50 protein-coding genes, 3 pseudogenes and 1 other annotated feature are annotated in these 57,671 nt (G+C 48.1%); of the genes and pseudogenes, 42 read left to right on the forward strand and 11 right to left on the reverse strand.

Going from position 1 to position 57,671, the window contains the following annotated elements; genetic code table 11:
• Positions 1–69: 69 nt before the first annotated feature.
• The 38 genes and pseudogenes from OGV38_RS18795 to ugd all read left to right on the forward strand — a co-directional run bounded on the left by OGV38_RS18795 (position 70) and on the right by ugd (position 44,715).
• Positions 70–1,050 (forward strand): IS5-like element ISKpn26 family transposase, encoded by a 981-nt coding sequence (locus OGV38_RS18795; RefSeq protein WP_000019450.1) that lies wholly within the window; start codon positions 70–72, stop codon positions 1,048–1,050.
• A 680-nt stretch (positions 1,051–1,730) separates the two neighbouring features.
• Positions 1,731–2,870, forward strand: coding sequence for a polysaccharide export protein (locus OGV38_RS18800; RefSeq protein ID WP_029139591.1), 1,140 nt, complete (start codon positions 1,731–1,733; stop codon positions 2,868–2,870).
• Between the two features lie 5 nt (positions 2,871–2,875).
• On the forward strand, positions 2,876–3,325 hold the full coding sequence (gene wzb, locus OGV38_RS18805; RefSeq protein ID WP_181521137.1) for a low molecular weight protein-tyrosine-phosphatase Wzb: 450 nt from the start codon (positions 2,876–2,878) through the stop codon (positions 3,323–3,325).
• The gene (gene wzc, locus OGV38_RS18810; protein WP_181521138.1) at positions 3,322–5,484 is read left to right on the forward strand and encodes a tyrosine-protein kinase Wzc; all 2,163 of its coding nucleotides are present in this window, start codon (positions 3,322–3,324) and stop codon (positions 5,482–5,484) included. The genes wzb and wzc overlap by 4 nt, the downstream gene beginning before the upstream one ends.
• 120 nt (positions 5,485–5,604) lie before the next feature.
• On the forward strand, positions 5,605–6,447 hold the full coding sequence (gene wcaA, locus OGV38_RS18815) for a colanic acid biosynthesis glycosyltransferase WcaA (RefSeq protein ID WP_016153592.1): 843 nt from the start codon (positions 5,605–5,607) through the stop codon (positions 6,445–6,447).
• 2 nt (positions 6,448–6,449) lie between these two features.
• Complete coding sequence (wcaB, locus tag OGV38_RS18820; RefSeq protein ID WP_016156923.1) at positions 6,450–6,938, forward strand: colanic acid biosynthesis acetyltransferase WcaB; 489 nt, start codon at positions 6,450–6,452, stop codon at positions 6,936–6,938.
• Positions 6,935–8,152 (forward strand): colanic acid biosynthesis glycosyltransferase WcaC, encoded by a 1,218-nt coding sequence (gene wcaC / locus OGV38_RS18825; protein WP_153647029.1) that lies wholly within the window; start codon positions 6,935–6,937, stop codon positions 8,150–8,152. Before wcaB ends, wcaC begins: the two co-directional genes overlap by 4 nt.
• The gene (wcaD, locus tag OGV38_RS18830; protein WP_286474418.1) at positions 8,127–9,344 is read left to right on the forward strand and encodes a colanic acid polymerase WcaD; all 1,218 of its coding nucleotides are present in this window, start codon (positions 8,127–8,129) and stop codon (positions 9,342–9,344) included. Before wcaC ends, wcaD begins: the two co-directional genes overlap by 26 nt.
• A 5-nt stretch (positions 9,345–9,349) precedes the next feature.
• The gene (gene wcaE, locus OGV38_RS18835) at positions 9,350–10,096 is read left to right on the forward strand and encodes a colanic acid biosynthesis glycosyltransferase WcaE (protein ID WP_049270706.1); all 747 of its coding nucleotides are present in this window, start codon (positions 9,350–9,352) and stop codon (positions 10,094–10,096) included.
• Between the two features lie 9 nt (positions 10,097–10,105).
• Positions 10,106–10,660, forward strand: a complete 555-nt coding sequence (wcaF, locus tag OGV38_RS18840) for a colanic acid biosynthesis acetyltransferase WcaF (RefSeq protein WP_016153587.1) — start codon at positions 10,106–10,108, stop codon at positions 10,658–10,660.
• Positions 10,661–10,684: 24 nt separating this feature from the next.
• Positions 10,685–11,806: a GDP-mannose 4,6-dehydratase gene (gene gmd, locus OGV38_RS18845; protein ID WP_016156920.1), complete on the forward strand. Its 1,122-nt coding sequence runs from the start codon at positions 10,685–10,687 to the stop codon at positions 11,804–11,806.
• Between the two features lie 2 nt (positions 11,807–11,808).
• Positions 11,809–12,774: a GDP-L-fucose synthase gene (gene fcl, locus OGV38_RS18850; RefSeq protein WP_153647030.1), complete on the forward strand. Its 966-nt coding sequence runs from the start codon at positions 11,809–11,811 to the stop codon at positions 12,772–12,774.
• Between the two features lie 2 nt (positions 12,775–12,776).
• Positions 12,777–13,256 carry a GDP-mannose mannosyl hydrolase gene (locus OGV38_RS18855; protein ID WP_153647031.1) on the forward strand — a complete coding sequence of 160 codons (480 nt, stop codon included), beginning with the start codon at positions 12,777–12,779 and terminating at the stop codon, positions 13,254–13,256.
• Positions 13,253–14,479: a colanic acid biosynthesis fucosyltransferase WcaI gene (gene wcaI / locus OGV38_RS18860; protein WP_103283999.1), complete on the forward strand. Its 1,227-nt coding sequence runs from the start codon at positions 13,253–13,255 to the stop codon at positions 14,477–14,479. Before OGV38_RS18855 ends, wcaI begins: the two co-directional genes overlap by 4 nt.
• A complete protein-coding gene (gene cpsB / locus OGV38_RS18865; RefSeq protein WP_286474655.1) occupies positions 14,479–15,915 on the forward strand; it encodes a mannose-1-phosphate guanyltransferase in 1,437 nt (478 codons plus the stop codon). Before wcaI ends, cpsB begins: the two co-directional genes overlap by 1 nt.
• Before the next feature lie 127 nt (positions 15,916–16,042).
• Positions 16,043–17,413 carry a colanic acid biosynthesis phosphomannomutase CpsG gene (gene cpsG / locus OGV38_RS18870; RefSeq protein WP_103283998.1) on the forward strand — a complete coding sequence of 457 codons (1,371 nt, stop codon included), beginning with the start codon at positions 16,043–16,045 and terminating at the stop codon, positions 17,411–17,413.
• Positions 17,414–17,467: 54 nt separating this feature from the next.
• Positions 17,468–18,862 (forward strand): undecaprenyl-phosphate glucose phosphotransferase, encoded by a 1,395-nt coding sequence (gene wcaJ, locus OGV38_RS18875; RefSeq protein ID WP_181521139.1) that lies wholly within the window; start codon positions 17,468–17,470, stop codon positions 18,860–18,862.
• A gap of 1 nt (position 18,863) precedes the next feature.
• Positions 18,864–20,342, forward strand: coding sequence for a colanic acid undecaprenyl disphosphate flippase WzxC (gene wzxC / locus OGV38_RS18880; RefSeq protein WP_286474429.1), 1,479 nt, complete (start codon positions 18,864–18,866; stop codon positions 20,340–20,342).
• A gap of 23 nt (positions 20,343–20,365) precedes the next feature.
• The gene (wcaK, locus tag OGV38_RS18885; protein ID WP_047500572.1) at positions 20,366–21,646 is read left to right on the forward strand and encodes a colanic acid biosynthesis pyruvyl transferase WcaK; all 1,281 of its coding nucleotides are present in this window, start codon (positions 20,366–20,368) and stop codon (positions 21,644–21,646) included.
• Positions 21,643–22,863 carry a colanic acid biosynthesis glycosyltransferase WcaL gene (wcaL, locus tag OGV38_RS18890; protein WP_286474432.1) on the forward strand — a complete coding sequence of 407 codons (1,221 nt, stop codon included), beginning with the start codon at positions 21,643–21,645 and terminating at the stop codon, positions 22,861–22,863. The genes wcaK and wcaL overlap by 4 nt, the downstream gene beginning before the upstream one ends.
• An 11-nt stretch (positions 22,864–22,874) precedes the next feature.
• Positions 22,875–24,269 carry a colanic acid biosynthesis protein WcaM gene (wcaM, locus tag OGV38_RS18895; RefSeq protein WP_181521142.1) on the forward strand — a complete coding sequence of 465 codons (1,395 nt, stop codon included), beginning with the start codon at positions 22,875–22,877 and terminating at the stop codon, positions 24,267–24,269.
• A gap of 164 nt (positions 24,270–24,433) precedes the next feature.
• Positions 24,434–25,327, forward strand: coding sequence for a GalU regulator GalF (gene galF / locus OGV38_RS18900; protein ID WP_000609089.1), 894 nt, complete (start codon positions 24,434–24,436; stop codon positions 25,325–25,327).
• 444 nt (positions 25,328–25,771) lie between these two features.
• Entirely contained in the window at positions 25,772–26,788 is a 1,017-nt protein-coding gene (galE, locus tag OGV38_RS18905) for a UDP-glucose 4-epimerase GalE (protein ID WP_000154260.1), read from the forward strand.
• A 33-nt stretch (positions 26,789–26,821) separates the two neighbouring features.
• Positions 26,822–29,038: a glycosyltransferase gene (locus OGV38_RS18910; protein WP_001048111.1), complete on the forward strand. Its 2,217-nt coding sequence runs from the start codon at positions 26,822–26,824 to the stop codon at positions 29,036–29,038.
• The gene (gene wzm, locus OGV38_RS18915; RefSeq protein WP_000665069.1) at positions 29,035–29,814 is read left to right on the forward strand and encodes an O89/O101/O162 family O-antigen export ABC transporter permease subunit; all 780 of its coding nucleotides are present in this window, start codon (positions 29,035–29,037) and stop codon (positions 29,812–29,814) included. The genes OGV38_RS18910 and wzm overlap by 4 nt, the downstream gene beginning before the upstream one ends.
• A gap of 6 nt (positions 29,815–29,820) precedes the next feature.
• The gene (gene wzt, locus OGV38_RS18920; protein WP_000018742.1) at positions 29,821–30,573 is read left to right on the forward strand and encodes an O89/O101/O162 family O-antigen export ABC transporter ATP-binding subunit; all 753 of its coding nucleotides are present in this window, start codon (positions 29,821–29,823) and stop codon (positions 30,571–30,573) included.
• Between the two features lie 17 nt (positions 30,574–30,590).
• Entirely contained in the window at positions 30,591–31,670 is a 1,080-nt protein-coding gene (locus OGV38_RS18925; RefSeq protein ID WP_000687349.1) for a glycosyltransferase, read from the forward strand.
• Positions 31,671–31,679: 9 nt separating this feature from the next.
• Positions 31,680–32,835 (forward strand): annotated as a pseudogene (locus tag OGV38_RS18930) (glycosyltransferase family 4 protein).
• 47 nt (positions 32,836–32,882) lie between these two features.
• A complete protein-coding gene (locus OGV38_RS18935; RefSeq protein ID WP_181500249.1) occupies positions 32,883–34,073 on the forward strand; it encodes a class I SAM-dependent methyltransferase in 1,191 nt (396 codons plus the stop codon).
• Between the two features lie 3 nt (positions 34,074–34,076).
• Complete coding sequence (locus OGV38_RS18940) at positions 34,077–36,158, forward strand: glycosyltransferase (protein WP_181500250.1); 2,082 nt, start codon at positions 34,077–34,079, stop codon at positions 36,156–36,158.
• Between the two features lie 90 nt (positions 36,159–36,248).
• Positions 36,249–37,655, forward strand: a complete 1,407-nt coding sequence (gene gnd / locus OGV38_RS18945) for an NADP-dependent phosphogluconate dehydrogenase (RefSeq protein WP_181500251.1) — start codon at positions 36,249–36,251, stop codon at positions 37,653–37,655.
• A 155-nt stretch (positions 37,656–37,810) separates the two neighbouring features.
• Complete coding sequence (locus tag OGV38_RS18950) at positions 37,811–38,926, forward strand: FAD-dependent oxidoreductase (protein ID WP_109017427.1); 1,116 nt, start codon at positions 37,811–37,813, stop codon at positions 38,924–38,926.
• Positions 38,927–38,945: 19 nt separating this feature from the next.
• The gene (locus OGV38_RS18955; RefSeq protein WP_109017428.1) at positions 38,946–39,956 is read left to right on the forward strand and encodes a glycosyl transferase family 2; all 1,011 of its coding nucleotides are present in this window, start codon (positions 38,946–38,948) and stop codon (positions 39,954–39,956) included.
• 14 nt (positions 39,957–39,970) lie between these two features.
• Positions 39,971–40,756, forward strand: a complete 786-nt coding sequence (locus tag OGV38_RS18960) for an NAD-dependent epimerase/dehydratase family protein (RefSeq protein ID WP_109017429.1) — start codon at positions 39,971–39,973, stop codon at positions 40,754–40,756.
• Complete coding sequence (locus tag OGV38_RS18965) at positions 40,753–41,565, forward strand: sugar phosphate isomerase/epimerase family protein (protein WP_109017430.1); 813 nt, start codon at positions 40,753–40,755, stop codon at positions 41,563–41,565. Before OGV38_RS18960 ends, OGV38_RS18965 begins: the two co-directional genes overlap by 4 nt.
• Positions 41,566–41,580: 15 nt before the next feature.
• Positions 41,581–41,937 carry an EamA family transporter gene (locus tag OGV38_RS18970; RefSeq protein ID WP_109017431.1) on the forward strand — a complete coding sequence of 119 codons (357 nt, stop codon included), beginning with the start codon at positions 41,581–41,583 and terminating at the stop codon, positions 41,935–41,937.
• A gap of 14 nt (positions 41,938–41,951) precedes the next feature.
• Positions 41,952–42,746: a glycosyltransferase family 2 protein gene (locus OGV38_RS18975; RefSeq protein ID WP_109017436.1), complete on the forward strand. Its 795-nt coding sequence runs from the start codon at positions 41,952–41,954 to the stop codon at positions 42,744–42,746.
• Between the two features lie 802 nt (positions 42,747–43,548).
• The gene (gene ugd / locus OGV38_RS18980; RefSeq protein WP_181500253.1) at positions 43,549–44,715 is read left to right on the forward strand and encodes a UDP-glucose 6-dehydrogenase; all 1,167 of its coding nucleotides are present in this window, start codon (positions 43,549–43,551) and stop codon (positions 44,713–44,715) included.
• Between the two features lie 127 nt (positions 44,716–44,842).
• Here the strand turns inward: ugd and OGV38_RS25165 are convergent.
• The 10 genes and pseudogenes from OGV38_RS25165 to hisL form a co-directional block, all read right to left on the reverse strand.
• Positions 44,843–45,058 (reverse strand): annotated as a pseudogene (locus tag OGV38_RS25165) (GDP-mannose 4,6-dehydratase); the annotation flags it as partial.
• 107 nt (positions 45,059–45,165) lie between these two features.
• Complete coding sequence (gene hisIE, locus OGV38_RS18990; RefSeq protein WP_000956425.1) at positions 45,166–45,777, reverse strand: bifunctional phosphoribosyl-AMP cyclohydrolase/phosphoribosyl-ATP diphosphatase HisIE; 612 nt, start codon at positions 45,775–45,777, stop codon at positions 45,166–45,168.
• A complete protein-coding gene (gene hisF / locus OGV38_RS18995) occupies positions 45,771–46,547 on the reverse strand; it encodes an imidazole glycerol phosphate synthase subunit HisF (RefSeq protein ID WP_137379530.1) in 777 nt (258 codons plus the stop codon). Before hisF ends, hisIE begins: the two co-directional genes overlap by 7 nt.
• Positions 46,529–47,266, reverse strand: a complete 738-nt coding sequence (gene hisA, locus OGV38_RS19000; protein ID WP_137379529.1) for a 1-(5-phosphoribosyl)-5-[(5-phosphoribosylamino)methylideneamino]imidazole-4-carboxamide isomerase — start codon at positions 47,264–47,266, stop codon at positions 46,529–46,531. The genes hisF and hisA overlap by 19 nt, the downstream gene beginning before the upstream one ends.
• A complete protein-coding gene (gene hisH / locus OGV38_RS19005; RefSeq protein ID WP_003030129.1) occupies positions 47,266–47,856 on the reverse strand; it encodes an imidazole glycerol phosphate synthase subunit HisH in 591 nt (196 codons plus the stop codon). Before hisH ends, hisA begins: the two co-directional genes overlap by 1 nt.
• The gene (gene hisB, locus OGV38_RS19010; protein ID WP_016156894.1) at positions 47,856–48,923 is read right to left on the reverse strand and encodes a bifunctional histidinol-phosphatase/imidazoleglycerol-phosphate dehydratase HisB; all 1,068 of its coding nucleotides are present in this window, start codon (positions 48,921–48,923) and stop codon (positions 47,856–47,858) included. Before hisB ends, hisH begins: the two co-directional genes overlap by 1 nt.
• A complete protein-coding gene (gene hisC / locus OGV38_RS19015; protein ID WP_016156893.1) occupies positions 48,920–49,999 on the reverse strand; it encodes a histidinol-phosphate transaminase in 1,080 nt (359 codons plus the stop codon). The genes hisB and hisC overlap by 4 nt, the downstream gene beginning before the upstream one ends.
• Complete coding sequence (hisD, locus tag OGV38_RS19020; protein WP_109017434.1) at positions 49,996–51,300, reverse strand: histidinol dehydrogenase; 1,305 nt, start codon at positions 51,298–51,300, stop codon at positions 49,996–49,998. The genes hisC and hisD overlap by 4 nt, the downstream gene beginning before the upstream one ends.
• 5 nt (positions 51,301–51,305) lie before the next feature.
• The gene (gene hisG, locus OGV38_RS19025) at positions 51,306–52,205 is read right to left on the reverse strand and encodes an ATP phosphoribosyltransferase (RefSeq protein WP_003834191.1); all 900 of its coding nucleotides are present in this window, start codon (positions 52,203–52,205) and stop codon (positions 51,306–51,308) included.
• 44 nt (positions 52,206–52,249) lie between these two features.
• Positions 52,250–52,372, reverse strand: a sequence feature (His leader region).
• Positions 52,348–52,395 carry a his operon leader peptide gene (gene hisL, locus OGV38_RS19030; RefSeq protein ID WP_100250077.1) on the reverse strand — a complete coding sequence of 16 codons (48 nt, stop codon included), beginning with the start codon at positions 52,393–52,395 and terminating at the stop codon, positions 52,348–52,350. (Overlaps the previous feature by 25 nt.)
• A gap of 174 nt (positions 52,396–52,569) precedes the next feature.
• Here hisL and OGV38_RS19035 point away from each other — a divergent pair, with 174 nt between their 5' ends.
• The 4 genes and pseudogenes from OGV38_RS19035 to plaP all read left to right on the forward strand — a co-directional run bounded on the left by OGV38_RS19035 (position 52,570) and on the right by plaP (position 55,995).
• Positions 52,570–53,394, forward strand: coding sequence for an SDR family oxidoreductase (locus OGV38_RS19035; protein ID WP_286474445.1), 825 nt, complete (start codon positions 52,570–52,572; stop codon positions 53,392–53,394).
• A gap of 40 nt (positions 53,395–53,434) precedes the next feature.
• Positions 53,435–54,419: pseudogene (locus OGV38_RS19040) on the forward strand (LysR substrate-binding domain-containing protein).
• Positions 54,420–54,581: 162 nt separating this feature from the next.
• Entirely contained in the window at positions 54,582–54,644 is a 63-nt protein-coding gene (gene yoeI, locus OGV38_RS24995) for a membrane protein YoeI (RefSeq protein ID WP_099045591.1), read from the forward strand.
• Positions 54,634–55,995: a putrescine/proton symporter PlaP gene (gene plaP, locus OGV38_RS19045; RefSeq protein WP_286474448.1), complete on the forward strand. Its 1,362-nt coding sequence runs from the start codon at positions 54,634–54,636 to the stop codon at positions 55,993–55,995. Before yoeI ends, plaP begins: the two co-directional genes overlap by 11 nt.
• A gap of 60 nt (positions 55,996–56,055) precedes the next feature.
• On the opposite strand, the gene sbcB is transcribed toward plaP, so the two are convergent.
• A complete protein-coding gene (gene sbcB, locus OGV38_RS19050; protein WP_286474450.1) occupies positions 56,056–57,480 on the reverse strand; it encodes an exodeoxyribonuclease I in 1,425 nt (474 codons plus the stop codon).
• Positions 57,481–57,671 lie beyond the last annotated feature (191 nt).

Here is a 57,671-nt window from a genome sequence, read left to right on the forward strand (position 1 = left end):
GGGAAGGTGCGAACAAGTTCCTGATATGAGATCATCATATTCATCCGGAGCGCATCCCAGAGGGACATCATGAGCCATCAACTCACCTTCGCCGATAGTGAATTCAGCACTAAGCGCCGTCAGACCCGAAAAGAGATTTTCCTCTCCCGCATGGAGCAGATTCTGCCATGGCAGAATATGACCGCTGTCATCGAGCCGTTTTATCCCAAGGCGGGCAATGGCCGACGGCCCTATCCGCTGGAGACCATGCTGCGTATTCACTGCATGCAGCATTGGTACAACCTGAGCGACGGTGCCATGGAAGATGCCCTGTACGAAATCGCCTCCATGCGCCTGTTTGCCCGATTATCCCTGGATAGCGCCCTGCCGGATCGCACCACCATCATGAATTTCCGCCACCTGCTCGAGCAGCATCAACTGGCCCGTCAATTGTTCAAGACCATCAATCGCTGGCTGGCCGAAGCAGGCGTCATGATGACCCAAGGCACTTTGGTGGATGCCACCATCATTGAGGCACCCAGCTCTACCAAGAACAAAGAGCAGCAACGCGATCCGGAGATGCATCAGACCAAGAAAGGCAATCAGTGGCACTTTGGCATGAAGGCCCACATTGGTGTCGATGCCAAGAGTGGCCTGACCCACAGCCTGGTCACCACCGCGGCCAACGAGCATGACCTCAATCAGCTGGGTAATCTGCTTCATGGAGAGGAGCAATTTGTCTCAGCCGATGCCGGCTACCAAGGAGCGCCACAGCGCGAGGAGCTGGCCGAGGTGGATGTGGACTGGCTGATCGCCGAGCGTCCCGGCAGGGTAAAAACCTTGAAGCAGCATCCGCGCAAGAACAAAACGGCCATCAACATCGAATACATGAAAGCCAGCATCCGTGCCAGGGTGGAGCACCCGTTTCGCATCATCAAGCGGCAGTTCGGCTTCGTGAAAGCCAGATACAAGGGGCTGCTGAAAAACGATAACCAACTGGCGATGTTATTCACCCTGGCCAACCTGTTTCGGGTGGACCAAATGATACGTCAGTGGGAGAGATCTCAGTAAAAACCGGAAATAACGCCAGAAATGGTGGAAAAAATAGCCTAAATAGGCTGATTCGATGTGTTTGCGGGAAAAAAATCGGCCCAGATCCGCGAAATTTTAATCAGCGAGTCAGCTTGGGAAGAAATGACCTGCTTATTCGCACCTTCCTTAGCCTTAATGTAACTACAGGAAATAATATTATTAATCCAAAGCTCTTTAAGAAATATCGCAGGTGGGATATTTATATATTAATGTTGTCAATATCAATAAAATCCTAAAAATATACAAATTCAACGCTTAATATTAATCTTAAAAGCAAGTTGTCGGTAACTTGTTACCTTGCCTGATATTCGCTTAGCTGCAACAATTCCTCCGGTAATAATCAAAAGATAAATATTTCCTTATCAACCTGCGGCGCTATTCCTGATGCGTTCCCGCTGTGAATGTGATGAAAATAAAGGGGAAAATAAAAATTTAAATTAATCAGTGCATTGGTAGCTAATGAAGCCAGGGGCGGTAGCGTGTCTGGTCGCCTGAGACGAGCCTAAATTATTCTGTCAAGAGACCGCAGATGAATTCATTTTTTTTAGGACAGATACCAGTTAAATTCCTTTTCAATTAACGGCAAGGTAAATGCGTACAGGCGAAGTCGCTATTTAGATCGCACGTGATAATTACTCTGCCAAAGTGATAAATAATCAATGATGAAATCCAAACTTAAATTGATGCCTGTATTGGTATCGGTAATCTTGATAAACGGTTGTACCGTGCTTCCGGGCAGCAATATGTCTACGATGGGCAAAGATGTGATTAAACAGCAGGACGCTGATTTTGATATCGATCGCATGGTGAATGTTTATCCACTCACCCCACGACTGGTCGAACAATTACGTCCCCGACCAAATGTTGCGCAGCCTAATATGTCTCTCGACCAGGAGATTGCCGGGTATCAGTACCGGGTCGGCCCGGGCGATGTCCTGAATGTTACCGTCTGGGATCATCCTGAACTCACCACGCCGGCCGGACAGTATCGTAGCTCAAGTGATGCCGGCAACTGGGTGCAGCCTGATGGCACCATGTTTTACCCCTACATCGGCAAAGTTAGCGTGTCAGGGAAAACGTTGGCCGAAATTCGTAGTGATATTACCGGGCGCTTAGCGAAGTACATTGCTGACCCGCAGGTGGACGTTAATATCGCCGCTTTCCGTTCGCAGAAGGCCTATGTCTCCGGGCAGGTGAACAAATCCGGCCAGCAGGCCATCACCAACGTGCCGCTTACCGTTCTCGATGCCATTAACGCCGCAGGCGGTCTCACCGAGGCGGCAGACTGGCGCAACGTTGTACTGACTCATAAAGGGCAGGAGCAACGTATATCACTGCAAGCGCTAATGCAAAATGGCGACCTGAGCCAGAACCGCCTGCTCTATCCTGGCGACATCCTGTTTGTTCCGCGTAATGACGATTTGAAAGTCTTCGTAATGGGGGAAGTGAAAAAACAGAGCACCCTCAAAATGGACTTCAGCGGCATGACGCTCACCGAAGCACTCGGCAACGCGGAAGGTATCGACCTGACCACCTCCAACGCCAGCGGCATTTTCGTTATTCGTCCATTGAAAGGCGAGGGCGGGAACAACGGCAAGATTGCCAATATCTATCAGCTTGATATGTCCGATGCGACATCGCTGGTGATGGCGACGTCATTCCGACTCCAGCCATACGATGTGGTGTACGTCACTACCGCGCCGGTTGCTCGCTGGAACCGTTTGATCAATCAGTTGCTGCCGACTATTAGCGGTGTTCGCTATATGACGGACACGGCCAGCGACCTTCACAACTGGTAATCGTCATGTTTAACAAAATATTAGTTGTCTGTGTGGGGAACATTTGCCGCTCTCCGACGGCAGAGCGCTTGTTAAGGCAATTTCACCCGGCGTTGACGGTCTCTTCTGCCGGCCTCGGGGCGTTGGTAGGCAAAGGCGCGGACCCGTGCGCCATCAGCGTGGCGCAGGCGCACAACCTGTCACTGGAGAATCATTGTGCCCGGCAGATCTCGGGACGAATGTGCCGGGAGTATGACCTGATCCTGACCATGGAAAAACGCCATATCTCTGCCCTGTGTGAAATGGTGCCGGAGATGCGCGGCAAAGTGATGTTGTTTGGTCACTGGGACAGCGAGCGCGAAATTCCCGATCCGTATCGTAAAAGCCGTGATGCGTTTGACGCGGTGTACGCATTACTTGAACGGTCTGCACGCCAATGGGCTCAGGCACTGAAAGCAGAGCAGGGAAAACAATGACAGAAAAAGTAAAACAGTCTGCTGCGCCGGTAACGGGCAATGATGAAATCGATATTGGTCGTCTGGTGGCAACGGTGGTGGAAGCCCGCTGGTGGGTGCTTGGCATTACTGCGGCATTTGCATTATGCGCAGCGGTCTACACGCTATTTGCCACTCCGATCTACAGTGCGGACGCGCTGGTGCAAATTGAGCAAAATACCGGAAATTCACTGGTGCAGGATATTGGCTCGGCGTTGTCGAACAAACCTCCGGCCTCTGAAGCGGAAATTCAGCTCATCCAGTCACGGCTGGTATTGGGGAAAACGGTAGACGATCTCAACCTGGATATCGCGGTTACCAAAGATACGTTCCCCATTTTTGGCGCGGGGTGGGATCGGTTGATGGGTCGCCAGAACGAAACGGTTAACGTGACGACTTTCACGCTGCCAAAGGCAATGAATGAACAGACCTTCACGCTAAGCGTGCTGAATGACAAAAGCTATCAGCTGGTGAGTGACGGAGGTTTTAGCGCCCAGGGGCAGGTTGGACAGGTGCTGAAACATGACGGCGTGACGATGCTGGTCGAGGCGATCCATGCCAGCCCTGGGAGCCAATTTACCGTCAGCAAATTCTCCACGCTGGGCATGATCAACACCTTGCAAAATAATCTGATGGTGACGGAAACCGGCAAAGACACTGGCGTACTGAGCCTGACCTTTACCGGTGAAGACCGCGAGCAAATCCGCCAGATCCTTGACAGTATTACCCGCAACTACCTGCAACAAAACGTGGAGCGTAAATCTGAAGAGGCCGCCAAAAGTCTGGCGTTTCTGGCAAAGCAGTTGCCCGAGGTACGTAACCGGCTGGACGTTGCCGAAAACAAGCTGAATGCCTTTCGTCAGGACAAAGACTCCGTGGATTTGCCGCTGGAAGCCAAAGCGGTGCTGGATTCCATGGTGAATATTGATGCGCAGCTTAATGAGCTGACCTTCAAAGAAGCGGAGATTTCCAAGCTGTTCACCAAAGCGCACCCTGCGTACCGCACCTTGCTGGAAAAACGCCAGGCGCTGGAAGATGAGAAAAGCAAGCTGAACGGGCGCGTAACGGCGATGCCGAAAACGCAGCAGGAAATTGTCCGCCTGACGCGTGACGTGGAGTCCGGCCAGCAGGTCTATATGCAGCTGCTGAACAAGCAGCAGGAGCTGAAGATTACCGAGGCCAGTACGGTCGGAGATGTACGCATCGTCGATCCCGCGATTGCCCAGCCAGGCGTGCTGAAGCCGAAAACGACGCTGATTATTCTCGGTAGCATCATTCTTGGTTTGATGCTTTCAGTGGTGGGCGTACTGCTGCGTTCCCTGTTTAATCGCGGCATTGAAAGCCCACAGGCGCTGGAAGAGCATGGTATCAGCGTGTATGCCAGCATTCCGCTATCAGAATGGCAAAAAGCACGCGATAACGTGCAGACCATTAAAGGCGTGAAACGCTACAAACAAAGCCAGTTGCTGGCAGTGGGGAATCCGACGGATCTTGCGATAGAAGCGGTCCGCAGCCTGCGTACCAGCCTGCACTTTGCCATGATGCAGGCGCGCAACAACGTCTTGATGCTGACCGGCGTCAGCCCGTCAATTGGTAAAACGTTTGTCTGCGCCAACCTGGCGGCGGTCGTTAGTCAGACCAACAAACGCGTGCTGTTGATCGACTGCGACATGCGCAAAGGCTATACCCACGAGCTGCTGGGGACCAATAACGTTAACGGTCTGTCTGAGATCCTCATCGGCAAGGGGGATATCTCATCCAGCGCGAAACCGACATCGATTCCACATTTTGATCTGATCCCTCGCGGACAAATTCCCCCCAACCCCTCCGAGTTGCTGATGAGTGAACGCTTTGGCGAACTGATTGCATGGGCCAGCTCGCACTATGACCTGGTGCTGATCGATACCCCGCCAATACTGGCGGTGACCGACGCGGCTATCGTGGGTCGTCACGCTGGAACCACGCTGATGGTGGCGCGTTACGCGGTCAACACGCTGAAAGAGGTGGAAACCAGCCTGAGTCGCTTTGAGCAAAACGGCATTCAGGTGAAAGGGGTGATCCTGAACTCGATCTTCCGCCGCGCCAGCGGGTATCAGGATTACGGGTACTACGAATACGAGTACACCTCGGATTCGAAATAGGTAACGAACATTGCCGGATAGCGGCCCACAAAAACATATTTATACCCTAAATAACTCGAGTTGCAGGAAAGCCAACGCAGATGCAACTTGAAGTATGACGGGGATATCTGGGAAACGAAAATGACGACAGACAACCCGCTAATTTCAATTTACATGCCCACCTGGAACCGTCAGCAACTGGCCATCCGGGCGATTAAATCGGTACTGCGCCAGGACTATCCTCACTGGGAGATGATCATTGTGGATGATTGCTCTTCCTCGTATGAGCAACTGCAGCAATTTGTTGAAGAACTCAACGATCCGCGTGTGTCGTATACGCGTAATCCCACTAACTCCGGAGCCTGCGCGGTGCGTAATCAGGCCATCATGCAGGCCAGTGGGCAATATATTACGGGTATTGATGATGATGATGAATGGACACCGAACCGCCTGAGCGTATTTCTTAATTATCGCCATCATCTGGTGACGCGGGCGTTTCTGTATGCCAATGACTATGTCTGTGAAGGCGAAGTATATTCGCAGCCGACCAGTTTGCCGCTCTATCCGAAGGCCGTTTATTCACGCCGTAAATTTTATAAGCGCAATATTATTGGTAATCAGGTGTTTACCTGGGCCTGGCGGTTTAAAGCATGCCTGTTCGATACCACGCTGAAAGCGGCGCAGGATTATGACATTTTCCTGCGTATGGTGGTGGCGTATGGCAAACCGTGGAAGGTAAAAGAGGCAACGCAGATCCTGCATGTGAATCACGGTGAAATGCGTATTACCTCATCCCCGCATAAATTCTCCGGCTACTTTCAGTTCTACCGTAAGCACAAAGGCAAATTTGACCGGGCCAGCAAGAAATATCAGCTGTTTACCCTCTACCAGATCCGCAACAAACGGATGAACTGGCGCACGTTGCTGACGCTGCTTTCTGTTCGCAATAGTAAGCGCCTGGCCGACGGACTGCGAGGACGCTAAGTATGCTGGAAGATTTACGCGCGAACGGCTGGAGTCTGCGACCCTGCTGCATGGTGGTGGCCTATCGGATTGCCCATTTTTGCTCCGTCTGGCGTAAAAAAAATGTCTTGAACAACCTGTGGGCGGCGCCGGTGCTGGTGATGTATCGCCTTATCACTGAATGCGTGTTTGGCTATGAAATCCAGGCAGCTGCATCTATTGGTCGTCGTTTCACCATCCATCATGGCTATGGGGTGGTGATCAATAAACACGTGGTGGCGGGGGATGATTTCACCCTGCGCCACGGCGTCACCATCGGCAATCTTGGCGGCAACGATCTGTCCTGTCCGGTCATCGGTAACGGCGTTGAGCTGGGGGCCAATGTCACTCTGCTTGGCGGCGTTGCCATTGGCGATAACGTGACGATTGGCGCCGGGAGCGTCGTCGTGGATAGCATCCCGGACAATACGCTGGTCGTGGGCGAGAAGGCACGGGTGAAGGTAATAAAATGAAAATATTACAGTTTAATGTGCGGCTCGCAGAAGGCGGGGCGGCAGGCGTAGCGTTAGATTTGCATCTGAGGGCGCTGGAAAAAGGGTTGTCGTCGCGTTTTGTCTACGGCTATGGCAAAGGCGGTAAGAAAAGCGTCAGCCATGCGAATTACCCGCAGGTTATCAAACATACGCCACGTCTGACGTCGGCGGCGAACATTGCGCTGTTTCGTTTCGCGAACCGCGACATGTTTGGCAATCTCGACAAGTTGTACCGTACGGTAACCCGCACTTCCGGCCCGCTGGTACTGCATTTTCATGTGTTGCACAGCTACTGGTTGAATCTGGAAGAGGTGGTCGCCTTTTGCCAAAAAGTGAAGGCGCATAAACCGGATATCACCTTCGTCTGGACGCTGCACGATCACTGGAGCGTGACCGGGCGCTGTGCCTTTACCGATGGCTGCGAAAGCTGGAAAACGGGCTGTCAGAAATGTCCAACGCTCAGTAACTATCCGCCGGTAAAAATCGATAAAGCCCATCAACAGTTGCCTGGTAAACGGCAGATGTTTCGCGCCATGCTGGCACTGGGCTGCCAGTTCATCTCGCCCAGTCAGCATGTGGCCGACGCATTCAACAGTCTGTATGGCGTCGGTCGTTGCCGCATTATTAACAACGGCATCGATGTGGCAACGGAAGCCATTCTTGCCGAACTTCCCGCTAACCATGAAGAAAGCGGCAGACCGAAAATCGCCGTGGTGGCCCATGACCTGCGCTATGACGGAAAAACCAGTCAGCAACTGGTGCGAGCGATGATTGCGCTCGGAGACAAAATTGAGCTGCATACCTTCGGCAAATTTTCTCCGTTTGTCGGGGATAACGTCATCAATCACGGGTTTGAGAGCGATAAGCGCACGTTGATGAGCGCGCTTAACGAGATGGATGGGCTGGTGTTCAGCTCGCGCGTTGATAACTACCCGCTGATTCTGTGTGAAGCGCTTTCCATCGGCGTACCGGTTATTGCTACGCATAGCGATGCCGCGCAGGAAGTGCTGGCGAAATCGGGCGGCAAAACGTTCAGCGAAGCGGACGTTTTGCACCTGGTGCAACTGAAAAGATCAGACATTGCGCAGGCGGTATTTGACACGTCGCTTGCCGCGTTCAGCCAGCGCAGCCGGGTGGCATACAGTGGACAACAGATGCTGGAGGAGTATGTCTCGTTCTATCAGAATCTGTAGCTATCTGGTGCTACCGCTGCTTTATCTGCTGGTTAACGTCAAACTCGCCCAGCTTGGCGAGAGCTTCCCGATAACTATCGTCACGTTTTTGCCCGTTCTGCTGTTGCTGTTTGTCGAGCGCATCAATATTAAAAAATTAATGATTGCGCTGGGCGTGGGGGGCGGACTGACGGCGTTTAACTATCTGTTCGGACAATCACTGGATGCCAGCAAGTACGTGACGTCCGCAATGCTGTTTGTCTATACAGTGGTGATTATCGGTATGGTGTGGAGTATTCGCTTCAAAACCATTTCGCCGCATAACTACATTAAGATCTTGCGTTTTTTCTGGCTGGTTGTGGGCCTGGTGGTGGGGTTAGCTGCGGTGGAAATGGCGCAGATAATTCTTAGTGGCGGCAGCAGTTTAATGGAAGTTATTTCGAAATATCTTATTTACAGCAATAGCTATGTTCTGAACTTTATTAAGTTTGGTGGGAAGCGTACCACTGCACTCTATTTCGAACCGGCATTCTTCGCTCTGGCGTTAATCTCAATTTGGCTCAGTATCAAACAGTTTGGTATCAAAACGCCTAAGTCCGATGCTATGATTCTGGCAGGGATAATATTATCAGGATCGTTTTCAGGGGTAATGACATTTATTTTGTTTTACCTCCTGGAGTGGGCGTTCCAGTATCTGAATAAAGATGCGATAAAAAAGAAGTTGCCGCTGGCGATAATCTCATTAAGCGTGTTTGTCGTTGGTGTGATATTTGCGTTTCCGTACATCGCGACACGGCTTGGAGATTTAGGAACTGAAGGCTCATCATCGTATTATCGTATCGTGGGACCATTAGTAATGGTCGGTTATTCGTTACTTAACGTTGATGGGGTAGTGAGATTCGGCTCACTTTATGAATATGTTGCGTCATTCGGAATTTTTAACGGTGCAGATGTTGGTAAAACGATAGACAATGGCTTGTATCTGCTGATTATTTATTTCTCATGGTTCGCGGTGATATTAGCCCTGTGGTACATGGGGAAAGTCATGAAGATGATGATCAATGTGTTTGGTGATAATCAGAATTATCGGGTGCAGCTTTATCTTTTTACGCCGCTGTCGCTGTTTTTTACAGGTTCAGTATTTAGTCCGGAATACGCATTTTTAATTGTATGTCCGTTTATTTTGCGCAAGGCGCTGAATATAGCGAGGTAGAACGCATGCTGCTCAGTATTATTACCGTCGCCTTTCGTAATCTGGAAGGGATCGTCAAAACTCACGCGTCGTTAGCTCATCTGACGCAGGCGGGTGATATCAGTTTTGAGTGGATTGTTGTTGATGGCGGCTCCTCTGACGGTACCTCGGCCTTTCTTGAAGGGCTCAGTGGAGAGCACCGGTTACGGTTTGTCAGCGAGCCGGATAAGGGCATCTATGATGCAATGAACAAAGGTATCGCTATGGCGCGCGGGCGGTTTGCGCTGTTCCTCAACTCCGGGGATATTCTGCATGCAGATGCTGCTCATTTTATCCGCCAGCTAAAAACGCAGAGCGATAAAGCGATGGTCATTGGCGATGCGTTGCTGGATTTCGGTAATGGTAACAAAATTAAGCGGCGGGCCAAGCCGGGTTGGTATATTTATCACAGCCTTCCCGCCAGCCATCAGGCAATCTTCTTTCCTCTCTCTGGACTGAATGTCTGGCGCTATGATTTGCAATATAAGATATCGTCTGATTACGCGCTGGCAGCCAAATTATACAAGTCAGGTTACGCGTTTAAAAAGCTGAGCGGGCTGGTGTCAGAGTTTTCCATGGGTGGGGTGTCAACGACGAATAATCTGGAATTGTGCCGGGATGCAAAAAAGGTACAGCGCCAGATATTACACATGCCAGGTTTTTGGACCGGGTTGTCAGAATATTTACGTCTGCGCACAACTGGTAAAACAAAAACCTTATATGGAAAAGCGTAAGGGTACATTATGCAGGATTTAAGCGGCTTCAACGTGCCGGGAGGTTTTCGCGGCGGTGGTGCCATTAAAGTGCAATTATGGTGGGCAGTGCAAGCCACATTATTTCGCTGGTCCCCACAGGTAATGTATCGCTGGCGTGCGTTTTTATTGCGAATGTTTGGCGCAAAAATAGGAAAAAACGTAGTTATTCGACCTTCAGTAAAAATTACTTATCCGTGGAAATTAACCCTGGGAGATTATTCCTGGGTGGGTGATGACGCGGTTTTATATACGCTGGGTGATATTACGATTGGTGCGCACGCGGTTATTTCGCAAAAAAGTTATTTATGCACCGGGAGTCATGATTATGCCAGTCAACATTTTGATATTAACGCCACACCAATTGTAGTTGGTGATAAATGCTGGCTGGCGACAGATGTCTTTGTCGCGCCTGGCGTGACGATTGGCGATGGCACCGTCGTCGGAGCACGCAGCAGTGTATTTAAATCGCTGCCAGCCAATGTCGTTTGTCGGGGAAATCCCGCAATAGTCACACGCGAACGCGTCGAGAAAGTTACTCCCTGAGGGGATCATTTAAGAGGTAATAACATGTCAAAAGTCGCTCTCATCACTGGCGTAACCGGGCAGGATGGTTCTTACCTGGCAGAGTTCCTGCTGGAAAAAGGGTATGAAGTGCACGGTATTAAGCGCCGCGCTTCATCATTCAACACCGAACGAGTGGACCACATCTATCAGGATCCGCATTCGGGCAATCCCAAATTCCATCTGCACTATGGCGATTTGACGGACTCCTCCAACCTGACCCGTATTTTACAGGAAGTGCAACCGGATGAGGTCTATAACCTCGGCGCCATGAGTCATGTCGCGGTGTCGTTTGATTCACCGGAATACACCGCGGATGTCGATGCTATCGGCACCTTGCGTTTGCTGGAAGCTATCCGCTTCCTCGGGCTGGAAAAGAAGACCCGTTTTTATCAGGCCTCCACCTCTGAACTGTACGGCCTGGTACAGGAAATCCCGCAGAAAGAGAGCACGCCGTTCTACCCGCGCTCGCCGTATGCCGTTGCCAAGCTGTACGCCTACTGGATAACCGTCAACTACCGCGAATCTTACGGTATGTATGCCTGTAACGGCATTCTGTTTAACCACGAATCTCCGCGCCGCGGCGAAACCTTTGTCACGCGCAAAATTACGCGTGCGATCGCCAACATCGCGCAGGGGCTGGAGTCTTGCCTGTACCTGGGCAATATGGATTCGCTGCGTGACTGGGGGCATGCCAAAGATTACGTCAGGATGCAGTGGATGATGCTACAGCAGGACAAGCCGGAAGATTTCGTGATTGCCACCGGCGTGCAGTATTCCGTGCGCCAGTTTGTGGAAATGGCCGCCGCTCAGTTGGGGATTAAATTGCGCTTTGAAGGCGAGGGCGTGAATGAGAAAGGCATCGTGGTTTCCGTAACCGGACACGACGCGCCGGGTGTGAAGCCTGGGGATGTCATGATTGCCGTCGATCCGCGCTATTTCCGTCCGGCAGAGGTGGAAACGCTGCTGGGCGATCCGGCCAAAGCACATGAAAAACTGGGCTGGAAGCCGGAAATCACGTTGCGCCAGATGATCTCGGAAATGGTTGCCAACGATCTTGAAGCAGCGAAGAAGCATTCCCTGCTGAAGTCGCACGGTTACGAGGTCGCCATCGCGCTGGAGTACTGAGGATGAAGACACAACGTATTTTTGTGGCGGGCCATCGCGGGATGGTGGGGTCCGCCATCGTCAGACAATTGTCGCAGCGAGATAATGTCGAGCTGGTGCTGCGTACCCGCGACCAACTTAACCTGCTGGACGCCAGTGCGGTGCAGGCGTTCTTTGCCACTGAACGTATTGACCAGGTTTATCTGGCGGCGGCTAAAGTCGGTGGGATCGTGGCGAATAATACTTATCCAGCTGATTTTATTTATGAAAATATGATGATTGAGAGCAACATTATTCATGCTGCGCATTTGCATAACGTGAATAAACTGCTGTTCCTCGGATCATCCTGTATTTATCCAAAGCAAGCCACCCAGCCAATAGCCGAAAGCGAGCTGTTGCAGGGGCAGCTGGAACCGACCAATGAGCCGTATGCGATTGCCAAAATTGCCGGGATCAAGCTGTGCGAATCGTATAACCGCCAGTATGGCCGCGATTATCGCTCGGTGATGCCGACCAATCTGTATGGGCCGCATGACAACTTCCACCCGAGTAATTCGCATGTGATCCCGGCGCTGCTGCGCCGCTTTCATGACGCTCGCGAGCACAATACGCCGGATGTGATGGTGTGGGGAAGCGGGACGCCAATGCGTGAATTTCTGCATGTTGACGATATGGCAGCGGCCAGTATCCACGTGATGGAGCTGGCTCAGGAAGTCTTGCAGGAATATACCCAGCCGATGCTGTCGCATATCAACGTGGGCACCGGCGTGGACTGCACCATCCGCGAACTGGCGCAAACCATCGCGCAGGTCGTGGGTTACAAGGGGCGCGTGGTGTTCGATGCCAGCAAACCGGATGGAACGCCGCGCAAATTGCTCGATGTTACGCGTCTGCATCAGTTGGGCTGGTATCACGAGATATCACTGGAAGCGGGGATTGCCAGTACCTGGCAGTGGTTCCTTGAAAACCAGCAGCGCTACCGGGGGTAAGCATGTTTTTACGTCATGAGGATTTTGCCACCGTAGTACGTTCAACTCCGCTGATTTCCATCGATTTGATCGTGGAAAACACCCACGGTGAATTTTTGCTCGGTAAGCGTCTCAATCGTCCGGCGCAGGGTTACTGGTTCGTGCCCGGCGGTCGGGTGCAAAAAGATGAAGCGCTGCACGTGGCCTTTGAGCGGCTTACCGAAACGGAGCTGGGGTTACGTTTACCGCTGTCCGCTGCGGAGTTTTACGGTGTCTGGCAGCACTTCTATGGCGACAACTTTTCTGGGGATGATTTCTCAACGCATTACATCGTGCTGGGATTTCGTCTGCGGGTGTCGGAAAACGACTTGCAACTGCCCAATGTCCAACATGATGCGTACCGATGGATGGCGGCTACACAGATTCTGGTCAGTGACCACGTGCACGACAACAGTCGGGCTTACTTCTGTAAAACAAGTCAGGCCGGAGTACCCGGGCTATGAAGATCCTCGTGTATGGCATCAACTATTCGCCGGAGTTGACCGGTATCGGCAAATACACCGGTGAAATGGTGGAGTGGATGGCGCAGCAGGGGCATGACGTTCGGGTGATCACCGCGCCGCCTTATTATCCCCAGTGGAAGGTAAACGGCAGTTATTCATCCTGGCGCTACCGTCGCGAAGAGGGCGACGCCCTCGTCTGGCGTTGTCCGCTGTATGTGCCTGAGCAACCCTCAACGCTCAAGCGCCTGCTGCATTTGGGCAGTTTCGCCCTGAGCAGTTTTTTCCCGCTACTGGCGCAACGTTGCTGGAAGCCGGATCGCATTATCGGCGTGGTGCCGACGCTGTTTTGCACGCCGGGCATGCGCCTGCTGGCAAAGCTTTGTGGCGCACGTACGCTATTGCACGTTCAGGATTACGAAGTCGATGCCATGTTGGGGCTAGGAATGGCGGGCAAAGGCACGCGCGGTATGGTGGCAAAACTGGCCAGCGCCTTTGAGCGCAGTGGGCTGTTGAATATGGACCATATTTCGACGATTTCCCGTTCCATGATGCACAAAGCCATGGAAAAAGGCGTTGCGCCGCACAAGGTTATTTTCTTTCCGAACTGGTCAGAAGTGACGCGCTTTCGTGATGTGAGCGACGCCGATGCCCTGGCGTTGTCCCAGCAACTGGGATTGCCTGCCGATCAAAAGATCGTTCTTTACTCAGGCAATATCGGTGAAAAGCAGGGGCTGGAGAGCGTGATAGACGCAGCGGTCGAGTTGAGCGAACACCCCTGGCTGTTTGTGATTGTCGGGCAGGGCGGTGGTAAAGCGCGGCTGGAGAGTATGGTCAGCGAACGCGGCCTGAACAACGTGATGTTCTTTCCGCTGCAATCATATGACGCGCTGCCTGCGCTGCTCAAGATGGCGGATTGTCATCTGGTCGTGCAAAAGCGTGGTGCGGCTGATGCCGTACTGCCCTCCAAATTGACCAATATCCTCGCTGTTGGTGGTAACGCAGTTATTACTGCCGAACCTGAAACCGAGCTGGGTCAGCTTTGTGACGCTCACCCTGGCATTGCGGTGTGCGTGGAGCCGGAGTCGGTAAACGCGCTGGTTTGCGGTATTAAACGGGCATTGATGATGCCAAAAGTAAACACGGTGGCACGTGATTATGCCGAACGCACGCTGGATAAAGAAAACGTGCTGAGTCAATTTCTTGCAGATATACGGGGTACATGATGAGTCAAAGCAAACTCTTTCCGGTGGTGATGGCCGGTGGCTCGGGTAGCCGTTTATGGCCACTGTCCCGCGTGCTGTACCCAAAGCAGTTCCTGTGCCTGAAAGGCGATCTCACCATGCTGCAGACGACGATTTGCCGTCTGAACGGCGTGGAGTGCGAAAGCCCGGTGGTTATCTGTAATGAACAACACCGTTTTATCGTAGCGGAACAGTTACGAAAGCTGCACAAACTGACTGAGAACATCATTCTCGAACCTGCCGGGCGTAACACGGCACCGGCGATAGCGCTGGCCGCGCTGGCGGCAAAACGTCAAAGTCCGGGTGAGGATCCGCTGCTGCTGGTCTTGGCGGCCGATCACATGATTGCCAACGAAGAGGCATTCCGCGAGGCGGTTCGCAATGCGATGCCCTATGCCGGAGCGGGTAAGCTGGTGACGTTCGGTATCGTGCCGGACCAGCCGGAAACCGGCTATGGCTATATCCGCCGGGGGGAAGTCTCGCCGACGAATACCGACGCTGTGGCTTTTGAAGTGGCACAGTTTGTTGAAAAGCCCAATCTGGAAACCGCGCAGGCTTACGTGACGAGCGGCGACTACTACTGGAACAGCGGCATGTTCTTGTTCCGGGCCGGACGTTATCTGGAAGAACTGAAAAAGTATCGTCCCGATATTCTTGAAGCCTGTGAGAACGCCATGAGCACGGTCGACCCCGATCTCGATTTTATCCGCGTTGATGAACAGGCGTTTCTCGCCTGCCCGGAAGAGTCTGTGGACTATGCGGTAATGGAACGTACCGCCGATGCGGTGGTGATGCCAATGAACGCAGGCTGGAGCGATGTTGGCTCCTGGTCATCGCTGTGGGAAATCAGTGCCCATACCGCTGAAGGCAATGTGCATCACGGCGATGTCATAAGCCACAAAACGGAAAACAGTTACGTGTATGCCGAATCCGGCCTGGTGACGACCGTCGGGGTGAAAGATCTGGTGGTGGTGCAGACCAAAGACGCGGTGCTGATAGCCGATCGCAACGCGGTGCAGGACGTCAAAAAAGTGGTAGAGCAAATTAAGGCTGACGGGCGTCATGAGCATCATATTCACCGCGAAGTTTATCGTCCGTGGGGCAAGTACGACTCAATTGATGCCGGAGAGCGTTACCAGGTGAAGCGAATTACCGTCAAGCCTGGTGAGGGATTGTCTGTGCAGATGCATCATCACCGGGCTGAACACTGGGTTGTGGTTGCCGGTACCGCGAAGGTGACAATCAATGATGATATCAAACTGCTTGCTGAAAACGAGTCTGTCTATATTCCGCTGGGGGCGACCCATTGTCTGGAGAACCCCGGGAAAATCCCGCTCGATCTGATTGAAGTGCGCTCCGGATCTTACCTCGATGAGGATGATGTGGTGCGGTTTGCGGATCGCTACGGGCGCGCGTAACACAACATCATCGTTGCTGGATGGCGGCGTGAACACCTTATCCGGCCTAAAAACTAACGGCTAGTCATTTTGTGAAAAATATCTCCAGTCAGGAGAGGGCTAACTGTTGCCTGAAGAAGGGGAAATCATGACGAAATTAACCTGTTTCAAAGCCTACGATATTCGCGGCAGGCTGGGCGAAGAGCTGAATGAAGAGATTGCGTGGCGAATTGGCCGCGCTTACGGCGAGTTCCTGAAGCCTAAATCTATTGTTCTGGGCGGCGATGTGCGTCTGACCAGCGAGACGCTAAAGCTGGCGCTGGCGAAAGGGCTGCAGGATGCGGGGGTGAATGTGCTGGATATTGGCATGTCGGGCACCGAAGAGATTTACTTCGCCACCTTCCACCTTGGCATTGACGGCGGTATTGAAGTGACCGCCAGCCATAATCCGATGGATTACAACGGCATGAAGCTGGTGCGGGAAGGGGCGCGGCCCATCAGCGGTGATACCGGTCTGCGTGACGTGCAGCGCCTGGCGGAAGCCAACGACTTCCCGGCGGTTGATGCGACAAAACGTGGCCACTACCAGCGTATTACTACCCGCGATGCCTACATCGACCACCTGCTGGGTTACATCAATCCCGGCAGCCTGAAACCGATGAAGCTGGTGCTCAACTCCGGCAACGGTGCGGCAGGTCCAGTGGTTGACGCCATTGAAGCCCGTTTTAAGGCGCTGGGGGTGCCGGTCGAGTTCATCAAAATTCACAATACGCCGGATGGCAACTTCCCCAACGGTATCCCCAATCCTCTGCTGCCGGAATGCCGGGCCGACACGCGCAATGCGGTGATTGAACACGGTGCGGATATGGGGATTGCCTTCGACGGTGATTTTGACCGCTGCTTCCTGTTCGATGAAAAAGGTCAGTTCATTGAGGGCTATTACATTGTCGGTCTGCTGGCGGAAGCGTTTCTGGAGAAGAATCCGGGGGCGAAAATTATCCACGACCCGCGCCTGTCCTGGAATACCGTGGACGTGGTGACGGCAGCAGGCGGTAAACCGGTGATGTCAAAAACCGGGCACGCGTTTATCAAAGAGCGCATGCGCCATGAAGATGCCATTTATGGCGGCGAAATGAGCGCGCATCACTATTTCCGTGATTTTGCTTACTGCGACAGCGGAATGATCCCGTGGCTGCTGGTGGCGGAACTGCTGAGTCTGAAAGGACAGTCGCTGGGTGAACTGGTCCGTGACCGGATGGTGGCCTATCCGGCGAGTGGGGAAATCAACAGCACGCTGGCAGAGCCGGCGGCAGCGATTGCGCGTGTGGAGCAGCACTTTTCCCGTGAGGCGCTGACGGTGGACAGAACGGACGGTATCAGCATGGCGTTTGTCGACTGGCGCTTCAATTTACGCTCTTCCAATACCGAACCGGTGGTGCGCCTGAACGTGGAATCGCGCGGAAATATTCCGTTGATGGAAGCGCGAACGCGCACTCTTCTGGCGTTACTGAATCAGTAATGCCGGTGCTTCCTTTGCCCGCTTATGGGCAAAGGGTGACTAACAGGAACCACGATGACACATCTAAAAAAGCGCGAACGCGCCAAAACCAATGCGTCGTTAATTTCGATGGTGCAACGCTTTTCAGATATCACCATCATGTTTGGCGGGTTGTGGGTGATCTGCGAATTAAGCGGTTTGCCTTTCCTGTATATGCACCTGCTGGTGGCGCTGATCACGCTGGTCGTATTTCAGATGCTCGGTGGCATAACGGATTTTTATCGCTCCTGGCGCGGCGTCAAAATTTCCACTGAGCTGGTGCTGTTACTACAAAACTGGACGCTGAGTCTGATTTTTAGCGCAGGCCTGATCGCCTTTAATAACGATTTCGATAACCGTCTCGCCGTCTGGCTGGCATGGTATCTCCTTTCAAGCGTCGGCCTGGTGTTGAGTCGTTCGTTTATTCGCTACGGTGCGGGGTGGCTGCGTAATCGTGGTTACAACACCCGCCGGGTGGCGGTGGCTGGCGACCTGCCCGCCGGACAAATGCTGCTGGACAGTTTTCGCCATGAACCGTGGCTGGGATTTGAAGTGGCGGGGGTCTATCACGACCCAATCCCTGGAAAAAACTCCCGCGACTGGGCCGGTAATCTGCAACAACTGGTGGACGACGCCAAAGCTTCACGCATTCATAACGTTTATATCGCCATGTCGATGAGCGATGGCGCCAGCGTAAAAAAACTGGTGCGTGAGTTGGCCGACACTACCTGCTCGGTGATCCTCATTCCTGATGTCTTTACCTTCAATATTCTGCATTCACGGATTGAAGAGATGAACGGCGTTCCGGTTGTGCCGCTGTATGACACGCCGCTTTCGGGGATTAATCGCCTGTTAAAGCGCACGGAAGATATCGTGCTGGCTTCACTGATCCTGCTGCTTATTTCCCCGGTGCTGTGTGGTATTGCGTTGCTGGTAAAACTGACCTCCAAAGGTCCGGTGATTTTCCGCCAGACCCGCTATGGCATGGACGGGAAGCCGATCAAAGTCTGGAAGTTTCGCTCGATGAAAGTGATGGAGAACGACGCGGTGGTGACGCAGGCGACGCAAAACGATCCGCGCGTTACTCCTGTGGGAAATTTCCTGCGCCGGACGTCGCTCGATGAACTGCCGCAGTTTATTAACGTCCTGACCGGGGGGATGTCTATCGTCGGACCACGTCCGCATGCGGTGGCGCATAACGAACAGTACCGCCAACTGATCGAGGGGTACATGTTACGCCATAAGGTAAAACCGGGCATTACCGGCTGGGCGCAAATCAACGGCTGGCGCGGTGAAACCGATAAGCTGGAAAAAATGGAAAAACGTGTGGAGTTTGATCTCGAATACATTCGCGAGTGGAGCGTGTGGTTCGATATCAAAATTGTTTTTCTGACGGTATTCAAAGGCTTTGTGAACAAAGCGGCGTATTAACATGAGCTTACGAGAAAAAACGCTTAATGGCGCAAAGTGGTCGGCGATTGCTACGGTGATCATTATTGGTCTGGGACTTATCCAGATGACCGTCCTGGCGCGGATTATTGATAACCACCAGTTTGGGTTGTTAACCGTGTCGCTGGTGATCATTGCGCTGGCCGATACGCTGTCGGATTTCGGTATTGCCAACTCAATTATTCAGCGCAAAGACATCGGTTATCTTGAGCTGACTACGCTGTACTGGCTCAACGTTGGGCTGGGTATGGTGGTATGTGTGGTGATGTTTCTGCTTAGCGGGACGATTGCCAGCGTGCTCAATAATCCCGAACTGGCGCCACTCATCAAAACCTTATCGCTGGCGTTTGTGGTGATACCGCACGGGCAGCAGTTTCGCGCGCTGATGCAAAAAGAGCTGGCCTTCAACAAAATTGGCATGATTGAAACCAGTTCGGTGTTGGCCGGTTTTACCTTTACCGTGGTCAGCGCCCATTTCTGGCCGCTCACGCTGACGGCCATTCTCGGGTATCTGGTGAACTGTACGCTACGAACGCTGCTGTTCGGCTATTTTGGTCGCCGGATTTACCGTCCGGGGCTGCATTTTTCGCTGGCATCCGTTTCGTCGAATCTGCGTTTTGGCGCGTGGCTGACGGCAGACAGCATTATCAATTACCTCAATACCAACCTTTCCACGCTGGTTTTAGCCAGAACGTTGGGCGCAGGTGTGGCGGGCGGATTCAATCTCGCCTGGAACGTGGCGGTTGTCCCTCCGATCAAACTGAACCCGATTATTACCCGTGTCCTGTTTCCGGCGTTTGCCAAAATTCAGGACGACAGTGAAAAGCTACGGGTGAATTTTTACAAGCTGCTGTCGGTGGTTGGGATCATCAACTTCCCGGTACTCCTGGGATTGATGGTGGTGTCGAACAATGTGGTGCCGCTGGTATTTGGCGAGAAGTGGAACGGTATTATTCCCGTCTTGCAACTGCTGTGCATTGTTGGACTGCTGCGCTCTGTGGGGAATCCGATCGGTTCACTGCTGATGGCGAAAGCACGGGTCGACATCAGCTTCAAATTCAATGTGTTCAAAACCTTTCTGTTTATTCCCGCCATTTTCATCGGTGGTCATCAGGCCGGGGCGATTGGCGTGACGCTGGGCTTTTTGCTGGTCCAGGTGATTAACACGATCCTCAGTTACTTCGTGATGATCAAACCTGTTCTTGGCTCCAGCTACCGCCAGTACATGCTCAGTCTGTGGCTGCCGTTATATCTCTCTTTACCTACCCTTGTGGTGAGCTATGCGCTGGACGTAATGCTGCGCAGCCAACTGTCGCCAGGCGCGTTGCTGGGGATCCAGGTAGCGGCAGGAGCGCTGGCGTTCGCGGCGATGATTGTGGTGTCGCGCCATCCGTTAGTGGTGGAAATAAAACGCCAGTTCTGCCGCAGTGAAAAAATGAAAACCTTGCTTCGTGCAGGATAAGAACAACGCTTTAAGAGGTCATAATGAAACTATTAATTTTAGGCAACCATACCTGTGGGAACCGTGGGGATAGCGCGATTCTGCGCGGTTTGCTGGATGCCATTAACGCGTTGCGTCCTGAGACTGAAGTGGATGTTATGAGCCGTTATCCGGTGAGTTCTTCGTGGTTGCTGAACCGCCCGGTGATGGGCGATCCGCTGTATTCGCAGATGAAGCAGCACAATAATGCTGCCGGCGTTATGGGACGCGTGAAGAAAGTGCTGCGTCGTCGCTATCAGCATCAGGTGCTGCTCTCGCGTGTCACCGATTCCGGTAATCTGCGCAATATCGCGATCGCCCAGGGGTTTACCGATTTTGTTCGTCTGCTGTCGCGCTACGACGCCATTATCCAGGTTGGCGGATCGTTTTTTGTCGATCTGTATGGCGTACCGCAGTTTGAACATGCCCTGTGTACGTTTATGGCGAAAAAACCGCTGTACATGATTGGCCACAGCGTGGGGCCATTCCAAGATGAACAGTTTAATCAACTGGCGAACTACGTTTTTGGACACTGTAATGCGTTGATTTTGCGTGAATCCGTCAGTCTGGATCTGATGAAGCGCAGTGCAATAAACACGGATAAAGTCGAAACCGGGGTAGATACCGCTTGGCTGGTAAATAACCATGATGAGGATTATGAGCCTGGTTATGCTGTACAGCACTGGTTACACATGGCGGCAAAACAGAAGACCGTTGCCATTACTCTGCGTGAGTTGGCTCCTTTTGATAAGCGTCTGGGGACAACGCAGCAGGCCTATGAGCAAGCTTTTGCCGGGGTAGTGAACCGCATCCTTGATGAAGGTTACCAGGTGATAGCGCTGTCAACCTGTACCGGTATTGATAGTTACAACAAAGATGACCGCATGGTGGCGTTGAACCTGAGCCAGTATGTTAACGACCCGGGCCGTTATCATGTGGTGATGGATGAACTCAACGACCTGGAGATGGGGAAAATTTTGGCTGCATGCGATCTGACGGTGGGGACTCGTTTACACTCGGCCATCATCTCGATGAATTTTATGACGCCAGCCATCGCCATTAATTATGAGCATAAATCGGCAGGGATCATGCAACAACTGGGGTTAGCAGAGATGGCCGTCGATATTCGCCATCTGCTCGATGGCAGCCTGGAAGGGAAGGTCGCCGATGCTCTCGGACAGTTACCTGAGCTGAACATACGTCTCGGCGACGCGGTTAGGCGTGAGCGTGAACGTGGGGTGAACATGGTGCAATCGGTTTTAACGCGTATTGAGGGGGAAAAATGAAGGTTGGCTTTTTCCTGCTTAAATTTCCGCTCTCCTCCGAGACCTTTGTACTTAATCAGATTGCCGCATTTATCGACATGGGCTACGACGTGGAAATTTTCGCGTTGCACAAGGGCGATCTTGAAAATACCCATGCTTCATTTAATACCTACCGTCTGGGTGAAAAAACGCGCTGGTTACTGAATGAGCCGAACAGCAAACTGGCGAAGCTTAAGTATAGGGCAGTGGCGGCCCTGCGCGGTATTACCCGCGCAGCCACCTGGAAAGCGCTGAATGTTTCACGCTATGGCGATGAGGCGCGCAATCTGATTTTGGCGGCCATTTGCGGTGGAAATCCGCGGGCGTTTGAAGCGGATGTGTTTATCGCTCATTTTGGACCCGCAGGCGTGACGGCCGCCAAACTGCGTGAGCTTGGGATGATCCGCGGCAAAATCGCCACGGTATTTCACGGCATTGATGTTTCGCATCGGGATGTGCTTGCCCACTACACCCCTGAATATCAGCAACTGTTTGAACGTGGGGATTTGATGTTACCCATCAGCAACCTCTGGGCCGGACGTTTAAAAAATATGGGGTGCCCGCCGCAGAAAATCGCGGTCTCGCGCATGGGAATCGATATGACGCGCTTTACGCCCCGCCAGTTGAAATCGCCAGCCGCACCGCTGGAGATTATCTCTGTCGCCCGGTTAACTGAGAAAAAAGGACTGCACGTTGCCATCGAAGCCTGTCGTCAGTTGAAAGAGCAGGGCGTCGCATTCCGTTATCGCATCCTTGGCATTGGCCCCTGGGAGCGTCGTCTGCGTACGCTAATCGAGCAATATCAACTTGATGATGTGATTGAGATGCCAGGCTTTAAACCAAGTCATCAGGTGAAGGAAATGCTTGAGCAGGCCGATGTCTTTTTGCTGCCCTCAATTACCGGAAGGGATGGCGATATGGAGGGGATCCCGGTGGCGCTGATGGAGGCGATGGCGGTGGGCATCCCGGTGATTTCCACCGTCCATAGTGGGATCCCTGAACTGGTCGAGTCGGGCAAGTCTGGCTGGCTGGCACCGGAAAACGATGCGCAGGCGCTGGCAGAGCGATTAGCGGCATTTAGCCTGCTCGACAGTGAGCAGGTGCAGCCGATTGTGCAGTGCGCGCGAGAAAAAATTGCAACTGAATTTAATCAGTTAGCGATCAATAAACAGTTAGCCAGTCTGCTGCAAACGATGTAAATCGAGGTTGTATGTCAGAGAACAAACTCTCACGCCGTACTTTTCTGACGGCAAGTTCTGCGCTCGTCGTGCTGCATTCTCCCGTTGTTCGGGCACTAGAATCACCGGGCAGCGTCAACATTCAGGATTACAACCCACAGGATTGGGTGGCTTCTTTCAGGCAGGCGTTCAAAGAAGGACAAACGGTAGTCGTACCAAATGGACTGGAATGTAAGGATCTCAATACCGCAGTTGTTATCCCGCCTGGCAAAACGCTACACCTGCAAGGCAGAATCAGCGGCAATGGCCGTGGGCGCTTTGTTCTGCAGGATGGATGCAAGGTGATGGGCGAGCAGGGCGGGAGCCTGAGGAACGTTACCCTCGATGTGCGGGGTTCGGACTGTGTGATAAAAGGGATTGCCATGAGCGGTTTCGGTCCGGTGACGCAAATCTATATCGGCGGTAAAACCTCGAGGCTGATGCGTAATCTGACTATCGATGATATTACCGTCACGCGCGCTAACTATGGCATTTTGCGTCAGGGTTTTCATAATCGAATGGACGGCGTAAAGATCACGAACAGCCGTTTTAGCGATTTACAGGGTGATGCTATCGAGTGGAATGTGGCGATAAACGACAGCAACATCCTCATTTCTGACCATGTCATTGAACGTATCAACTGTACCAACGGCAACGTGAACTGGGGCATTGGCATCGGTCTGGCGGGGAGTACCTATGACAATACCTATCCCGATGAACTGGCGGTAAAAAACTTTGTGGTAGCGAACATCACCGGTAGCGACTGCCGACAGTTAGTGCATGTGGAGAACGGCAAACACTTTATTATTCGTAATATTACCGCGCGAAATATCACCCCGGATTATAGCAAGAAAGCGGGCATTGATAATGCGACGGTCGCTATTTACGGATGTGATAATTTCGTAATTGATAATATCAATATGGAGAATAGCGCAGGTATGCTCATTGGTTACGGCGTAATCAAAGGGCGTTATTTATCCATTCCACAAAACTTTAAGTTAAATAATATCCATCTGGATAATACGAAACGTGAATACAAATTGCGCGGTATTCAGATCTCCTCTGGTAATGCGACTTCATTTGTGGCGATTACCAATGTGGAGATGAAACGTGCCACGCTTGAGTTGCATAACCAACCACAGCACCTTTTTTTACGTAACATCAAGGTGATGCAGCAATCCGCGACGGGACCCGCACTTAAGATGCACTTCGATCTCCGTCAGGATGTGCGCGGCAAGTTTATGGCTAAACAGGACACATTACTCTCGCTGGCGAATATCCATGCGGTAAACGAAACCGGGCAAAGCTCAGTTGACATCGACCGGGTAAACCATCAGGTGGTGAATGTCGAAGCGGTGAATTTTCGACTGCCGGGACGGGAGAGGTAACTTTGCGACCATTCCTGGCTAAAGTGACACTCCCTGGGATTAAGATTACTGCATTGCGAAGTTAAGCGGCGTAACATACGCTGCATCGGAGTAATGTAATTCATACTGGCTAAAACAAGCTAAAAAGCTATAATTCAGCAACAATTGAATAGGTGAATGACTTAATGATTAATTTGAAAGCAGTTATTCCGGTAGCAGGTCTGGGGATGCACATGTTGCCTGCCACGAAGGCAATCCCTAAAGAGATGCTACCGATCGTAGACAAGCCGATGATTCAATACATTGTCGACGAAATTGTAGCTGCAGGTATCAAAGAAATCGTGCTGGTGACTCATGCGTCTAAGAACGCGGTTGAGAACCACTTCGACACCTCTTACGAACTCGAATCGTTGCTTGAGCAGCGTGTTAAACGCCAGCTATTAGCCGAGGTGCAGTCTATCTGTCCTCCAGGCGTGACTATTATGAACGTTCGTCAGGCTCAGTTACTGGGCCTGGGTCATTCAATTCTTTGTGCTCGTCCAATTGTTGGGGATAACCCTTTCGTAGTCGTATTACCTGATGTGGTTCTTGATACAGCGAGCGCAGATCCGCTGCGCTACAACCTGGCTGCCATGGTTGCTCGTTTTAATGAAACCGGGCGTAGTCAGGTGCTGGCTAAGCGTATGGAAGGCGATCTGTCTGAGTACTCTGTTATTCAGACCAAAGAGCCTTTAGATAACGAAGGTAAAGTCAGCCGTATCGTTGAATTCATTGAAAAACCAGACCAGCCGCAGACTCTGGATTCCGATCTGATGGCAGTAGGGCGCTACGTGCTTTCTGCTGATATCTGGGCAGAACTGGAGCATACCCAGCCTGGTGCCTGGGGGCGTATTCAATTGACGGATGCTATTGCTGAGCTGGCTAAAAAACAGTCGGTAGATGCGATGCTGATGACGGGCGACAGCTACGACTGCGGGAAGAAAATGGGGTATATGCAGGCGTTTGTTAAGTACGGCCTGCGTAACCTGAAAGAAGGGCCGAAGTTCCGTAAGAGCATTGAGAAGTTGCTCGGAGAATAGGCAAGACGAAAGATTAATTATATTAGTAATACTTCATGATAAATGGCAGGGGAAGACTCATGATGCTATCAGTATACAGGCATGTCTTCACTGCCTTTTTTATGATAAAAATCAAGTAGTAAAAAGATCAATGCTCTACCTTTTCTTGTAGCAAAAATCGATTTCTTCTTGTTTCTTAGTTAGATTAATACGACAATATTTGGGATGTTTTGGGGCTAAATGTGTCAAAATGTAATCAATAATTGATAGGCTAAGCCCCCTCAAAAATTGGAGTGTACAGTACACTGGTAGCTGTTGAGCCAGGGGCGGTAGCGTGCCTGATTAAATTAACATTTCTGTGGCAAAATAAGCTAATTTTATGTTAAAGGCTAATTTAGAAAAATATAAAATCAAATAATTTAACACGTAATTAGCATAAAAGATTAATACAATTTCGGAGACTACATGACTATACTTGTGACAGGTGGCGCTGGTTATATTGGTTCACATACCGTTTTACAGTTAATTGAGGGCGGATATGATGTGGTTGTGCTTGATAACCTGAGTAATTCATCTCAAGAGTCACTTCATCGTGTTGGTTCTTTGGTTTCGAAAAAAATTCCATTCATTGAAGCTGATATCAACGATAAACAAAAACTTGAAGAAGTTTTTAAAAACTACGATATCGATGCAGTGATTCATTTTGCAGGATTAAAATCTGTGGGTGAATCGGTAAAAAAACCGCTGGAATATTATATTAATAATGTCAGTGGGACCCTCACCCTGCTTGAAGTTATGAAGCAAGCAAGTGTTTATAAGTTCATTTTTAGTTCGTCCGCAACTGTTTATGGTAACCATTCTCCGGTTCCCAACCTGGAGGAATATCCTATTGGAAATGCTTCCTGCCCCTATGGTACTACTAAAGTCATGCTGGAGCAGGTTTTATCAGACTACGCGAAATCTGATGATAAATTGAAGATTATTGCTCTTCGTTATTTTAACCCTACAGGCGCACATCCTAGTGGTCTTATTGGGGAGGACCCGAACGGCATTCCAAATAATCTTGTCCCTTATATTTCTCAGGTTGCTATTGGAAAATTAGAAAAATTGTCCGTTTATGGTGGCGATTATGAAACCATTGATGGAACAGGGGTACGCGACTTTATCCATGTAGTAGATCTTGCCTCAGGCCATGTTAGTGCTTTAAGGCATATTGATAAATTACAAGGATATGACGTTTTTAATCTTGGCACCGGCAATGGTGTATCAGTTTTACAAGTAATTGATGCCTTTGAAAAGGCAAGTGACAAGAAAGTTAACTATGAAATTGTCGCCAGGCGAGAGGGCGATATAGGATCTTCTTGGGCTGATGTCTCTAAAGCAGAAAGGGTTTTAGGCTGGAAAGCCAAGTACAATATTGAAGATATGATGGCTCATACCTGGAATTGGCAAAAGCAAAACCCTAATGGCTATGGAAGCTAGTACTTATCTATTTAATATCATAATGGCGTATCAATGAATTTATTTTTCATAGTCGATAAGTTGGATTGGGCATTCGGAAAAATAGCCCAAAATATAGCAAAAGAGTTGAGTGACTTTAATGTAAAAATAGTTTGCACCGATGATTTTAAAACGGTGGCGGACCTTGTTTTACACTTGGATAAAAACGTAAAAGAAAAGAGTATCTTACACTTTTTCTGGCGTGACTATCTCATGGAAGTGATGAACTTCACTCAGCGGAATCCCCAGTATAAAGAAATTTTGATCAGCAATATTGTCACCACACATATTCCTGATCACCTATTCACTTATGATGATATCGCGAACTATGAGAGACGAATTCCTCTTATGAATTTTGTGGATGGGTATTTTGTTACATCCGCAAAGTTGAAAGAGCTATATTCTGAACTGTCTGATTTTCCACCTCCTCATAGTGTTATCTATGATAATCCAGAAATTCCTATGAGCGAAGGAAATAGTCATGATAATAGCGATAGAAAAAAACTCGTATGGATTGGAAATAGCAAATGGGGCGAATATCTTGGTTATAAAGATTATAAAGGCCTGAATAAAATAGTTTTGCCGGCTCTGGATAAATTAAAAAAATCTGGATATACGTTTGATTTTATTGAGTTTGATAGTTCTAAGGGCAAGACCGAACGTGAAGTAATTCTTAAAACACTGTCTGATGCAGATATTCTACTCATCAGTTCTGAATGTGAAGGTACGCCATTGCCACTTCTTGAAGCAATGGCAAACAGTTGCGCTATTGTGTCAACAGACGTCGGCATAGCAAATGAAGTGTTACCTGAAAAGCAGCGGCAGTATATTGTGTCTCGGGATGCCGAGGCATTTTATGATTCTTTGAGAAATCTTCTTGATGATCAACGTGGTCTTAAAGAATTACAAAGAATGAATTATTTAGCATATCGTCAGCAATTTGTAGATGATGGCCTTATAGCTGATAAATGGGCATTGTTCTTCAAAGACATGTGTTCAAAATCGCAAAATGAATTTAAGAATATATTCCTTCGCGAGCAGAAAGCGCCATCGTTGAAAGAACGTTTAATTTCAAAAACTATTTATAATCTAAGCAGGCTTGCTCTCCGTTTGAATTTGATGAATACGCTGAAGCAATACAGTCTGCTACGAAAAATATATTATAAGGTTGCTGGTACAACTACCAATCAAGTTGATTATGATTTGTTGGATGAGTTCTATAGCAATGCAATAGCGGATAAAGAAGTCTTAGCATTTTACTCGGCCTATTGGTCTGGTGTTGCCACATCAACAGCCAGTTTCTTTAAAGATGATAGTATCCAATATCCGTACTATTCATATGAGTTCCCACAAGTTTCTAACCATGTCTATCTAAACAGGTTGGCTGAAAAACTTGCTGCTTCGAAGACACTAAAAAGTGTGATCATGAGCGGTGGAACACAATTACAAATGGAACTTGCTAAAAAGATTAAGGAATTAAATCCAAAAATAAAAATATTTTTTGCATGGCATGGCTCACCTGCTCAGTGGGTTGACTCCTCGCAATATTCAACTTTTGATGGATGGTATGAACTTTATCGGGAACGGATTGTTGATGGGGTCATCTCGTTTAAGCCTGAGCTAGATGAAATACTTAATGCATACGGTATTCGTGCATTCTCAGTATCGAACTATGCTGTATCAGGCACTTCGTTTTCTAAAAAGTTAGCTGTACCTGATTCGGGCAATTTCCGCGTCGGTTTGTTTGCCGCAATGTTCAGTTGGTATAAAAATCCATTTCCTCAGTTACTAGCGATTGGTTCATTAAAAGGGTGTGAGTTGGTTACCAACTTGCATCTTGAAAATAATATGAAGTGGATTACCTCAAACATCAAACTTACGGCATTATCAGAGAATTTAAATAATAAGCGGTTTATCGAGCTGCTATCTCGTTTACATGTTGTGTGCTATGTAACGAATACGGAATGTTCACCAATGATCGCGCTGGAATCAGCAAGCGTTGGAACGCCATGCGTTGTAGGTCCAGCCGGAAACATATATAAAGGTTTTCCTGAGTTAGAATTGTATTTGGTTGAAAAAGAGGTTGATAATCCAACTGCAATCAGGAATCGGTTACAATTAGTTCGTGATAATTACGCGGAAGTTAAGGTTTTACTTAACGCATTTGTTTTGGAATACAATTCCAGATTAGAACTAATTAAAGAGAAGATGTATAAAGAGCTGAAGCAATGAAAGAATCATTAACAGATATATATTCGTCAATAAAATCCTGGCATCTTTGGACTACATTAGGTTGGTTGGAATTAAGGCAGAGATATAAAAGATCCATTGTTGGACCGTTTTGGATTACATTAAGTATGGCGGTCCTTATTATTGCTTTAGGGGTAATTTATGGAGAACTATTTAAATTAGAAGTTAAAGAGTATCTCCCGATGCTAGCAGTTGGTTTGGTGTTCTGGAACTTTATTAGTGGCGTTATAAATGAAGGGTGTGTAACTTTCATATCGTCCAGCTCTTTTATAAGTCAGTTACCAACTAAAAAATTCATATACATTATGCAAATGTTATGGCGAAATTTTATGATGCTTTGCCATAATATAGTAATAGTGATTGGTGTGTTGATTATATTCAACGTCTTTTCGTTGAAGAATTTCCCGCTTTTTATACTTGGATTTATGATCGTAGTTGTTAATCTGATCTGGATTGCAACTTTATTTGCAGTAATTTCTGTACGTTTTAGAGATTTTCCGCAAATGGTCATGAGTTTTATGCAGGTTGTCTTTTATATAACGCCGATATTATTTTCTGGAACAATGTTGGCTAAATATAGCTTGCTGCTGAAGTTAAACCCATTTGCTTGGTTTATCGAGATTATTCGCTCGCCTTTAGTAGGGAAAATGCCCGAGTTATACTGCTATTATAATTCTATTATCCTTGCATGCGTAGGAACAGTTATCTCACTAATTACATTTGCAAAATGTAGAAATCGCATTGCATATTGGGTGTAAATTATTATGTCTCATTTGATTGACTTAAAAGATGTGGGTGTCGAATTTCCCATTTACGACGCTAAAAGTAGATCGTTTAAATCGCAGGTGGCTAACTTAACCCGCGGTGTTATTTCTTCAAAAAAAGAAAGCAGCACGGTTACGGTTAAATCATTAGACGGTTTAACGTTTAGTCTGAAAGAAGGTGATAAACTCGGACTTATTGGAAACAATGGCGCGGGAAAATCTACGCTACTGAAGCTGTTGGCTGGTATCTATGAACCAACCTCCGGCACAATTAAAAGAAAGGGTAAGATAGTTCCACTGTTGGATATCGCTCTAGGAATGGATGATGATTCCACAGGATACCAAAATATAAAACTACGCGGTTTGTTACTTGGTATGACGAATGCAGAAATCGAATCCAAAATAGAAGAGATCGCTTGCTTCACAGAACTAGGTGATTACCTGAATCTACCAATTCGTGTCTACTCTACCGGGATGCGCGTGAGATTAGCATTTGCAGTATCAACTTCAGTTGATCCAGATGTACTTTTACTCGACGAAATTATTGGGACTGGTGATGCTTCTTTCTTAAATAAAGCAAAGAAAAGATTCCAGGAGTTGCAGGAGAGGGCAAAGGTTGTTGTGCTATCTTCCCATGACAACAATGTCATTCTGAAAACTTGTAATAAAGTTCTGTGGTTAGAAGGTGGTAAACCAAAGATGATTGGAGATCCGGAAGAAGTATTAAATAAATATATGGATAGCGTAGTTTAAAAACATAGGTGGTATGAGTGAAGATTGATTATGTCATTACAGGCATGGATGTCGGAGGCGCTGAGATGCAGGTTGTCGAATTGCTTCTTGAGCTTCAAAAATGTGGGCATTCTGTTCGATTAATTTCGCTTACACCACCAGTTGATTTGATTGATAAGCTAATCAGTAATGACATACCAGTTGTTTCATTGGGTATGAAATCAAAATTAGCTTTACCTATGGCTGCATTTAAATTAGCAATGTTGATCAGACAAAACTCTCCAGATATTGTGCATTCGCATATGTTTCATGCCAATATCTTGGTACGTTTCGTAAGAGCACTCTTGGGAAGGCGTTCATCTATTATTTGTACTGCACACAGCGTTCGTGAAGGTGGCAGTGCCAGAGACTGGCTCTATCGTTTGACTAATAAATTAAGTGACTTGAATACAGTTGTTAGCGATGCTGCACGGCAGCGATTTATTAACGACAAAGTATTTCCACCTGAGAAAACACTTACTGTTTATAATTGTATCAATATTGATCATTTTTGTATCATCGATAGACAGGGCAGGAAACGATTTCGCTGGATAACAGTTGGGCGGCTTGTAAAAATAAAAAACCAACTGTTGATTTTGCAAGCTATGATGCAGTTGCCACATAGTGAACTCATCATAGTTGGAGAGGGCGAAGAACGGCTTACATTGCAAACATTTATCGATCAAAATTCTCTCAGCGAGCGAGTTACTCTCTTGGGAAAAAAGGATAATGTTGTTGATTATTACCATGATTCCGATGCCTTTGTGCTGGCCTCTGACTATGAAGGTTTTGCTCTTGTCGTTGCCGAAGCTATGGCATGTGGATTACCAGTGGTCGCAACAGATTGTGGTGGGCCAGCAGAAATTATTGGAAATGGACAGGATTTTGGCATAACAATATCGGTTAATGATGTACATCACTTAACTGCAGCGATGCAACAGATTGAATCATTAGATATCGAACAACGTAAAGGAAGCGGCTATCGTGCTCGGGAAAGAGTCATTGAGAAATTTTCTGCTAAAAAAATCGTATCTCAATGGGAAGATATATACCTGTGCATACAGAAAAACAGAATTTAGAACTCACCTATGAAAATAGCATTAATCGGTACTACAGCAGAAAGTCTAATCCAATTCAGAAAAGAACTGATTAATTTATTACATAAAAATGGCCACGTTGTATATGCATTTGCAATTGACTATGATGATGTGACAAAAGAAAAAGTTAAATCATTTGGCGCTATACCAGTACATTATTGTTTCAGTCGTACAGGGCTAAATCCATTTTCTGATGTTATCAACACCTATAAATTATATAAAATTTTAAAATCACTTAAGTTAGACTTGGCATTTTCTTATTTTTCAAAGCCAGCCATTTTTGGTACTTTAGCAGCAAAGTTCGCAAGAATACAAAAACGATATGCGATGCTTGAAGGTCTTGGTTTTTTCTTTACCAATTCTGGAGGACAGGTTTCATTACGAACTAAATTACTAAAAAAAAATATTGGTTTCGCTTTACAAAGTGAGTTTCAGACACATTGAAAGTCTAATCTTGCTTAATGCGGATGATAAGCGAGATCTTTTAGTTAATGAAAAAATTCAAGTAAAAAAGGTACATATATTAGGGGGGATTGGATTAAATATGTCTGATTATCCCTACTGCCCACCTCCTGTCGAGCCAGTGTCTTTCATTTTTGTCGCCAGATTTTTGCAAGAAAAGGGAGTTTATGAATTTATTGAGGCTGCAAAAATAGTCAAAAAGAAGTTTCCTGAAACTCATTTTTGTATGCTGGGCCATCTGGATCTTCATAACCCGGGAAGCTTAACTATAGAACGACTTAATGATTTGAAATGTAATAACATCATTGAGTTACCTGGTCATGTTGATAACGTACAGGAGTGGCTTGCTAAAGCGAGTGTATTCGTATTGCCTTCCTGGCGTGAAGGGTTTCCGAGAAGTACACAGGAGGCTATGGCCATGGGCCGCGCTGTCATAACCAGCGATGTGCCAGGTTGCCGAGATACAGTGGTTGATGGCGTTAATGGATTTTTGATTAAGCCACGTTCTTCTCATGCCTTAGCCGAAAAAATGCTCTGCTTCTTACATCAACCTGAGCTAATTACCCAAATGGGGAATGCAAGTCACCAAATAGCTTTACAACAATTTGACTCAAGTATAGTTAATTCGAAGCTAATGAAGATACTACGTGTAGATTTTGAAAATACAAAATCTAATGTCTGTTAAATCATATAAATACAACTTTATAAAAAACACAATTTAGTAAGAAGATTATGGAAAGATTAAATTTGAGTGAAAAACCTGCTCACTCTTTACAAGAATCGGCTATTCATTGTGCCAGATATGCTAATATCTTACATCTTGTTAAAGATAAAGTAGTTCTGGACATTGCCTGTGGTGAGGGATATGGCTCAGCACTATTAATGAAAGCAGGAGCTAAACGAGTTGTGGGGGTGGACATCTCTGAAGAGTCAATTGAGCGTGCAAAGGAACTTTTTGGGGAATATGATGTAGAGTATATTGTAAGTGATGCAAATACCATCTCAGAGCGTTATGGCGAAGACTTTTTTGATATAGTTGTTTCAATTGAGACAATAGAACACATCAATACCCCTGACGTCTTTCTTAGTTCTATCAAAAAAACTGCTAAAGAAAATGCGATTTTCTATATAACTTGCCCTAACGATTATTGGTACTATCCAAATAATGAACAATCTAATCCTTATCATGTACGAAAGTATACTTTTCAAGAATTCAAAGAGCTTAGTACAGGGGTTTTGGGTAATAATGTCCAATGGGCATATGGTGGTTCTGTTTTTGGATTCGGCACAGTCTCTGCTAACAATCGAGGTCTTGAAAAGATAGGTTCTTCATGGATGGAAATAAGCGAGTCAGAAAATTCAATTAATGTTTTAAACACAGAGATTGACGCTGTTAATGAAAATAATTGTAGTTTCTTTGTGGGCTTATGGAATGCGCCTGAAACAAACTTTAGCAACAGTACATTTCCAATAAGTATGGATGCTTATTCGCGCATGACAGAAGAGTTTGAGTCGAATGTAAGTCTGGTACTTCGTGAAGATCAGGTGGAAAATAAAAAAGCTATATCAATATTAAAAAAAGATATGAAACAATTAACAATGAATTTGAGAAAATCAAATCTTTTATTATCTGCATTAAAAATTGAAAATGATGTGCTGCGTACGAATATTTACGAATTGCAACACCAACTCGCCAAACAAATTGCGATGTATAATGAAGTAACAAGTGAAAAAAATATTTTAGAATTAAAAAACGCCGATTTAATTTCGTTGCATGAGGATTTAGCATCTAAAAATTCATCATTGATGGAAAGAATGTCGCAAATGGAAATCCCATATTATCGATACTTAAGACTCTCTGCTCTTCTTCCGGATTTTTTGAAAAAAATTATACTAAAAATTGTGCGTTTTATCAGGAAATAAAATATGTCTGCACGTTTAAAATTATTACCTGGGTTAAAATCAACTGAGTATGTGTATTCAGATCTTCATGCTTTACTTGATACTAATGGTGGGAGTTCCTTAGGTCCGAACATTGGTAGTGATGGTTCTAACCTAACAATAACATGTTTATCGATGAGTAGAGTTTTTCTTACTGAAAAACTTGTTAATTCTATATATCAGCATGTGCCTTATTTTAAAGGTGAGATTCTGATTGTTGATAATGGCAGCACAGTAGAAGAACTTTCAATTTTACAAAATTTAAGTGATACGATCCCATTAAATATTAGAGTTGTCGAGCTTGGTAATAATTTTGGCGTAAGTGGTGGAAGAAACAAAACTTTAGAGCATATAAAAACAGAATGGGCAATGTTTCTAGATAATGATATTTATTTCATAAATAATCCACTTCCGAGATTGCAAAAAGATATTTCAAGACTTGGTTGTCATTTTATCAATATGCCATTGCTTGATTCTGACGGAGAAACATTATTCGCAAATGGAGGGAATGTTTTCCTCGATATTGATGATGATTCGGTGCATGTTGTTGCAGGAAGTGCATGTATTCAGGAAAAAACAATTACATATGATGGTGAAGGCTTCCTTTCTACATTTCTTTTTGGTGGTGCGAGTGTTATTAAAATCGCGACCCTGAAAAATTTAGGGAAGTATGACGAAAATATGTTTATTGGGTTTGAAGACATTGATTTATCGATCCGTCTTTACCAGTCAGGAATGAAAGTTGGTACATGTGGTGCAATTTCTTTAATCCATGATCACCCGAAGCCTAGTTCTAACAAAGATAAAGATTATGAGAAAATTCGCTTCACGCGAAGTATCTTAAAAGAATCCGCGGATTATCTTGAAAACAAATGGGGAATGGTTTTCTGGTCAGCTCCAGTTGATGATTGGTTGGAAGAGAAGCAACGTAGTTTTGAACTGACAACTCAGCATAATGATAATTTGTCCCAATTCGATGACAATAAAAAAGGCGCGACTTATGATTTATCTGTGTCAAAACCGAAAATTGCATTGATTATTGATACTGAAAACTGGGCATTCTCAAATATTGCAAATCAAATAGTCAATTATCTGTCAGATTCATATGACTTTACAATAATACCAACTGAAATTGTTGATAATATCAGTCAGGTTATTATGATGACTAGAAATTATGATATAACACATTTCTTCTGGCGTGAATCGCTTAGACTTATATATGATGAATATTATATAAACTATAACCGGACTATCGGATTTGATGAGCTCAGCTTTAAAAAAGAGTTCTTGGATGGAAGAATAATAACCAGTAGCGTTTATGATCATTTATTCCTGGATGAGCAAGCTATAAAATTAAGAAAGACATTTTATAACGATTTAATAACTGCTTATACGGTTAGTTCATCAAAACTATATGACATCTACTCATCCATAGTTGAGTATCCTAAGCCATCAGTTCTTGCGGAAGATGGGGTTAATTTAAAACTATTTTATCCAATTAATCTTGAACGTTTTGATAATATAGAATCGAGGGCCTTGCGCGTAGGTTGGGCTGGGAATTCTAAATGGGCGGGAGAGTTAGAGGATTTCAAAGGTTACCATTCTTTATTAAAGCCTGCAGTTGAGCAATTACAATCAGAAGGATTAAATATTGAATTAGTCCTTGCCGATCGTCAACTCGGATTTATTCCTCATGATGAAATGGTAAAATATTATAGCCAAATTGATGTATATGTCTGTCCTTCAAAAATTGAAGGCACACCAAACCCTGTCCTTGAGTCTATGGCATGTGGCGTTCCCGTGATAAGTACTGATGTTGGTGTGGTCAAAGATGCTTTTGGTGAGATGCAAAAAGAATGGATTTTACCAGTTAGAAGCAAGGATACTTTGATAGATAAACTTAGAGATTTTTATCATAAGCGTAATTCAGTGGTAAAATGTCTATCTTCAGAAAATTTGCAACAAATAAAAAAATGGGATTGGAAAGTTAAGTCTGAGAACTTTCGGACTTTTTTCGACAAAGTACTAGAATCTAAAAGGCACAGCGAGATAAGCAATAAAATGTGATCAAGATATCATTTGATCCCTGGTCCTAGTTTTTTTATCATTATCGCAACTTAATAAGCTCATGGTATCTATACCTGACAGGAGTATGTAATGTCTAAGCAACAGATCGGCGTCGTCGGTATGGCAGTAATGGGGCGCAACCTGGCGCTCAACATTGAAAGCCGTGGTTATACCGTTTCAGTATTCAACCGCTCCCGTGAAAAGACCGAAGAAGTGATTGCTGAGAATCCGGATAAGAAACTGGTTCCTTACTACACGGTAAAAGAGTTTGTTGAATCACTTGAAACTCCTCGTCGTATCCTGTTAATGGTGAAGGCGGGTGCGGGTACGGATGCTGCCATTGATTCCCTGAAGCCGTACCTGGAAAAAGGGGACATCATCATTGATGGCGGCAATACTTTCTTCATGGATACTATTCGCCGTAACCGGGAGCTGTCTGCCGAAGGTTTCAATTTCATCGGCACCGGCGTATCCGGTGGTGAAGAGGGGGCGCTGAAAGGTCCGTCTATTATGCCTGGCGGTCAGAAAGAAGCGTATGAGTTAGTTGCTCCAATATTGACCAAAATCGCGGCCATTGCTGAAGATGGCGAACCGTGCGTGACCTATATCGGCGCTGATGGTGCAGGTCATTACGTGAAAATGGTCCACAATGGTATTGAGTACGGTGACATGCAACTGATTGCTGAAGCTTACTCATTATTGAAAGGTGGTTTGAACCTAAGCAACGAAGAACTGGCTAGCACCTTCACCGAGTGGAATAACGGCGAACTGAGTAGCTACCTGATCGATATCACCAAAGATATCTTCACTAAAAAAGATGAAGATGGTAAATATTTGGTGGATTTCATCCTGGATGAAGCGGCGAATAAAGGGACGGGTAAATGGACCAGCCAGAGCTCTCTGGATCTCGGTGAACCACTGTCTCTGATTACTGAGTCTGTGTTTGCACGCTACATCTCTTCACTGAAAGATCAGCGTGTTGCTGCCTCTAAAGTCCTGTCCGGTCCTAAAACTCAGCTTGCAGGTGATAAGGCAGAATTTATTGGGAAAGTACGTCGTGCGCTGTACCTCGGTAAGATCGTGTCTTATGCTCAGGGCTTCTCACAGCTGCGTGCCGCATCTGACGAGCATAATTGGGATCTGAACTACGGCGAGATTGCAAAAATCTTCCGTGCGGGCTGCATCATCCGCGCGCAGTTCCTGCAGAAAATCACCGATGCCTATGCTAAAAACCCTGGTATTGCAAACCTGCTGCTCGACCCGTACTTCAAGAACATTGCCGATGAATACCAACAGGCGCTACGTGATGTTGTTGCGTATGCTGTGCAGAATGGTATCCCGGTACCGACATTTTCTGCTGCTGTCGCTTATTACGACAGCTATCGTGCAGAGGTGTTACCTGCAAACCTGATTCAGGCCCAGCGTGATTACTTTGGTGCGCATACTTATAAACGTACTGATAAAGAAGGTGTATTCCATACGGAATGGCTGGATTAATTAACAACGTTTTATATCTTCTGTTTTAACAATAAGTCCATCCGAATGGATGGCCTTATTGCATGTAAACCTTTTATAGCATTAGAGTTGTCTCTTGGTTTTAATATCTGAAGAGAATAACATAAATGCGTTCTACTTAAGGCATTAATGCAATCATGCGTAAAAATATAATAATTGTGGGCGGTGGTTTTTTTGGTATGTACCTCGCTGAGCAATTTTCTCTTTTAGGGCATGGAGTGAAACTTTTCGAAAAAGAGAAGAATTACATGTCCCGCGCATCATATAACAACCAGGCGCGTGTGCATAATGGCTACCACTACCCCAGAAGTATTTTGACTGCTTTACGTTCACGTATCTCTTTCCCACGTTTTGTTGATGAATTCCGTGACTGCATTGATTCCGACTTTGATAAATACTATTTAATCAGCGAAATGTTAGGAAAAGTGTCTGCCAGCCAGTTTCGCATGTTCTGTGACCGCATTGGTGCTGATTGTGATTATGCGCCAGCGAAAATCCAGAACATGGTAAATCCAAAAATGATTAATGCCTGTTTTACGGTTAAAGAATTTGCGTTCGATGCCTTCAAGCTCCGTGAACTTATGTTAAAGAGGCTGGATAGTTCAAATGCTGAATTCTACTGCGGCTATTCCGTTGATAAAATCGAAAAATTGGAAAATGGCATTAAAACTCAGGTCAGAGATATAATCTCCGGTGAAGTGCAAGAATATGTTGCTGACCACGTGTTCAATTGCACTTATTCACATCTGAATTATCTTCTGGATAATTCAGGGATTGAACTGATCCCCTTGAAGCACGAGATGACCGAAATGTGCCTGGTTGATGTGCCGGAAGTGTGCAAAAAAGCTGGTTTTACCATCATGTGTGGCCCGTTTTTCTCCGTGATGCCATTCCCATCCGTTGGATTGCATTCATTTAGTCACGTGCGTTATACACCTCATTATGAGTGGCACGATAAGCCCGGTGAAAAGTACCTCGATTCACATGCGAAATTTGATTCCGATACGAGAACTAGTGCCTGGAAATATATGATTAAAGATGCCTCACGTTACATGCCAATTTTGAGTGAGTGCCGTTATGAGCGTTCTCTGTGGGAAGTGAAGACGCTTCTCCCACGCAGTGAAACAGATGATTCCCGCCCGATTCTCTTTAGACCGAATCATGGAATGCAGGGTTTTCACTGTATTATGGGGGGCAAAATAGATAACGTATACGATGCCTTTGAAGCTATTAAAAATATGAACGTTATTTAAAAATTTAGAGACTACACAAGTGAAAAGTGAATCTTTTGTTTCGGTCGTTTTAAATACGCACGACCTATCGAATGAATTAACAAATAAATTGCAGCAGATCCAGTCCTTACTCGACGATAATTATACCGACTACGAAATTTTAATTGTTTCTAAAGGACCATATCGTGATGTGCCAAGAACCTCTGCGATCGACAATATTTTACAAACTATTCCAAGCGTGCGTTTCCTGCAACTGTCGGGCTGTGTTCATGATGATGTGGTGTGGGCTGCAGGTCTTGAGAATGCGATTGGAGACTTTGTGATTCTATATGATCATCTGACGGATCCTGTTGATATCATTCATCGTGCCGTGGAAGAGTGTAAGTCCGGCTCCGATGTCGTTGTAGGTGTCTCAACCCAGTCTCTTCCGTGCGCGTACCGCATTATGCGTGATACGGCATCGCGTATTTTAAAAGCGATCGATTACCATATCCCTAAAAACTCAACAGGTTTTCGTTGTCTCAGTCGCCGTGCGGTGAATGCGGTAACGGACACTGGTCGTTTTCACCACCAGTTCTATATGCGCATTCAGAAAACGGGCTATCCCGCCAGTGAACTGACTTATCAGCCTGTTAGTGAAACGCATGTTAAGCGTTCTATCACATACGGTTTTCGCAATTTAGTGCGTCTGATGGTCTTTAACTCTTCTCGTCCGTTGCGCTGGATGTCAATTGTTGGCACAGTAGGTAGCCTAAGTGCGCTGCTTTTTGCGGTTTATAGTATTATCGTGAATCTAATCAATGGCCATGTTGTGGAGGGTTGGACCACCACGGTTTTGTTTATGTCCATTCTGTTTATGCTGCAGTTTATTATGTTGGCTTTTTTCGGGGAATATCTCAGCCGTTTGCTGGATGACCGAAGTGAACAGGCAGCATATTCCGTCGTGTTTGAGAAAAATAGTGCTGTCATGGTTAACCAGGACCGCGTTAATGTGCTAAATGATGCGACTGTCGAAAAGGCTAATCTGGTGCAAACCGGACGCGACCGCTAAATACTGGAGAGATCATGACTAAGGCTTTGATTGGTTATACCGGGTTTGTAGGCACGACGCTCTTAAAGCAAACCAAATTTGACGATTTTTACCGTTCTACGAATATTAATGATATTAAGGGTAAAAAATTTGATCTGGTTGTCTGTGCCGGTGCGCCAGCGAAAAAATGGATCGCAAATGCTGATCCCAAAGGCGATCAGGAAATTATTGATTCGCTGATTGACTGCCTGGATAGTATTGAGTGTAAAACATTTATCCTCATCAGTACGGTGGATGTATTCAAATCACCCAATGGCGTTGATGAGAATTCCGTGATCGATACGCAGGAACTGCATGCCTATGGTCTGAATCGCTATCGGCTTGAGCAATTTGTTTCAAAGCGGTTCCAACAGCATCTAATAGTCAGACTTCCTGGTTTAGTTGGTCCGGGGCTACGTAAGAATATTATTTTTGATTTTCTTAATGAGAATAACGTTGAGAAAATCGAAAGCCGTAGCATCTTTCAATTCTATCCTATGGTGAACCTTTGGTTCGATATTAAGATTGCGCTTGAGAACAAAATTAATCTTGTTCACCTGACGGCAGCCCCGGTTTCGGTTGCGAAAATTGCTCGAGATGGTTTCAATATTAATTTTGATGTGCAGCAGGCCGCACAACCTGTTACCTATGATATGCGCAGCGTGTATGGCCCACTGTATGGGGGCAGTGAGCATTACCAATATTCGGTGAAAGACACGGTGCAGGCTGTCAGACATTATGCGCAATCAGAGCCCCAAAAAATGCAGGAATATAATAAATGAGAATATCAATCTCCAACCTTGCTTGGGACGTTAAAGAAGATCTAGAAGTTGCTAATTTATTGAACTTATTTAACGTTGATGCGATTGATATTGCACCAGGTAAATATTTCCCGGAACCTGCTAGCGCGTCAATAGCAGATATTCATGCAGTTAAAGATTGGTGGCAGGAGCGAGGCATTGACATCATTGGCATGCAGGCACTGTTATTTGGTACTACAGGTCTGAATGTATTTGGTAGTGAATCTATCCAGAAAAAACTACTCGATCACTTGGCTGCAGTTTGCCGTATTGGAGCAGGACTAGGGGCTTCGCGACTGGTATTCGGTTCGCCCAAAAATCGGGATTGTTCTGGTCTATCAGTTAGCCAGGTGCGGGAGATATCTCGATTGTTTTTTCGTCAGCTTGGCGATATCGCCGCTGACTATGGAGTTATTGTTTGTCTTGAGCCAAATCCGATTGTTTACGGTGCAAACTTTATGACAACCAGCCTCGAAACCTGCAATGTTGTTAATGACATTGATCATCCAGCGATCAAAATGCAGCTTGATACCGGGGCGGTTATTATCAATCAGGAAGATATTTATGCTGTGGTGACACAAGCAAAAGATGTGATTGGTCATGTGCATATCAGTGAAGCGCAGCTTGCGCCACCTGGGGATACTTATTCGCACCATGAGGATATTGCTGCGCTAATCACATCTCAATTGCCTGCGCATCCTGCCACAATTGAAATGCTGGCAACCCAAAACGAGCCACATTTAGTTTCTATTCGTCGCGCGCTTCAACTCGTGACTTCTCTTTATCGTTAATAAGGTGCATTTACCTTGAAATGGTTAATTCTTATTCTGGGCATTGCATGTAATGCCTCGGCTAGCGTTCTGATCAAAATGGCAATGATGCCTCCGCGTAAATTTCCTTCCTTCGCGGATCCGTTTGCGTCGTTGAGTAACTGGCCTTTCTGGCTGGGTTTGGCACTTTATGGTGGGGCATTCTTATTCTATGCTGCGGCATTAGCCGTTTTCCCTTTGAATATTGCACATCCCGTTTTGACAACCGGAGCGGTTGCCGCAGTGGCGGTTTTATCCGTCCTTGTTTTTAATGAAACCTTCCACTGGACGACTATTGCTGGCGTGGTATTTGTCATCGTCGGTGTAGCGCTAATTACCTCAAAGGCTGCTTAATAATGGATTTATCGATGAAAAATGAAAAAAATTGGGAAGTCCCAGCTTGCGATATCACCTTGTGGACTAATAAAAAGCATGAAGCATGTGTAGTGATCCCGGTTATTAATGAAGGTAACCGAATCCTCAGTCTGCTCACGAAAATGAGTAATCTGAAAATTAATGATATCGCTGATATTATTATCGTCGATGGTGGTAGTACTGATGGCTCCCTTGAAAAAAAACGATTGCTATCTCTAGGGGTTTCTGGATTGATACTTAAAACAGGCCCAGGAAAGCTGAGTGCGCAATTACGTTGTGGTTATGCGTTTGTGCTTGAGCAGGGATATAAGAATATCATTACTATTGACGGTAATGACAAAGATGATCCTTCACCGATTCCTGAATTCCTCAACGCCCTGGAAAAAGGCTATGATTTTGTCCAGGCTTCGCGTTTTGTTAATGGTGGCGTTGCGGTGAATACACCAAAATCACGTGACTTCGCGATTAAATATATTCACGCACCGGCCCTAAGTTTAGCATCAGGGTTTCACTGGACCGATACCACACAAGGATTTCGTGCCTACAGCAGTAGATTGCTGTTAGATGAACGTGTAGCACCTTTCCGTAATGTTTTTATGACCTATGAACTGTTAGCCTATCTTTCCTATATTGCACCAAAATTAGGTTTTCGCTGTATTGAACTTCCAACCTCCCGTATTTATCCAAATGGAGAAGTGCCAACTAAAATTAGTAGCTTTAATGGGAATCTGAGTGTTTTGACAATCCTTTTCAAAGCTTGTTTAGGACGCTACAATTATAATCGGTGAAACTAATTAAATACGTTTATTTTTTAGAGGGTTTATTATATTTATAATATATTGTTAGTTGGTCCGCATTATGAATATTTTTGGTTTTCCCGTGAAAGTGTAAAAATTGAAGTTGTTTTTATATTATATTTATAGGTATGGTGCTGTGTTCAGCTTATGCATTTTATCTGGGGTGAATAAGTCCTGATTTTGTCTTTCAATATGACAATGCAGTTTCAGGTCGTGATAATTCATGGCATCCAGTGATTATGGCTTGGTGATGGCGAATCCTAGGTAATATAACAGATGGTCCAAGGTTATTTTTAGTTCAAGGTTTAATGCTGTTTGGGATTGGATCCTATTTCATTGTTGAGTTGTTATTAAAATATATCGGTTGGGGTGGTATAATTTTTCAGTTATAGGTTTTTTTTTGGGGTCTTTTTCCATGAAATTGTATAAAAGAGTATGTTCTTTGGTAATGTAATTATTTCGCCATGTGTATTTTCCGTTATCACAATTTCGCTATCTATATAGTGGTTATTAGTTTTGGTAATTAAGTTTTTCAATAATTCTGCGCTATTGCTGAACATGAATGTAGGTTTTTATAAGCCCGGACCTAAGTGTCTGGGTTTTTTTTGCCTAAATTCTTATTGATTTTAATTTTTTCCTTAATATTAACTTAATAATTGAGGTCTATAGTAATGAAGTAAATCTGAATTGTGCTGTCTTTCATTGACACTTCATCAACTCAGACGTTACAACTTTTAATACATGTCATGATGATACAAACATGATGAGCAAAAGTTAACACTGAGATAATGAAATGAAAATCACCATTTCTGGTACCGGATATGTTGGCCTGTCAAATGGTATTCTGATTGCTCAGAACCACGAGGTGGTCGCCCTGGATATCATCCAGACGAAAGTTGAGATGCTAAATCAGAAACAATCTCCGATTGTGGATAAAGAGATCGAAGAGTATTTGACGACCAAGTCGCTAAATTTTCGTGCAACGACTGATAAGTATGATGCCTACTGCGATGCGGACTACGTTATTATCGCCACACCAACAGATTATGATCCAAAGACTAATTACTTTAATACCTCAAGTGTCGAGGCTGTTATTCGCGACGTGGTTGCAATTAATCCAGATGCAGTAATGGTAATTAAGTCTACCATCCCGGTAGGTTTTACTAATTCTATTAAAGAAAAACTGGGTACCAGCAATATTTTCTTTTCCCCAGAATTCCTGCGTGAGGGTAAAGCACTATACGACAACTTGCACCCATCTCGTATTGTCATTGGCGAGCGTTCAGAACGCGCCGAGCGTTTTGCTGCTCTGCTACAGGAAGGGGCACTTAAGAAAGATATTCCGACCCTATTTACCGACTCGACCGAAGCCGAAGCTATCAAGCTATTCGCCAATACCTATCTGGCGCTGCGCGTGGCCTACTTTAATGAGCTGGACAGCTACGCTGAGACTCTGGGCCTGAACTCACGACAGATTATTGAAGGGGTATGCCTGGATCCGCGTATTGGCAACCACTACAACAACCCGTCATTTGGCTACGGCGGCTACTGTCTTCCGAAGGATACCAAGCAACTGCTGGCCAACTATGAATTGGTGCCGAATAACATAATCGGTGCTATCGTCGATGCTAATCGTACTCGTAAAGACTTTATTGCCGAATCTATTCTCGCGCGCAAGCCGAAGGTGGTGGGAGTTTATCGCCTGATTATGAAGTCGGGTTCGGATAATTTCCGCGCGTCCTCCATTCAAGGGATCATGAAGCGTATTAAGGCCAAGGGTATCACGGTAATCATTTATGAACCGGTGATGCAGGAAGATGAGTTTTTTAACTCCCGCGTAGTGCGCGACATTGAAGCCTTTAAGCAGGAAGCAGACGTGATTATCTCCAACCGCATGGCGGAAGAGCTGGCGGACGTGGAAGATAAAGTGTATACCCGCGATCTGTTTGGTAATGATTAAACGTTAGTTTTTGTACCGTTCCCGGCGACGCTTCGCTTGGCCGGGCTACGATAGAAAAAGCCCTCATGAGGGCTTCTTTTTTTAAGCCTTATAAAACTCGCGATTCTGTAAATAGACCCGTTTTAGTTCCATGCTTTTTTGAGATCCTAGCCAAATAATGGTGTTGTCGACAGCCTTCCTGGATGTTGAAGTGACCTACGAGGGTTGCCTGTGCTTAGGCGTGGGGATTCTCCAATGAATAACGTACGTCGGCTTGTGCCGCAAGATGGATGACGCGATCGAACTGTGCTTCGGCGGACAACGCAGCCATGTCGGCGTTATCGTCGAGATTCATTTTCACAAAACGGGCCCAGACGCGCCTGCTTCAGTCTAACATCGCAATCTGTCATTTAGGTTATCGAAAGGAAGACTAAAGAAAACCCGGCGCGATGTCCGGGTTGGGGAAGGGGATTACTGATGTCTTTTGCGTAAATTCTCAATCACCGTCGTCAGATCCAGGTCCTGATCCTGCAGCAGAACCAGCAGGTGATACATCAGATCAGAGGCTTCATTGGTCAGTTCGAAACGATCGTTCACGGTTGCGGCCAGCGCGGTCTCTACGCCTTCTTCGCCTACCTTCTGGGCAATACGTTTAGTGCCGCTGGCATACAGCTTCGCAGTGTAGGAGCTTGCCGGGTCAGCGGTTTTACGTTCGGCCAGTAGTTGCTCCAGTTGATACAGGAACAGCCATTGGTGGCTGGCATCGCCAAAGCAGCTTGAGGTGCCTTTATGGCAGGTCGGGCCAATCGGGTTAACCAGTACCAGCAGGGTGTCGTTGTCGCAGTCGGGCGCGATGCTCACCACGTTCAGGAAGTGACCGGAGGTTTCACCCTTGGTCCACAGGCGCTGTTTGGTCCGCGAGAAAAAGGTCACTTTGCCGCTTTCAAGCGTTTTATCCAGTGCTTCCGGGTTCATATAACCCAGCATTAGTACCTCACCGGAAACCGCATGCTGCACGATGACTGGCATCAGTCCGTCGGTTTTTTCCCAGTCCAGCTCGCGGCATTGTTGCTTCGTTAACATATCCTGATCTCCACGCCCTGTGTTGCCAGGTACGCTTTTAATTCGCCAATATTAATAATTTGCTTGTGAAAGACGGAAGCGGCAAGCGCGCCGTCAACGTCGGCGTCCCGGAAGGCTTCAAGGAAGTGTTCCATGGTGCCCGCGCCGCCGGAGGCAATCAGCGGTACGTGGCACACGTCGCGCACTTTTTTCAGTTGCTCCAGATCGTAGCCGTTACGCACGCCGTCCTGGTTCATCATGTTCAGGACGATTTCACCCGCGCCGCGCTTCTGTACTTCCTGCACCCAGTCCAGCGTTTCCCACTGCGTGACGCGGGTACGGCTTTCATCCCCGGTATATTGATTAACATGATATTTGCCGGTTTCAGCGTCATACCAGGTATCAATGCCTACCACGATACACTGCACGCCGAAGCGGTCCGCCAGGCGGGTGATAAGCTCCGGTTCAGCCAGCGCCGGGGAGTTGATAGAGATTTTATCCGCCCCGAAGGAGAGGATGCGCGCCGCATCGACGATGGATTTAATGCCACCGGCAACGCAGAACGGAATATCGATCACTTCCGCCACGCGAGATACCCAGCTTTTATCCACTACGCGGCCATCGCTGGAGGCGGTGATATCGTAGAACACCAGTTCATCTGCGCCTTCATCGGCATAGCGTTTTGCCAGCGGGACAATGTCGCCAATAATCTCGTGATTGCGAAACTGGACGCCTTTTACCACCTGCCCATCACGAACGTCCAGACAAGGAATTATGCGTTTTGCCAGCATTGAATGGCCTCCTCAACGGTGAACTTACCTTCCAGCAGGGCGCGTCCGACGATCACGCCGCGTACGCCGGTTCCACGCAGGGCTGCTACGTCCTCGATCCCTCCAATGCCGCCAGATGACTGGAATGCTACCTGCTGATATTTGGCGCACACTTCTTCATAAAGCGCGACGTTTGAGCCAGCCAGCGTGCCGTCGCGGGAGATATCGGTGCACAGCACGTGCTTCAGGCCGACGGGTAAATAGGTCTCAACCAGTTCTTCCAGAGAAACCCCGGAATCTTCCTGCCAGCCGCTAACCGCTACCTGTTTATTACCGCGCTTGTCAATACGAACGTCCAGCGCCAGTACCAGCGCGTCGGCGCCAAAACGGGCAAACCAGCTCTTGACTACCTCGGGGGATTTTACTGCCGTCGAACCTACCACCACGCGCGCCACCCCTGCGTCAAGCAGCGCCGCAACGTCCGATTCAGTGCGCACGCCACCGCCAACCTGTACCGGAACATTGACACCAGCGACCAGCGTTTTAATCAGTGGGATCTGCCGCTGCGCCGGGTCTTTCGCGCCAGTTAAATCAACCAGGTGCAGTACTTCGGCACCCTGAGCTGCGTAATCCTGTAAACGGGGGAGAGGATCGTTGCCATAATCACGTTGCGTTGCGTAATCGCCCTGATGAAGACGCACCACCGTGCCGTCGATTAAATCTAATGCCGGAATAATCATTACATCTCCAGAAAGTTTTTCAGCAACTGCGCCCCAGCCGCGCCCGAGCGTTCAGGGTGAAACTGCACGCCAAAGAAATTGTCCTTTTGTACTGCCGCGGTAAACGGTTCGCCGTAATGGCACTGGGCAATGGTCCACGGGTTCACCGGCATAGCATAGCTGTGTACAAAGTAGAAATATGCGCCATCTTCAATGCCCTGGAACAGACGATTTCCTGCCTGCGGATAGACGCGATTCCAGCCCATATGCGGCAGTGGCAGACCGAAATCGGTCATCTTCGGAACGTCCTGCTCAATAATGCCCAACAGAGAGACACCGTTACTCTCTTCGCTGCGGCGGCCAAGCAGTTGCATGCCTAAGCAGATCCCCAGTACCGGTTGCGTACAGGCTTTAATCAGTTCAATCAGTTCACGCTCGTGCAACTGGTCCATAGCCGCCTGGGCGGTACCGACGCCCGGCAGAAACAGTTTATCGGCACGTAGCACCACGTCCGGGTCACGGCTGACAACAGGGTCGTATCCATGGCGTGCGACGGCGGATTTCACCGAGTGCAGATTGGCGCAGCCGGTATCAAGGATCACCACGTTCATTACAGCACTCCTTTTGAGGAGGGCAGCGTATCGCCTTCTACGCGAATAGCCTGACGCAGCGTACGACCAAAGGCTTTAAACAGGCTCTCCACACGGTGGTGGTCATTTTTCCCTTTGGTTTTCAGGTGCAAGGTGACACCCATGGTGTAAGAGAGTGAACGGAAGAAGTGTTCAATCATCTCTGTGCTCAGATCGCCAACGCGCTGGTAGGTAAACTCCGCGCGGTATTCCAGGTGCGGACGCCCCGAGATATCCAGCGCGCAACGTGCCAGGCACTCGTCCATCGGCAGCACAAAACCAAAACGGTTGATACCGCGTTTATCGCCTAATGCCAGCTTTAAGGCTTCACCCAGCGCCAGACCGGTATCTTCAACGGTGTGGTGATCGTCAATATACAGATCGCCTTTGACGGCAATCTCCATGCGAAAACCGCCGTGGGTAGCGATTTGATCCAGCATGTGGTCAAAGAAGCCAACGCCGGTATTGATTTTGCTACGGCCTTCGCGGTCCAGCCAGACTTTGACGTCAATCTGCGTCTCTTTGGTATTGCGCTCAACGTGCGCGTAGCGGTCTCTTTTGGTCAACTGTTCGCCGATCATCGCCCAGTTCAGGGTGTCACGGTGGTAGCGTAATCCGCTAATGCCCATGTTTTCTGCGAGCTGAATATCGGTCGCCCGATCACCAATGACGTAGCTGTTTGCCACATCCATGGCCTGTTCAACCAGATACTGCTCAACCAGTTTCATTTTTGGCTTACGGCAATCACACGCGTCCGCTGGCAGGTGCGGGCAGATCAGCACCTCATCAAACGCGACGCCCTGAGAGGTGAAAATTTGCATCATCAGGTTATGCGGACCGTCAAAATCGGCCTGCGGGAAGCTCTGCGTACCGAGTCCATCCTGGTTAGTAATCATCACCAGCTTAAAGCCGGCTTTTTGCAGCTTCAGCAAAACGGGAACGACGTCCGGCTCGAAGGCGAGTTTGTCAAAGCGATCGACCTGAAAGTCACTTGGCGGTTCGGAAATCAGGGTTCCATCACGGTCAATAAAAAGATACTTCTGGCTCATACTTGCTCCGCACGTAAGGCGTCAATGACGCGCTGGCTCTCTTCGCGGGTTCCGACAGTAATTCGCAGGCAGCCGCTTAATGAAGGTTGTTTATTCTGATCTCGTAAGATAATGCCCTGATCCCACAAAGATTTAAATACGCTGCTTGATGCGGTGAAGCGCGCCAGAACATAGTTGGTTTCAGAGTCGAAAACCTGCTCTACACAGCGAATGGTTTTCAGATTCTCCACCAGATACTGACGCTCTTGCAGGATCTGCTCTACGCGTTGGCGCATGGCGGAAATCCCTTGTGGCGTCAGCGCCTGGGCGGCAATATCCGCTACCGGGGTAGAAAGCGGGTAGGGAGCAATCACCTTTAACAGTAGATTGATAACCTCTTCATTCGCCAGCGTAAATCCGCAGCGTAAACCGGCGAGAGCAAACGCTTTGGACAGCGTGCGTAATACTGCCAGATGCGGATACTCAGACAGCCAGCCTGCCAGCGTAGCCTGCGGACAAAACTCAATATAGGCCTCATCAGCGACCACGATGGCTTTACCCTGCGTCATTTCGAGCAGTGAACGTAGGTCCTGCGGATTTATCAGCTGGCCGGTTGGGTTATTGGGGCTGCATACGTAGACCACTTTCACGCCATCAAGCTTGTCCGCGATGCCTTGTAAATCCAGCTGCCAGTTATCCAGGGTCGGGACGGTGCGGCATTCAACGCCAATCGTTTCGGCGCTGACGCTGTACATGCCGTAAGTCGGCGGACAGTAGAGAATTGCATCTTTACCGGGTTCGCAAAAAGCGCGCACCAGCAGTTCGATCCCTTCATCTGCGCCGCGGCTGACCAGCACCTGCTCTGGTTTGACGCCAGCATATTGCGCGTAATTCTCAATTACGGCTTTCGGCTGACACTCCGGATAGCGGTTCAGCGTCTGCTGGCGTAGCTGGAACTCAACGGCGGTTGGGTACTCATTCGCGTTGAGCCACACGTCCCCGTTACCGCCAAGACGACGGGCAGACTGATAGGGCGTTAACTCGCGAACATTCTTACGGGCTAAATCAGTGACGCTGAGAAAGTTGTCAGTGCTCATGCTTGCTCCTTCAGGGCGTTAACGCGCAGGGTGACGGCATTTTTGTGGGCAGTCAGTCGTTCAGCAGCGGCCAGTGTTTCAATGGTGGAGGCCAGGGCAGAGAAACCTTGGGGAGTTAATTCCTGTACCGTCATCCGTTTCTGGAAATCAGCCAGCCCAAGGCTTGAGCAGGTTGCGGTATAGCCGTAGGTCGGAAGAACGTGGTTGGTGCCGGAAGCATAGTCGCCAGCCGACTCAGGAGACCAGTCACCCAGGAAGACCGAACCAGCGCTGGTGATATCGTCAACCAGTTCACGCGCGTTACGGGTCTGAATAATCAGGTGCTCCGGGCCGTAGGCGTTAGAGATGGCCACGCATTGCTCAAGGTCTCTGGCGACGATCAGTCGACTGGCGGCGAGCGCCTGACGTGCGGTGTCGGCGCGGGAAAGCTCGGCAAGCTGGCGTTCAACGGCTTTAGCCACGCCTTCGGCCAGCGTAGCGTCTGGTGTCAGCAGGATAACCTGCGAGTCGGGGCCGTGTTCGGCCTGAGAGAGCAGGTCGGAAGCAACAAAGTCAGGCGTCGCGCCGCTGTCGGCAATAACCAGCACTTCAGACGGGCCCGCAGGCATGTCGATAGCCGCGCCGTCAAGACGTTGGCTGACCTGACGTTTGGCTTCGGTCACATACGCATTGCCTGGCCCGAAAATTTTATCGACCTTAGGAATAGACTCGGTACCCAGCGCCAGCGCGGCAATGGCCTGCGCGCCGCCCACGTTGAACACCTCTTTTACGCCACACAGTTGCGCGGCGTAGAGGATTTCATCGGCAATCGGCGGCGGTGAGCAGAGCACCACTTTTTTGCAGCCAGCGATACGCGCCGGGGTCGCCAGCATTAATACGGTCGAGAAGAGCGGTGCCGATCCCCCAGGAATATACAGGCCTACGGAGGCGATAGGGCGAGTAATCTGCTGGCAGCGCACGCCAGGCTGAGTTTCAATATCCACCGGCGGCAGAATTTGCGCGGTGTGGAACGCATCAATATTACGCACCGCCGCCCGCATGGCTTGTTTCAGCTCGTCGCTCAGGCGGCTACTGGCTTGCTGAATTTCTTCTTCGGTGACGCGCAGCGCGCCGACCTCGGTTTTGTCAAACTTCGCACTGTATTCACGCAGCGCCCGGTCGCCGTTATTTTTGACGTTCTCAAGAATCTCGGCCACCGTGCGGCTAATGCTTTCAGAGGCGGATATCGCCGGGCGCATCAGCAGTTCGCGCTGCTGCTCGGGGCTACAGCTATTCCAGTCGATCAGGGTATTGAAGCTCATGGCTATCACTCCATCATCTTCTCAATCGGCAGCACCAGAATGGAGCTGGCGCCGAGCGCTTTCAGTTTTTCCATCGTTTCCCAGAACAGGGTTTCGCTGCTGACCATGTGCATGGCTACGCGCTGCTGGTCACCCGCCAGTGGCAGAATGGTAGGGCGCTCAGCGCCTGGCAGCAGGGCGATGACTTCGTCCAGACGTTCGCTCGGCGCGTGCATCATGATGTATTTTGATTCACGAGCCTGAATAACCCCCTGAATACGGGTCAGCAGTTTGTCGATCAGTTGTTGCTTGGCTTCGGCCATTTCGCCGTCGCGCTGAATCAGGCAGGCTTTAGAGCGGTAAATCACTTCCACTTCACGCAGACCGTTGGCTTCAAGCGTGGCTCCGGTTGACACCAGATCGCAAATCGCATCAGCCAGACCTGCGCGGGGAGCGACTTCTACAGAGCCGTTTAACAGACAGGATTTAAACGACACCCCTTTTTGATCAAGATAACGTTTAAGCAGGTGTGGGTAAGAGGTAGCGATACGCTTACCGTTCAGCGCTGCCGGGCCATCCCAGGCTTCATCAACCGGGGTAGCCAGCGAAAGACGGCAGCCGCCGAAGTCCAGACGACGCAGGGTAAAATAGCGAGGATCTTCACCCTGTGCCCGGCGGTTGAGTAGTTCCTCTTCGAGAACGTTTTCCCCGATGATGCCGAGATCTACGACGCCGTCCATCACCAGACCCGGGATATCGTCATCACGCACGCGCAGAATATCGATCGGCATATTCTCAGCCATCGCGATCAGGCGCTGGGTGTGAAGATTAATTTTAATGCCGCAACGGGCCAGCAATTCGCGTGAATCATCGCTTAAACGACCTGATTTCTGCATAGCTATGCGTAAACGGGTGTTATCTAACATTCTTTATTCCTCGTTATCCTGTCTGAATCAGTTTGGGTCACGCACAAAAAAAGCCCCCGGAAGAAATCTTCCGGGGGCTTTCTCATACGCTCATGCACCGCTGGAAGATTTAAATGTCTCCCAGCACACATCACCTGAAAGACTAGTCAGGATGATGGTGATGATGGTGTTTGAATTGAGCGCGTGTCATAAATTTTCTCGATGAATGTTTATTCATTTGATGTCTTTTAACCTAAACCACTTTAGCTACGGAAAGCAAGGGCTTTTTTTGATCATTAATTCATTTCATATTGATACTATGAATTGTCAGTCACTGTGGGCTAGCGTAGCCTTGCGTTATAGGCCAAAAGTCAGGAGAGAAGGCATGAAAAAGGTCGCAATTGTCGGTTTAGGTTGGTTAGGCATGCCGTTAGCTATGTCGCTGGCGGCGAGAGGCTGGCAGGTTACCGGCAGCAAAACCACATTGGATGGGGTGGAAGCGGCCCGCATGAGTGGTATAGAGAGCTACTCGCTGCGCCTGGAGCCTGAACTGGTCTGTGAGACAGACGATCTCGACGCACTGATGGACGCCGACGTGCTGGTTATTACGCTACCTGCGCGCCGTAGCGGTCCGGGGGAGACATTTTACCTGCAGGCTATGCAGGAGCTGGTCGACAGTGCGCTGGCGTACCGTATCCCGCGGATTATTTTTACCAGTTCGACGTCGGTCTATGGCGATGCACAAGGCATCGTGAAAGAAGGGACTCCGCGTAACCAGGTCACGGCAAGTGGTCGCGTTTTGAAAGAACTTGAAGACTGGTTGCACAATTTACCCGGCACTTCGGTGGATATTTTGCGCCTGGCCGGACTTGTCGGCCCAGGAAGACATCCCGGTCGTTTTTTCGCTGGCAAGACGGCGCCAGATGGACACCATGGCGTCAATCTGGTGCATCTGGATGATGTGGTTTCCGCCATCTCTTTGCTGCTGCAAGCGCCAAAAGGGGGACACATCTATAATATATGTGCGCCTATGCATCCGGCGCGCAATGTGTTCTATCCACAGATGGCCCGCCAGTTGGGGATGGAGCCGCCGGAATTTCGTGGCAATGAGGATAACGGTAAAGGTAAAGTCATTGATGGCAACCGTATTTGTAACGAGCTTGGGTTTGAGTACCAGTATCCTGACCCGCTGGTGATGCCGATGGAGTGACAGACCAGCAGAGTGCCGCTGATACCGCCAGGGGGCGAGTATGAAACCACTGCTGGACGTTCTTATCATCCTCGATGCGTTGGAAAAAGAGGGCAGTTTCGCTGCGGCGTCGGCAAAATTGTTTAAGACGCCGTCTGCGCTGAGCTACACCGTCCATAAGCTGGAAAGCGATCTTAATATTCAGCTACTCGATCGCAGCGGACATCGGGCTAAGTTTACCCGTACCGGGCAGATGCTGCTGGAAAAGGGGCGGGAGGTGTTGCACACCGTCCGCGAACTCGAAAAGCAGGCGATTAAACTTCACGAAGGCTGGGAGAATGAACTGGTTATTGGCGTAGATGATACGTTTCCCTTTTCGCTGCTGGCCCCACTCATCGAATCTTTCTATCAACACCACAGTGTGACGCGCCTGAAATTTATCAATGGCGTGCTGGGCGGCTCCTGGGATGCCCTCACTCAGGGGCGGGCGGATATTATTGTCGGCGCCACACATGAGCCGCCTGCCGCGAGCGAATTTGGCTTTGCGCAGCTAGGGGTTCTGGAGCAGGTGTTTGTGGTTGCGTCGCATCATCCGCTGGCGCAGGAACAGGAGCCGTTGAATCGTCGCACTATTCGGCGTTTTCGCGCGATTGTGGTGGGCGACAATGCACAGCATGCCAACGTCTCCGGCTCCCAGGTGCTTGACGATCAGGAAGCCATCACCGTTTTTGACTTCAAAACCAAGCTGGAACTGCAAATCAGTGGTCTGGGATGCGGCTATATTCCGCGCTACCTGGCACAGCGATTTCTGGAAAGTGGCGCTCTGATTGAGAAAAAGGTGGTCGCACAAATTATCTTTGAACCTGTGTGGATAGGTTGGAATGAACAGACTGCCGGGTTGGCCAGTGCCTGGTGGCGGGATGAGATTTTAGCAAATAGTGCTATTGCGGGGGTGTATGTTAAAACGGCTGCTGATAAATCAATCAGTTAAGAAAAAATATTCTTTTGTAGTAGCTTCAATCTCTTGTTATTTCTCTCCAAATTAGTGCAAAATACGCCGCTTGCAAAAAATGACATTAACCGACGTTTTAATACGCGTCGGTTATTTTTTTGCATCAAACCAATCATTCATAAAAGAGGCCGGGCTTCGTACCGGATAGATACTTACTTAAAAATCGACAGTTGTTGTCGCTGAGGATTAACAAAAAATGGGGCAATTTTTTGCTTACGCGACGGTTTTCGCCGTAATGGGGGATAACCATGTCGCATAACGCTACTCCAAACACCTCTCGCGTGGAATTACGTAAAACGCTTACGCTGGTTCCGGTTGTCATGATGGGCCTTGCCTATATGCAGCCGATGACGCTGTTCGATACATTCGGTATCGTATCAGGAGTGACCGATGGTCACGTCCCGACAGCTTACGCCTTTGCACTGATCGCCATCCTCTTTACCGCACTGAGCTACGGTAAACTGGTGCGTCGCTATCCGTCTGCAGGCTCTGCCTACACTTATGCCCAGAAATCCATTAGCCCGACCGTTGGCTTTATGGTGGGTTGGTCATCACTGCTGGACTACCTGTTCGCACCGATGATCAACATTCTGTTGGCGAAAATTTATTTTGAAGCTCTGGTGCCGTCGATACCGTCATGGATATTCGTGGTGGCGCTGGTGGCCTTTATGACCGCCTTTAACCTGCGCAGTCTGAAATCTGTTGCGAATTTCAACACCGTCATCGTGTTGTTGCAGGTGGTGCTGATTGCAGTGATCCTCGGCATGGTCGTTTATGGCGTGTTCGAAGGGGAAGGTGCCGGTACGCTGGCGAGCAGCCGTCCGTTCTGGTCAGGTGATGCGCATGTGATCCCGATGATCACGGGAGCGACTATCCTGTGCTTCTCGTTCACCGGTTTTGACGGTATCAGCAACCTGTCTGAAGAGACCAAAGACGCTGAACGTGTGATCCCACGGGCGATTTTCCTGACCGCGCTGATTGGTGGCCTGATCTTTATCGTCTCCACCTATCTGTTGCAGCTGTACTTCCCGGATATCTCACGCTTCAAGGATCCGGACGCTTCGCAGCCGGAAATCATGCTGTATGTCGCTGGTAAGTTCTTCCAGGTCGGCGCGCTGATTTTCTCTACCATTACCGTACTGGCGTCAGGTATGGCGGCGCATGCAGGCGTAGCGCGTCTGATGTATGTGATGGGGCGTGACGGTGTGTTCCCGAAAAGTTTCTTCGGTTATGTCCACCCGAAATGGCGTACTCCGTCCATGAACATCATTCTGGTTGGTGCGATTGCTCTGCTGGCAATTAACTTCGACCTGGTGATGGCGACGGCGCTGATTAACTTCGGTGCGCTGGTGGCGTTTACCTTCGTTAACCTGTCGGTGATCTCCCAGTTCTGGATCCGTGAGAAGCGTAACAAGACGCTGAAAGACCACTTCCAGTATCTGTTCCTGCCAATGTGCGGTGCGCTGACCGTTGGTGCGCTGTGGGTGAACCTGGAAGAGAGTTCAATGGTTCTGGGTCTGATCTGGGCCGCTATTGGTCTGATTTACCTGGCTTGCGTGACCAAAAGCTTCCGTAACCCGGTGCCACAGTACGACGAAGATATCGCGTAATAACTGTATTTAGATAAAAAAAACCGGAGACATGTTCTCCGGTTTTTTTATACGTGGGAGTTATACAATCTCTTGCGCATACTGCCAGAGTGACTTCAGCAGCATCAGTTTCCCTTTGTTATCTGCATATTGCTGGCTCAGCATCTGCAATTCATTGGCGTAATTTTGCAAAAACTCCGGCGTGAATATTTGACGACGATGGTCCAGCCAGCGCTGCTGTTCGGCTTCATCCAGCGTTCCGGGGAAGTTACGTGCGCGGTAGTTAAACAGCAGCTTTTCAATGCGCTTATCGACAAAGGAGATATCCAGCGCCGGTAAATTGCGCGGCTCAGTTTCCAGAACGATTTTCATCGCGGCACGATCGGCATCGCTGAAAAAACCATTGTACAACTGTGCGTCTACGTTATCTGATGGCGTAAAGGGTTCCGCATCGGCGAAGATGGCCACCACTTTGTCGCGAACCTGCGGGTTTTCGCGCAGTATTTTGAGATTATCCAGACAATGCTGGCGGTTAATGCCAAGGCGATCGGCATCTTCCGGGCGCAAGGTATTCGCCTGTGCCAGTACCGGGCATTTGTTGATGTGCACCAGTTTAACCGGCACGGCTGGGTTATCTCCCAGATCAGCTTTAGCAGTGTAGAGCCGCTCACGCAGCGCGTCGCTGTCCAGTTCCAGCAGCGGTGAAATATCACCGGCTAAGTCGACCATAATCACCGCGTTGCGATTCTCAGGATGCCAGGCTAATGGCGCCACCCAACTGGTGTTGCCGCGCCATGCGCCGAACATCCCCGAAACATGGACCAGCGGCTTCATTTGCGGGACATCAATCAGTGCGGCCAGCTTGTGCTTATTGCGATGGCTGTAGAGATAATCAAACAGGCGCGGCTGGCGCGACTTCACTAATTGCGCCATGGCAATTGTGGCGTATACATCGGCCATCGCATCGTGGGCATTGGCATGTTCAATACCGTTGGCTTTGGTCAAATGCTCCAGGCGAAAGCTGGGTAAGCCGTCGTCGTTTTCCGGCCAGTTAATTCCTTCAGGACGCAGGGCATAACAGGCGCGCATCACATCCAGTAGATCCCAGCGTGAATTATCGTGCTGCCAGCTCCAGGCGTAGGGATCGTAGAAATTGCGATACAGGATGTTGCGCGTCACTTCATCATCGAAGCGCACGTTGTTATAGCCCAGGATACAGGTTTTCGGCACGGTGAACAGGGCGTGGATGCGCGCAGTAAAAGCGGCTTCATTTTCTCCTTTTTCACGCGCTTCCTGCGGTGTGATACCGGTTATCAGCACCGCCTCAGGCTGCGGCAGATAGTCGTCTGCGGGTTTGCAATAAAAGACTTCAGGTTCACCGATGATGTTGAAATCGCTATCTGTGCGGATAGCCGCAAATTGCGCGGGTCTGTCCAGCGCCGGATGGGTACCAAAGGTCTCGTAATCGTGAAAGAGAAAACCAGGTTGCTGCTTGCCGTCATTCATTGTTCAGTTATGTCCGGGATCAATTTAGCGCTCGTCCAAGAATACCAAAAAATAGCGAGGTAATCAGCAAAGCGATTATCAATGCTGAATGATGTACGCAATAAAATTGAGATGAACAGGATTTAATAGAATTGATTAATAAATTTTGCACTGTTAAGGGACATTACTGGAATAAATTTTCTGAAATCTAT

The sequence above is a fragment of the Citrobacter sp. Cb080 genome (genome assembly GCF_030334745.1).
Classification (GTDB): Bacteria; Pseudomonadota; Gammaproteobacteria; order Enterobacterales; family Enterobacteriaceae; genus Citrobacter; species Citrobacter braakii.

Coding starts and splice junctions, on each gene's coding strand:
- OGV38_RS18795 (WP_000019450.1), top strand. CDS start 70: ATGAGCCATCAACTCACCTTCGCCGATAGTGAATTCAGCACTAAGCGC.
- OGV38_RS18800 (WP_029139591.1), top strand. CDS start 1,731: ATGATGAAATCCAAACTTAAATTGATGCCTGTATTGGTATCGGTAATC.
- wzb (WP_181521137.1), top strand. CDS start 2,876: ATGTTTAACAAAATATTAGTTGTCTGTGTGGGGAACATTTGCCGCTCT.
- wzc (WP_181521138.1), top strand. CDS start 3,322: ATGACAGAAAAAGTAAAACAGTCTGCTGCGCCGGTAACGGGCAATGAT.
- wcaA (WP_016153592.1), top strand. CDS start 5,605: ATGACGACAGACAACCCGCTAATTTCAATTTACATGCCCACCTGGAAC.
- wcaB (WP_016156923.1), top strand. CDS start 6,450: ATGCTGGAAGATTTACGCGCGAACGGCTGGAGTCTGCGACCCTGCTGC.
- wcaC (WP_153647029.1), top strand. CDS start 6,935: ATGAAAATATTACAGTTTAATGTGCGGCTCGCAGAAGGCGGGGCGGCA.
- wcaD (WP_286474418.1), top strand. CDS start 8,127: ATGTCTCGTTCTATCAGAATCTGTAGCTATCTGGTGCTACCGCTGCTT.
- wcaE (WP_049270706.1), top strand. CDS start 9,350: ATGCTGCTCAGTATTATTACCGTCGCCTTTCGTAATCTGGAAGGGATC.
- wcaF (WP_016153587.1), top strand. CDS start 10,106: ATGCAGGATTTAAGCGGCTTCAACGTGCCGGGAGGTTTTCGCGGCGGT.
- gmd (WP_016156920.1), top strand. CDS start 10,685: ATGTCAAAAGTCGCTCTCATCACTGGCGTAACCGGGCAGGATGGTTCT.
- fcl (WP_153647030.1), top strand. CDS start 11,809: ATGAAGACACAACGTATTTTTGTGGCGGGCCATCGCGGGATGGTGGGG.
- OGV38_RS18855 (WP_153647031.1), top strand. CDS start 12,777: ATGTTTTTACGTCATGAGGATTTTGCCACCGTAGTACGTTCAACTCCG.
- wcaI (WP_103283999.1), top strand. CDS start 13,253: ATGAAGATCCTCGTGTATGGCATCAACTATTCGCCGGAGTTGACCGGT.
- cpsB (WP_286474655.1), top strand. CDS start 14,479: ATGAGTCAAAGCAAACTCTTTCCGGTGGTGATGGCCGGTGGCTCGGGT.
- cpsG (WP_103283998.1), top strand. CDS start 16,043: ATGACGAAATTAACCTGTTTCAAAGCCTACGATATTCGCGGCAGGCTG.
- wcaJ (WP_181521139.1), top strand. CDS start 17,468: ATGACACATCTAAAAAAGCGCGAACGCGCCAAAACCAATGCGTCGTTA.
- wzxC (WP_286474429.1), top strand. CDS start 18,864: ATGAGCTTACGAGAAAAAACGCTTAATGGCGCAAAGTGGTCGGCGATT.
- wcaK (WP_047500572.1), top strand. CDS start 20,366: ATGAAACTATTAATTTTAGGCAACCATACCTGTGGGAACCGTGGGGAT.
- wcaL (WP_286474432.1), top strand. CDS start 21,643: ATGAAGGTTGGCTTTTTCCTGCTTAAATTTCCGCTCTCCTCCGAGACC.
- wcaM (WP_181521142.1), top strand. CDS start 22,875: ATGTCAGAGAACAAACTCTCACGCCGTACTTTTCTGACGGCAAGTTCT.
- galF (WP_000609089.1), top strand. CDS start 24,434: ATGATTAATTTGAAAGCAGTTATTCCGGTAGCAGGTCTGGGGATGCAC.
- galE (WP_000154260.1), top strand. CDS start 25,772: ATGACTATACTTGTGACAGGTGGCGCTGGTTATATTGGTTCACATACC.
- OGV38_RS18910 (WP_001048111.1), top strand. CDS start 26,822: ATGAATTTATTTTTCATAGTCGATAAGTTGGATTGGGCATTCGGAAAA.
- wzm (WP_000665069.1), top strand. CDS start 29,035: ATGAAAGAATCATTAACAGATATATATTCGTCAATAAAATCCTGGCAT.
- wzt (WP_000018742.1), top strand. CDS start 29,821: ATGTCTCATTTGATTGACTTAAAAGATGTGGGTGTCGAATTTCCCATT.
- OGV38_RS18935 (WP_181500249.1), top strand. CDS start 32,883: ATGGAAAGATTAAATTTGAGTGAAAAACCTGCTCACTCTTTACAAGAA.
- OGV38_RS18940 (WP_181500250.1), top strand. CDS start 34,077: ATGTCTGCACGTTTAAAATTATTACCTGGGTTAAAATCAACTGAGTAT.
- gnd (WP_181500251.1), top strand. CDS start 36,249: ATGTCTAAGCAACAGATCGGCGTCGTCGGTATGGCAGTAATGGGGCGC.
- OGV38_RS18950 (WP_109017427.1), top strand. CDS start 37,811: ATGCGTAAAAATATAATAATTGTGGGCGGTGGTTTTTTTGGTATGTAC.
- OGV38_RS18960 (WP_109017429.1), top strand. CDS start 39,971: ATGACTAAGGCTTTGATTGGTTATACCGGGTTTGTAGGCACGACGCTC.
- OGV38_RS18965 (WP_109017430.1), top strand. CDS start 40,753: ATGAGAATATCAATCTCCAACCTTGCTTGGGACGTTAAAGAAGATCTA.
- OGV38_RS18975 (WP_109017436.1), top strand. CDS start 41,952: ATGAAAAATGAAAAAAATTGGGAAGTCCCAGCTTGCGATATCACCTTG.
- ugd (WP_181500253.1), top strand. CDS start 43,549: ATGAAAATCACCATTTCTGGTACCGGATATGTTGGCCTGTCAAATGGT.
- hisIE (WP_000956425.1), bottom strand. CDS start 45,777: ATGTTAACGAAGCAACAATGCCGCGAGCTGGACTGGGAAAAAACCGAC.
- hisF (WP_137379530.1), bottom strand. CDS start 46,547: ATGCTGGCAAAACGCATAATTCCTTGTCTGGACGTTCGTGATGGGCAG.
- hisA (WP_137379529.1), bottom strand. CDS start 47,266: ATGATTATTCCGGCATTAGATTTAATCGACGGCACGGTGGTGCGTCTT.
- hisH (WP_003030129.1), bottom strand. CDS start 47,856: ATGAACGTGGTGATCCTTGATACCGGCTGCGCCAATCTGCACTCGGTG.
- hisB (WP_016156894.1), bottom strand. CDS start 48,923: ATGAGCCAGAAGTATCTTTTTATTGACCGTGATGGAACCCTGATTTCC.
- hisC (WP_016156893.1), bottom strand. CDS start 49,999: ATGAGCACTGACAACTTTCTCAGCGTCACTGATTTAGCCCGTAAGAAT.
- hisD (WP_109017434.1), bottom strand. CDS start 51,300: ATGAGCTTCAATACCCTGATCGACTGGAATAGCTGTAGCCCCGAGCAG.
- hisG (WP_003834191.1), bottom strand. CDS start 52,205: ATGTTAGATAACACCCGTTTACGCATAGCTATGCAGAAATCAGGTCGT.
- OGV38_RS19035 (WP_286474445.1), top strand. CDS start 52,570: ATGAAAAAGGTCGCAATTGTCGGTTTAGGTTGGTTAGGCATGCCGTTA.
- plaP (WP_286474448.1), top strand. CDS start 54,634: ATGTCGCATAACGCTACTCCAAACACCTCTCGCGTGGAATTACGTAAA.
- sbcB (WP_286474450.1), bottom strand. CDS start 57,480: ATGAATGACGGCAAGCAGCAACCTGGTTTTCTCTTTCACGATTACGAG.